Source organism: Caballeronia humi, from assembly GCF_001544475.1.
Classification (GTDB): domain Bacteria; phylum Pseudomonadota; class Gammaproteobacteria; order Burkholderiales; family Burkholderiaceae; genus Caballeronia; species Caballeronia humi.
Genome location: NZ_FCNW02000033.1, coordinates 1 through 56,757, shown reverse-complemented (window position 1 = coordinate 56,757; position 56,757 = coordinate 1). Strand labels below are relative to the sequence as shown.

General features: G+C 63.3%; 52 protein-coding genes and 2 pseudogenes. 25 read left to right on the top strand and 29 right to left on the bottom strand.

The window, feature by feature from the left end; genetic code table 11:
* The first annotated feature begins 259 nt into the window (after positions 1 to 259).
* From AWB65_RS24175 to AWB65_RS24160, 4 genes are all read left to right on the top strand, one after another.
* Positions 260 to 1,489: a formylglycine-generating enzyme family protein gene (locus tag AWB65_RS24175; protein WP_087669549.1), complete on the top strand. Its 1,230-nt coding sequence runs from the start codon at positions 260 to 262 to the stop codon at positions 1,487 to 1,489.
* A 41-nt stretch (positions 1,490 to 1,530) separates the two neighbouring features.
* Entirely contained in the window at positions 1,531 to 2,598 is a 1,068-nt protein-coding gene (locus AWB65_RS24170) for an HAD family hydrolase (RefSeq protein ID WP_087669548.1), read from the top strand.
* Between the two features lie 107 nt (positions 2,599 to 2,705).
* Entirely contained in the window at positions 2,706 to 4,424 is a 1,719-nt protein-coding gene (locus AWB65_RS24165; RefSeq protein ID WP_200821784.1) for an arylsulfatase, read from the top strand.
* Between the two features lie 218 nt (positions 4,425 to 4,642).
* A complete protein-coding gene (locus AWB65_RS24160) occupies positions 4,643 to 7,120 on the top strand; it encodes a fused MFS/spermidine synthase (protein WP_125474188.1) in 2,478 nt (825 codons plus the stop codon).
* Here the strand turns inward: AWB65_RS24160 and AWB65_RS24155 are convergent.
* Positions 7,090 to 8,298, bottom strand: coding sequence for a polysaccharide pyruvyl transferase family protein (locus AWB65_RS24155; RefSeq protein ID WP_087669547.1), 1,209 nt, complete (start codon positions 8,296 to 8,298; stop codon positions 7,090 to 7,092). The two genes, AWB65_RS24160 and AWB65_RS24155, sit on opposite strands and share 31 nt — an antisense overlap.
* 56 nt (positions 8,299 to 8,354) lie before the next feature.
* Between AWB65_RS24155 and AWB65_RS24150 the strand changes: the two genes are divergently transcribed.
* From AWB65_RS24150 to AWB65_RS24120, 8 genes are all read left to right on the top strand, one after another.
* Positions 8,355 to 8,579, top strand: a complete 225-nt coding sequence (locus AWB65_RS24150; protein ID WP_087669546.1) for a hypothetical protein — start codon at positions 8,355 to 8,357, stop codon at positions 8,577 to 8,579.
* Between the two features lie 157 nt (positions 8,580 to 8,736).
* Positions 8,737 to 9,102, top strand: coding sequence for a hypothetical protein (locus tag AWB65_RS24145; protein WP_087669565.1), 366 nt, complete (start codon positions 8,737 to 8,739; stop codon positions 9,100 to 9,102).
* A gap of 158 nt (positions 9,103 to 9,260) precedes the next feature.
* Positions 9,261 to 10,460 carry a T6SS phospholipase effector Tle1-like catalytic domain-containing protein gene (locus AWB65_RS24140; RefSeq protein ID WP_087669545.1) on the top strand — a complete coding sequence of 400 codons (1,200 nt, stop codon included), beginning with the start codon at positions 9,261 to 9,263 and terminating at the stop codon, positions 10,458 to 10,460.
* 81 nt (positions 10,461 to 10,541) lie between these two features.
* On the top strand, positions 10,542 to 10,940 hold the full coding sequence (locus tag AWB65_RS35790) for a hypothetical protein (RefSeq protein WP_125474187.1): 399 nt from the start codon (positions 10,542 to 10,544) through the stop codon (positions 10,938 to 10,940).
* Complete coding sequence (locus AWB65_RS24135) at positions 10,937 to 11,707, top strand: hypothetical protein (protein WP_087669544.1); 771 nt, start codon at positions 10,937 to 10,939, stop codon at positions 11,705 to 11,707. The genes AWB65_RS35790 and AWB65_RS24135 overlap by 4 nt, the downstream gene beginning before the upstream one ends.
* 85 nt (positions 11,708 to 11,792) lie before the next feature.
* Positions 11,793 to 13,061, top strand: a complete 1,269-nt coding sequence (locus tag AWB65_RS24130; RefSeq protein ID WP_087669543.1) for a PQQ-dependent sugar dehydrogenase — start codon at positions 11,793 to 11,795, stop codon at positions 13,059 to 13,061.
* The gene (locus AWB65_RS24125; protein ID WP_087669542.1) at positions 13,058 to 13,369 is read left to right on the top strand and encodes a c-type cytochrome; all 312 of its coding nucleotides are present in this window, start codon (positions 13,058 to 13,060) and stop codon (positions 13,367 to 13,369) included. The genes AWB65_RS24130 and AWB65_RS24125 overlap by 4 nt, the downstream gene beginning before the upstream one ends.
* A gap of 457 nt (positions 13,370 to 13,826) precedes the next feature.
* Positions 13,827 to 14,141, top strand: a complete 315-nt coding sequence (locus AWB65_RS24120) for a hypothetical protein (RefSeq protein WP_087669541.1) — start codon at positions 13,827 to 13,829, stop codon at positions 14,139 to 14,141.
* 139 nt (positions 14,142 to 14,280) lie between these two features.
* Here AWB65_RS24120 and AWB65_RS24115 read toward each other — a convergent pair whose 3' ends face one another.
* Both AWB65_RS24115 and AWB65_RS24110 read right to left on the bottom strand, forming a co-directional pair.
* Positions 14,281 to 14,505, bottom strand: coding sequence for a hypothetical protein (locus tag AWB65_RS24115; protein WP_087669540.1), 225 nt, complete (start codon positions 14,503 to 14,505; stop codon positions 14,281 to 14,283).
* Between the two features lie 439 nt (positions 14,506 to 14,944).
* A complete protein-coding gene (locus tag AWB65_RS24110; RefSeq protein ID WP_087669539.1) occupies positions 14,945 to 15,610 on the bottom strand; it encodes a glutathione S-transferase family protein in 666 nt (221 codons plus the stop codon).
* A gap of 224 nt (positions 15,611 to 15,834) precedes the next feature.
* Here AWB65_RS24110 and modA point away from each other — a divergent pair, with 224 nt between their 5' ends.
* From modA to AWB65_RS24080, 6 genes are all read left to right on the top strand, one after another.
* Positions 15,835 to 16,590, top strand: coding sequence for a molybdate ABC transporter substrate-binding protein (modA, locus tag AWB65_RS24105; RefSeq protein WP_087669538.1), 756 nt, complete (start codon positions 15,835 to 15,837; stop codon positions 16,588 to 16,590).
* Positions 16,591 to 16,607: 17 nt separating this feature from the next.
* Complete coding sequence (modB, locus tag AWB65_RS24100) at positions 16,608 to 17,288, top strand: molybdate ABC transporter permease subunit (protein WP_087669537.1); 681 nt, start codon at positions 16,608 to 16,610, stop codon at positions 17,286 to 17,288.
* Positions 17,289 to 17,294: 6 nt separating this feature from the next.
* Positions 17,295 to 18,383, top strand: a complete 1,089-nt coding sequence (modC, locus tag AWB65_RS24095; protein ID WP_087669536.1) for a molybdenum ABC transporter ATP-binding protein — start codon at positions 17,295 to 17,297, stop codon at positions 18,381 to 18,383.
* A 176-nt stretch (positions 18,384 to 18,559) separates the two neighbouring features.
* Positions 18,560 to 18,895 (top strand): hypothetical protein, encoded by a 336-nt coding sequence (locus AWB65_RS24090; RefSeq protein ID WP_087669535.1) that lies wholly within the window; start codon positions 18,560 to 18,562, stop codon positions 18,893 to 18,895.
* 12 nt (positions 18,896 to 18,907) lie between these two features.
* Positions 18,908 to 19,423 (top strand): hypothetical protein, encoded by a 516-nt coding sequence (locus AWB65_RS24085; protein ID WP_087669534.1) that lies wholly within the window; start codon positions 18,908 to 18,910, stop codon positions 19,421 to 19,423.
* A 376-nt stretch (positions 19,424 to 19,799) separates the two neighbouring features.
* A complete protein-coding gene (locus tag AWB65_RS24080; protein ID WP_087669533.1) occupies positions 19,800 to 20,285 on the top strand; it encodes a DUF4440 domain-containing protein in 486 nt (161 codons plus the stop codon).
* Here AWB65_RS24080 and AWB65_RS24075 read toward each other — a convergent pair.
* From AWB65_RS24075 to AWB65_RS24045, 7 genes are all read right to left on the bottom strand, one after another.
* On the bottom strand, positions 20,245 to 20,679 hold the full coding sequence (locus tag AWB65_RS24075) for an ester cyclase (protein ID WP_087669532.1): 435 nt from the start codon (positions 20,677 to 20,679) through the stop codon (positions 20,245 to 20,247). The two genes, AWB65_RS24080 and AWB65_RS24075, sit on opposite strands and share 41 nt — an antisense overlap.
* The gene (locus tag AWB65_RS24070) at positions 20,676 to 21,416 is read right to left on the bottom strand and encodes a lipoyl protein ligase domain-containing protein (RefSeq protein WP_087669531.1); all 741 of its coding nucleotides are present in this window, start codon (positions 21,414 to 21,416) and stop codon (positions 20,676 to 20,678) included. The genes AWB65_RS24075 and AWB65_RS24070 overlap by 4 nt, the downstream gene beginning before the upstream one ends.
* 74 nt (positions 21,417 to 21,490) lie before the next feature.
* Positions 21,491 to 22,603, bottom strand: coding sequence for an acetoin dehydrogenase dihydrolipoyllysine-residue acetyltransferase subunit (locus AWB65_RS24065; protein WP_087669530.1), 1,113 nt, complete (start codon positions 22,601 to 22,603; stop codon positions 21,491 to 21,493).
* Positions 22,603 to 23,622, bottom strand: coding sequence for an alpha-ketoacid dehydrogenase subunit beta (locus AWB65_RS24060; protein ID WP_087659098.1), 1,020 nt, complete (start codon positions 23,620 to 23,622; stop codon positions 22,603 to 22,605). The genes AWB65_RS24065 and AWB65_RS24060 overlap by 1 nt, the downstream gene beginning before the upstream one ends.
* A 183-nt stretch (positions 23,623 to 23,805) precedes the next feature.
* A complete protein-coding gene (locus AWB65_RS24055; RefSeq protein ID WP_087669529.1) occupies positions 23,806 to 24,810 on the bottom strand; it encodes a thiamine pyrophosphate-dependent dehydrogenase E1 component subunit alpha in 1,005 nt (334 codons plus the stop codon).
* A gap of 42 nt (positions 24,811 to 24,852) precedes the next feature.
* Positions 24,853 to 25,917 (bottom strand): ATP-NAD kinase family protein, encoded by a 1,065-nt coding sequence (locus AWB65_RS24050; RefSeq protein ID WP_087669528.1) that lies wholly within the window; start codon positions 25,915 to 25,917, stop codon positions 24,853 to 24,855.
* A gap of 189 nt (positions 25,918 to 26,106) precedes the next feature.
* Entirely contained in the window at positions 26,107 to 28,107 is a 2,001-nt protein-coding gene (locus AWB65_RS24045) for a sigma-54-dependent Fis family transcriptional regulator (protein ID WP_087669527.1), read from the bottom strand.
* Positions 28,108 to 28,355: 248 nt separating this feature from the next.
* Between AWB65_RS24045 and AWB65_RS24040 the strand changes: the two genes are divergently transcribed.
* The gene (locus tag AWB65_RS24040; RefSeq protein ID WP_087659094.1) at positions 28,356 to 28,586 is read left to right on the top strand and encodes a hypothetical protein; all 231 of its coding nucleotides are present in this window, start codon (positions 28,356 to 28,358) and stop codon (positions 28,584 to 28,586) included.
* Between the two features lie 4 nt (positions 28,587 to 28,590).
* On the opposite strand, the gene AWB65_RS24035 is transcribed toward AWB65_RS24040, so the two are convergent.
* A complete protein-coding gene (locus AWB65_RS24035) occupies positions 28,591 to 29,352 on the bottom strand; it encodes an SDR family oxidoreductase (protein WP_087669526.1) in 762 nt (253 codons plus the stop codon).
* A gap of 95 nt (positions 29,353 to 29,447) precedes the next feature.
* Positions 29,448 to 29,903 carry a hypothetical protein gene (locus tag AWB65_RS24030; RefSeq protein WP_125474186.1) on the bottom strand — a complete coding sequence of 152 codons (456 nt, stop codon included), beginning with the start codon at positions 29,901 to 29,903 and terminating at the stop codon, positions 29,448 to 29,450.
* A 346-nt stretch (positions 29,904 to 30,249) separates the two neighbouring features.
* On the opposite strand from AWB65_RS24030, the gene AWB65_RS24025 reads away from it, so the two are divergent.
* Positions 30,250 to 30,954: a glutathione S-transferase C-terminal domain-containing protein gene (locus AWB65_RS24025; protein WP_087669525.1), complete on the top strand. Its 705-nt coding sequence runs from the start codon at positions 30,250 to 30,252 to the stop codon at positions 30,952 to 30,954.
* Positions 30,955 to 31,330: 376 nt separating this feature from the next.
* Entirely contained in the window at positions 31,331 to 31,690 is a 360-nt protein-coding gene (locus tag AWB65_RS24020; RefSeq protein WP_235007738.1) for a hypothetical protein, read from the top strand.
* A 98-nt stretch (positions 31,691 to 31,788) separates the two neighbouring features.
* On the opposite strand, the gene rpoD is transcribed toward AWB65_RS24020, so the two are convergent.
* The 5 genes from rpoD to AWB65_RS23990 all read right to left on the bottom strand — a co-directional run bounded on the left by rpoD (position 31,789) and on the right by AWB65_RS23990 (position 38,822).
* Positions 31,789 to 33,801, bottom strand: coding sequence for an RNA polymerase sigma factor RpoD (gene rpoD, locus AWB65_RS24015; protein WP_087669524.1), 2,013 nt, complete (start codon positions 33,799 to 33,801; stop codon positions 31,789 to 31,791).
* A gap of 316 nt (positions 33,802 to 34,117) precedes the next feature.
* On the bottom strand, positions 34,118 to 34,804 hold the full coding sequence (locus AWB65_RS24010) for a glutathione S-transferase family protein (RefSeq protein ID WP_087669523.1): 687 nt from the start codon (positions 34,802 to 34,804) through the stop codon (positions 34,118 to 34,120).
* A gap of 307 nt (positions 34,805 to 35,111) precedes the next feature.
* Positions 35,112 to 36,353: a replication protein O gene (locus AWB65_RS35785; RefSeq protein ID WP_125474185.1), complete on the bottom strand. Its 1,242-nt coding sequence runs from the start codon at positions 36,351 to 36,353 to the stop codon at positions 35,112 to 35,114.
* A gap of 318 nt (positions 36,354 to 36,671) precedes the next feature.
* Complete coding sequence (locus AWB65_RS23995; RefSeq protein ID WP_235007737.1) at positions 36,672 to 37,529, bottom strand: ParB/RepB/Spo0J family partition protein; 858 nt, start codon at positions 37,527 to 37,529, stop codon at positions 36,672 to 36,674.
* Between the two features lie 114 nt (positions 37,530 to 37,643).
* On the bottom strand, positions 37,644 to 38,822 hold the full coding sequence (locus tag AWB65_RS23990) for a ParA family protein (RefSeq protein WP_087669519.1): 1,179 nt from the start codon (positions 38,820 to 38,822) through the stop codon (positions 37,644 to 37,646).
* A gap of 1,882 nt (positions 38,823 to 40,704) precedes the next feature.
* On the opposite strand from AWB65_RS23990, the pseudogene AWB65_RS37035 reads away from it, so the two are divergent.
* Positions 40,705 to 40,929 (top strand): annotated as a pseudogene (locus AWB65_RS37035) (DUF6429 family protein).
* A 682-nt stretch (positions 40,930 to 41,611) separates the two neighbouring features.
* Here the strand turns inward: AWB65_RS37035 and AWB65_RS23980 are convergent.
* A complete protein-coding gene (locus AWB65_RS23980; RefSeq protein ID WP_087669517.1) occupies positions 41,612 to 42,220 on the bottom strand; it encodes an H-NS histone family protein in 609 nt (202 codons plus the stop codon).
* 349 nt (positions 42,221 to 42,569) lie between these two features.
* Between AWB65_RS23980 and AWB65_RS23975 the strand changes: the two genes are divergently transcribed.
* The gene (locus AWB65_RS23975; protein WP_087669516.1) at positions 42,570 to 42,839 is read left to right on the top strand and encodes a DUF1488 family protein; all 270 of its coding nucleotides are present in this window, start codon (positions 42,570 to 42,572) and stop codon (positions 42,837 to 42,839) included.
* Between the two features lie 6 nt (positions 42,840 to 42,845).
* On the opposite strand, the pseudogene AWB65_RS37880 reads toward AWB65_RS23975, so the two are convergent.
* A pseudogene (locus AWB65_RS37880) lies at positions 42,846 to 43,746 on the bottom strand (response regulator); the annotation flags it as partial.
* Between the two features lie 27 nt (positions 43,747 to 43,773).
* Positions 43,774 to 44,556 carry a PAS domain-containing protein gene (locus AWB65_RS37875; protein ID WP_374729762.1) on the bottom strand — a complete coding sequence of 261 codons (783 nt, stop codon included), beginning with the start codon at positions 44,554 to 44,556 and terminating at the stop codon, positions 43,774 to 43,776.
* Positions 44,557 to 44,733: 177 nt separating this feature from the next.
* On the opposite strand from AWB65_RS37875, the gene AWB65_RS23965 reads away from it, so the two are divergent.
* Positions 44,734 to 45,291: a cupin domain-containing protein gene (locus tag AWB65_RS23965; RefSeq protein WP_125474184.1), complete on the top strand. Its 558-nt coding sequence runs from the start codon at positions 44,734 to 44,736 to the stop codon at positions 45,289 to 45,291.
* A 47-nt stretch (positions 45,292 to 45,338) separates the two neighbouring features.
* Here AWB65_RS23965 and AWB65_RS23960 read toward each other — a convergent pair whose 3' ends face one another.
* The 9 genes from AWB65_RS23960 to AWB65_RS23920 form a co-directional block, all read right to left on the bottom strand.
* Positions 45,339 to 46,289: an ABC transporter substrate-binding protein gene (locus tag AWB65_RS23960; RefSeq protein ID WP_087669515.1), complete on the bottom strand. Its 951-nt coding sequence runs from the start codon at positions 46,287 to 46,289 to the stop codon at positions 45,339 to 45,341.
* Between the two features lie 90 nt (positions 46,290 to 46,379).
* A complete protein-coding gene (locus AWB65_RS23955) occupies positions 46,380 to 47,414 on the bottom strand; it encodes an ABC transporter permease subunit (protein ID WP_087659079.1) in 1,035 nt (344 codons plus the stop codon).
* Between the two features lie 44 nt (positions 47,415 to 47,458).
* Entirely contained in the window at positions 47,459 to 49,003 is a 1,545-nt protein-coding gene (locus tag AWB65_RS23950) for a sugar ABC transporter ATP-binding protein (RefSeq protein ID WP_087669514.1), read from the bottom strand.
* The gene (locus tag AWB65_RS23945; RefSeq protein WP_087669513.1) at positions 48,990 to 50,240 is read right to left on the bottom strand and encodes an ROK family transcriptional regulator; all 1,251 of its coding nucleotides are present in this window, start codon (positions 50,238 to 50,240) and stop codon (positions 48,990 to 48,992) included. The genes AWB65_RS23950 and AWB65_RS23945 overlap by 14 nt, the downstream gene beginning before the upstream one ends.
* A 239-nt stretch (positions 50,241 to 50,479) precedes the next feature.
* Positions 50,480 to 52,258 carry a chloride channel protein gene (locus tag AWB65_RS23940; protein ID WP_087669512.1) on the bottom strand — a complete coding sequence of 593 codons (1,779 nt, stop codon included), beginning with the start codon at positions 52,256 to 52,258 and terminating at the stop codon, positions 50,480 to 50,482.
* A gap of 6 nt (positions 52,259 to 52,264) precedes the next feature.
* Complete coding sequence (locus AWB65_RS23935; protein ID WP_200821783.1) at positions 52,265 to 52,690, bottom strand: MarR family winged helix-turn-helix transcriptional regulator; 426 nt, start codon at positions 52,688 to 52,690, stop codon at positions 52,265 to 52,267.
* 88 nt (positions 52,691 to 52,778) lie between these two features.
* The gene (locus tag AWB65_RS23930) at positions 52,779 to 53,942 is read right to left on the bottom strand and encodes an HPP family protein (protein ID WP_087669511.1); all 1,164 of its coding nucleotides are present in this window, start codon (positions 53,940 to 53,942) and stop codon (positions 52,779 to 52,781) included.
* 240 nt (positions 53,943 to 54,182) lie between these two features.
* Entirely contained in the window at positions 54,183 to 54,398 is a 216-nt protein-coding gene (locus tag AWB65_RS23925; protein WP_087669510.1) for a DUF2964 family protein, read from the bottom strand.
* A gap of 138 nt (positions 54,399 to 54,536) precedes the next feature.
* Positions 54,537 to 55,343, bottom strand: a complete 807-nt coding sequence (locus tag AWB65_RS23920; RefSeq protein ID WP_125474183.1) for a hypothetical protein — start codon at positions 55,341 to 55,343, stop codon at positions 54,537 to 54,539.
* A 280-nt stretch (positions 55,344 to 55,623) separates the two neighbouring features.
* On the opposite strand from AWB65_RS23920, the gene AWB65_RS23915 reads away from it, so the two are divergent.
* The gene (locus tag AWB65_RS23915) at positions 55,624 to 56,445 is read left to right on the top strand and encodes a DUF72 domain-containing protein (protein WP_087669508.1); all 822 of its coding nucleotides are present in this window, start codon (positions 55,624 to 55,626) and stop codon (positions 56,443 to 56,445) included.
* Positions 56,446 to 56,757: the final 312 nt, after the last annotated feature.

Here is a 56,757-nt window from a genome sequence, read left to right as displayed (position 1 = left end):
GCCGGTGAGTTTTACGTGAATTGCCGGATGTCGAACGCCAACCTGTCAAACGGTACTTGACGGTCATTGATTCGTCAAAGTGTTGAAGCGCTTTTTAAATTGCAATCAAACGCACCGAATCGCTCAATCACGACGATGCGAAAAGAGATTGAATTCATCGTGCGCTTCATATATTGATAGGCAAAAGCGAGGTCGCAGAATCGATATTCTTGGGTGAAAACGGAGGCATCAGGCACGTTTTCGCAAATGGAGAAAGAGCATGGCGACGCACAAGCCGGCATTGGCCGGAACTCATGGCGCGAGCGCTACGAGCGGCGGCGTGACGCGCCGGCGCAGGGTGTTGCTCTGGGGCGCGCTGCTGGTCGCGGCGCCCGCGCTGATCGGCTTCGGCGCAAACTGGGCTTTGAAGTCGCACTCGGCGTCCGCCACGGCCACCCAGGCCGTCATCGGCGACGGCGTGCGCGGCCCGCAGAACATGGCGTGGGTGCCGGGCGGCGAATTCCAGATGGGCAGCGACAGCAAGATGGCGCAGGCAAACGAGCGCCCGGCGCACTCGGTACGCGTGCACGGATTCTGGATGGACGAACACCACGTGACGAATGCGGAATTCCGCAAATTCGTCGAGGCGACTGGTTACGTCACGACCGCCGAGAAGAAGCCCGACTGGGAAACGCTCAGGGTCCAGTTGCCGCCGGGCACGCCGCGTCCGCCAGATAGCGCGCTGGTGGCGGGCGCGATGGTCTTTTCCGGCACCGACCGGCCCGTGTCGCTGGAAGACTATTCGCGTTGGTGGCGCTACGTGCCGGGCGCGGACTGGCGTCATCCGACGGGGCCCGCGAGCAACATTGACGGCCGCGACAATCATCCGGTCGTGCAGGTTTCGTACGAGGATGCGGAGGCCTACGCGAAATGGGCCGGCAAGCGCCTGCCGACCGAAGCCGAGTGGGAATTCGCCGCGCGCGGCGGCTTGACGCAAGCCACCTACGCGTGGGGCGACACCTTCGCGCCGGATGGCAAGCAGATGGCGAACGTCTGGCAAGGCCAGCAGAAAGAGCCGTTTCCGGTGGTATCGGCGAAGGCGGGCGGCGCGCTCGGCACGAGCCCCGTCGGCAGCTTCCCGGCCAACGCCTACGGCCTCTCCGACATGACCGGCAACGCCTGGCAATGGGTCGCCGACTGGTATCGCGCGGACCAGTTCAGGCGCGAGGCGTCGAACGGCAGGGTGATCGACAACCCGCCCGGCCCCGTCGAGGCCTGGGACCCGGCCGATCCGGGCGTACCCGTCGCGGCGCCCAAGCGCGTCACGCGTGGCGGCTCGTTCCTGTGCAACGAGGACTACTGCCTGAGCTATCGCCCGAGCGCGCGGCGTGGCACCGATCCGTACAACAGCATGTCGCATCTCGGCTTCCGGCTTGTGATGGACAAGGACACCTGGGACAAGACGCACGGCCGCTCGCAAGTCGCCGTCGCCGATGTGCCCGCACGTTGACAGCAAGGCGCAGTCGCTTCTCCAACAACCAGGAGAGTCAGATGCAGAGCTGGAGCCGCCGCAACTGGTTGGGCCGCGTGACCGGATTCGCCGGCGCGGCCGTGCTTGCGCTGACGCTCGGCGCCTGCGCGGGCAAGGGCGGCAGCGCATCGCAGACGACGCCGTCCGTCGCAAGCGCCCAGAACGCCGAAACCGCGCTGCCCTCCTGGCGAGACGGCCCCGCGAAACGCGCGATCGTCAAATTCGTCGGCGATGTGACGCGTGAAGGCACGCTCACCTATGTGGACCCGGAAGCGCGCATCGCCGTGTTCGACAACGACGGCACCCTCTGGAGCGAGCAACCGCTCTACTTCCAGTTCGTGTTCCTGCTCGATCAGGTGAAGGCGGCCGCGCCGAATCATCCCGAGTGGAAGAACAACCCGGCATTCAAGGCGCTGATGGCACGCGACCAGGCCGCGCTCGCGAGCCAACAGAAGCAGTTGATGCAGCTCGTCGCGACGGCCAACAGCGGCATGAGCACCGAGACCTACGACCAGACGATCCGCGACTGGCTCGCGAAAGCGCGTCATCCGAAGTTCAACCGGCCTTACACGGATCTCGTCTACCAGCCTCAGATCGAGCTGCTCGGCTATCTGCGCGCGAACGGCTTCAAGACGTACATCGTGTCGGGCGGAACGATCGACTTCATGCGGCCGTGGGTGCAGAAGGCCTATGGCATTCCGCCGGAGCAGGTGATCGGCTCGAGCCAGGTCGTCAAGTACGAAGTGCGCAACGGCCAGCCCGTGCTGATTCGCCAGCCAAAGCTCGATTTCGTCGATGACGGCCCCGGCAAGCCGGTCGGCATCTATCGCAACATCGGGCGCCGGCCGATCCTCGCCTTCGGCAATTCAGACGGCGACCAGCAGATGCTCGAATACACCGCCGCCAGCACGGAACCGCATCTCGCGCTCCTCGTGCATCACGACGACGCCGACCGCGAATTCGCCTACGACCGCCAGTCGAAAATCGGCCGGCTCGATAAAGCGTGGGACGAAGCCATCGCCAAGGGATGGGTCGTCGTCAGCATGAAGAGCGACTGGAACACGATCTATCCGGGACCGGCGCGCTAGGACCGGTCCTTGAAGCCGCCGCACGCCGAACGCGGCCGCTAGCGGGGCGCACGAGACGCCGGGAGGCGCGTCGGGCGATGAACTCAAACGCTACTGGAGCGACAACGATGAGACCTTTTCTTCGACGAGCACGCTATGTCGCGGGCGCGCTGGCGGCGGTGGCCGTCGTCTGTGCGCTCGTGCTGTCGCCCGGGAGCGAGACGGCCCGCGCGCAGAACGCGGCGAAGCCCGCGGCTCCCGCTGCTGCCGCGCCCGCGCCCGCCAAACCCGCGACGCAGCCGGCGCCCGCCAAGCCTGCCGGACAGTCGTCGAAGCCGAATATCCTCGTGATCTTCGGCGACGACATCGGCCAGTCGAACATCAGCGCGTACACGCACGGGCTCGTCGGCTACAGGACCCCGAACATCGACCGCATCGCCGCCGAAGGCATGCTCTTCACCGACTACTACGCCGAGAACAGCTGCACGGCGGGCCGCTCGTCGTTCATCACGGGGCAGTCGCCGCTGCGCACGGGCTTGTCGAAAGTGGGTGCGCCGGGCGCGCCGGTCGGCCTGCAAAAGGGCGACATGACGATCGCCCAGGCGCTCAAGCCGCTCGGCTACGCGACCGGCCAGTTCGGCAAGAATCACCTCGGCGACAAGAACGAGTACCTGCCGACCGCCCACGGCTTCGACGAGTTCTACGGCAACCTGTATCACCTGAACGCCGAAGAGGAACCCGAGCGCGAGTACTGGCCGAAGAACAAGGACGACCCGTTCGTCAAGAATTTCTCGCCGCGCGGCGTGATCCACAGCACCGCCGACGGCAAGGTCGAGGACACCGGGCCGCTTACCGTGAAGCGCATGGAAACCATCGACGACGAAACCGGCCAGCACGCCGCCGACTTCATCAGGAAGCAGGTGAACGCGAACACGCCGTTCTTCGTCTGGATGAATTTCACGCGCATGCACATCTTCACGCACGTGCGGCCGGAGTTTCGCGGCAAGAGCGGCATGCCCGGCAACGAATACGGCGACGGCATGTGGGAGCACGATCAGGACGTCGGCAAGTTGCTGAAACTGCTCGACGACCTGAAGATCGCGAACAACACGATCGTCATCTACACGACCGACAACGGCCCGAACATGTTCTCCTGGCCCGACTCCGCGATGACGCCGTTCCGCAGCGAAAAAGACTCGAACTGGGAAGGCGCGTTCCGCGTCCCGGCGATGGTTCGCTGGCCGGGGCACGTCAAGCCGGGCGATGTCACGAACGAGATGTTCTCCGGTCTCGACTGGTTCCCGACGCTGCTCGCCGCCGCGGGCGACACCGGCGTGAAGGACAAGCTGCTCAAGGGCTGGACGCCGAAGGCAGGCGGCACGAACTTCAAGACGCACCTCGACGGTTACAACCAGTTGCCGCTCCTGACCGGGCAGTCGGCCAAGGGCGCGCGCACGGAGTTCTACTACTTCGACGACGACGGCGAACTCGTCGCGATGCGCTGGGATCAGGACGGCAATGCGTGGAAAGCGGTCTTCTGCGAGCAGCGCGCGAAGGGCAACCTGAACATCTGGCAGGACCCGCTCATTTGCCTGCGTTTGCCGAAGATTTTCAACCTGCGGATGGACCCGTACGAACGCGCCGACATCACGTCGGACCAGTACAACGACTGGCTCGTGAAAAACGCATACCTGACCGAGATCGCGACGATCAAGGCATCGGCGTTCCTGCAAACGTTCGTCGCGTATCCGCCGAGCCAGCGGCCCGCGAGCTTCAGCGTCGATCAGGTGCGCAGGCAAGTGGATCGCAAGATCGACGAGTCGTTCAAGAAGCGCGGGCTGGAATGAGCGTCGTCTGACGCGTTACCGCAGGCCCCGCGCCCGCCAGCCTTCGAGGCTCGCGGGCGCGGGCATTTACACAGATCCATCCGATGACCGACACCTCGGTTTCCCCTCGCAGAACCACGCGACGCGAACGGCGCGAGCGCGAACGCGTCGAGCGGCGTTCTGCGGCGCATTCGATTGCGGTTCCGGTTCCCGTCGAGACGCTCTCCGTCGTCTGGCCGATGCTGCTGCTGTTCGCCTCGGGCGCAGCGGCGCTGATCTATCAGGTGCTCTGGATCAAGCAACTGGCGCTTGTCGTCGGCGTCGATGTGCAAGCGGTGACGACCGGTGTCAGCGCATTCTTTGCGGGGTTGGCGTTGGGCGGCTGGGTGTTCGGACGGATCGCGGATCGGAGCCTTCGGCCGTTGCGGCTTTACGCGGTTCTGGAAGTCGTGGCGCTTGCGCTGGCGCTCTGCGGGACGTTCGCGCTCGCGCATGCGGCGGCGTCGTTCGCGATGCTTCAAAGTCATGTAGGTGCGCTCGCCTGGGTGCTCCCGTTTGCGCTCGTCGGGCTGCCAGCGGTGGCGATGGGCGGGACGCTGCCCGTGCTGCTGCGCGCGGTCGAGCCGAGGGCGGGCGGTATCGGCGGGGCCGGTGGACGGCTTTACGCGGCGAACACGGCTGGGGCGATAGCCGGTGCACTCCTGCCGACGTTCGTGCTGATTCCGTGGCTCGGCGTGCAAGGTAGCGCGTTCTCGGCGGCTGTCTTGAACGCGATCGCGGCGGGAGGTGCAGTGCTGCTGGCGCGTGGGAGGACGGACGCAGACGGCGACGCCGCGTCCGGAGACCATGTGATTTCGGCTGCCGCAAGCCCCGACAAGGGCAGCGCCAATCCGCCACTCCTCCCCATCACCCTCTACGCGATCGCCGGCGGCATCGCGCTCGGTTACGAAGTCATCTGGTCGCAGGCGATCGTCCAGTTCATCAGCACGCGCAGCTTCGCGTTCTCGATCGTCCTCGCGACGTATCTCTGCGGCCTCGTGCTCGGCAGCGCGGTGGTATCGCGACGGGTCGATCGGGTGCGCGATCCGTGGGGCGCGTTCGCGCTCCTGATCGCATCGGCGGGGCTGGCGGCGATGATGGCGATCGCTTTACTCGGCGGCTGGCTCATTTCGTGGCAGGGCTACGTCTCGAGCGCGGTGCTGTCGGCGACCGGCAACCTCCTCGCCGCAATGTGCACGAGTTTCGCCGTCGCGGCGCTCTGCATCATCTTCGTGCCGACGCTGCTCCTCGGCGCCGCGTTTCCCTTCGCGCTTCGGCTCACCGTCGATCACCGGCGCGTCGGGCGCGACGTCGGCGCGCTCGTCGCGATGAACACGGCGGGCGGGATCGCCGGGACGCTGCTCGCGGGCTTCGTCCTCGTGCCTTGGCTCGGGCTCGTGCATTCGCTCGCGGCGCTCGCGGTCGCGGCATGCGCGGTCGGGCTCGTCGCCGTGCTGTGCGGCCCCGGCACGCGACGCGCGTCGCGTTTCGCCGTCGGCTCGCTGGCCGTGTTCGCGGCGTGCGCGGCGATCTTCACGCCATCCGGCCGGCTCGCGGCGCTCCTTTCCGCAGCGCGCGGCGGCACGCTCGTCCACTACGAGGAGAGCGCGGGCGGCACGGTCGCGGTGGTCGAGCAGACGTCCGGCACGCATCGCTTCAAGCGTCTTTATATCCAGGGCGTGTCCAATTCCGGCGACACGATGACGTCGCTGCGCTACATGCGCCTGCAGGCGCTCCTGCCGCTGATCATTCACCGCGACGCGCCGCGTTCCGCGCTCGTGATCGGCCTCGGCACGGGCATCACGGGCGGCGCGCTGCTGACGTATCCGGGACTCGACAAGCGCGTCGTCGCGGAATTGCTGCCAGCGGTCGCGCGCGCGGCCTCGCAGTTCAGCGGCAATTACGGCATGAGCACCGATCCGCGCATCGACGTGCGCCTGCGCGACGGCCGCCGCGAGTTGCTGCAAAGCGCTGAACGCTACGACCTGATCACGCTGGAGCCGCCGCCGCCCTCGGCTGCGGGCGTCGTGAATCTTTATTCGACCGATTTCTACCGGCTCGCCGCCGCGCGCCTGCAACCGGGAGGGATCGTCGCGCAATGGCTGCCGCTGCCGACGCAAAACGAGGACGACACACGCGCGCTGATCCAGAGCTTCATCCAGGTGTTTCCGCATGCGTCGCTCTGGACGACGGAACTGCACGAAATGATGCTCGTCGGATCGATGACGCCGATCGGGCTCGACGTTTCGCGCATCAGCGCGCGCTTTGCGCAGCCGGCGGTTTCGAAAGCGCTGGGGGAAGTGGGCATCGCGTCGCCGGCGGCGCTGATGGCGACGTGGGTGACCGATCGCGCGGGACTCGCGTACTACGTCGCCGATACGCCGCCCGTCACCGATGACGTCCCGCGCATCGAATATGCGCCGTGGGTGCGGCGCGCGGCGTTTCCCGCGACGCTCGCACGCTTGATGGCGCTGCAGACGGAGCCGCCGCTCACCGGCGGAGACGATGCGTTCCGCGCCGCCATGCAACGCGAGCGCGACACGCTGCGCACGTTTTACGGCGCCGGGCTGGCGGCGTACCGTGGCGACCGGGAAGCCTGGGCGCGCGACGTGGAGCGCGTCATGAGCACGGACGGAAGCAACCCGTACTATCGATGGTTTGTCGGCGAGGCTCGGTGATAAGCATCGGCGAGGTCCAGCGCGAGGCGCTTGCGGCGTGTCTCATCCGTTGCGAGCGCTGAATCGATTGCATCGCAGATTTCATCGATCGCCACGGCCGCGGGCATACCGGCGTCGTCCCAGGTCGCCGCGAACGCCGTCTGCTTGGTCATGCTCGATAAAGCGCGCGCAGGATGGCGCAGATTCACACGCGGCAAGCCGAACGCCATTGCCACGATCCGCCCATGCAGGCTGCTGCCCAGATACGCTCGCCCGTGCGCGATCAGCGCGCAGATGTCCCACAGATTCAGCGAACGGAAAATCGTGACCGGAAGCGTGCGCATGCGCGCCGCCGTGCGCTCGTAGCAGGACGCGTCGTCGTGCCACGGCGCCGCGCCCGCGCGAAAGAACACGACACCGAGACCGGTCCGGCGCGCCGTGCGATCGAGTTGCGAGGCGATGTGGGCGAGGGTGTCGTCGTCGGCGAAATCGGCGCTGAACTGCACGGCGAGGTAGCCCTCCGGAAACGATCGCAGAATCTCCCGCACGGCGCGTTCGCGCGCACGCTCGCGAATCCGCTCGCCGAACAGTTCCGCCACCATCACGGCGGAATCGGGGACGAGACGCGCCTTCACGCCCCACGCTTCGAGCAGCGCTTGCGTGTGCCGGTCGCGCACGCTGAGGTCATCGGCGGCGGCAAGTTTGGTTAAAACCTCCGCGCGCATCGGGTCGTCGCGGCTATCGAGGTCCACGCCGCCCACCGCGTTGTAGACCACGCGCATCGCGCCCGGAAACATCTCGCGCGACGCCATGTACGGCGCCAGCGCGTCCGTGCCCAACGCCGCCCGCCCCCACGCGATGCGCTCTCGCGGCCGCGCGTCGAACCGCTCGATGGCTTTTTGCGCGTCGGTATCGGACCGCGTCATCACGGCCGCTTCGTAGACATCGCACGTCAGCAGTTCGCCGCCTGCGTGGACGAGGGTCACCGCTTCATCGCACAGGCGCGTCACAAGCGCCGGCAGCGCCTCGACCCGATGCCCGCCGAACGCGCGCAGATCGCGCTCCGCGACGCCCGCGAAGATCGCATCGGCGCGGCCGGACATTGCTTCCGCGACATGCGCGAACAGCAAATCGCCGAAGTTATGCCGATCAAAAGCGCCGATGAAGAGCGTTTCCACGAGATTCCCGCTCGGACGCATGTCCAGCCCTCCATGCTAGGCTTTCCCGAACCACCGACAGACACGGAGACACACCGATGCGATTCGACTACAAGGAGTGGCACATCGACTGCCGCGCCCACCACGACGAAGACGGTAGCTACTACGCACAGGCCACGATCACGCGCGCGCCGGGCGCCGGGCGCACGCGTGTCGAAACGCATCACTCCGGTGAACTCGACGCTTTCGCGAACGAATCCGACGCGCTCCACTGCGCGCGCGCCTGGGCGATCGAGTGGTGCGACGAAGTCACCTCCACGTAGGAGCGCGCGTCGACTTTCTCGCGCGGAACAGGGCGAGCCGCACGCAAACGGATCGATTCGCCCATTTGAATTGTTCCGCGATGCAAAATGATCTGATATTGTTTTCTCAAGGGAATCGAATTTATCGGCCGTGTCAATCGTCTTCGTGAGTGCCGCCATGAATGATGTACGTCACCAACTCAGCCCGCGCGATCGCGTCGAACTGCTCTGCTGGCTCACTTGCGGCAGTCTCGGCAATTACTACCTGAACGAATCCTGGCCCGCGCCAGTTTTCTTCGTGCAGGCGGCGCGCAAGTGGCTCGACCGCCATAAGCGCCAGGCCGACTGGCTCACCGTCGCGCGGCTTTCGGCCATCGCGCAGCGCCTCGCGGTGGAGAACGTCGGCTGCGTCAACGCCGACTGGGCGCTCGACGCCGTCGAAGAGATCCTCGAAAGCGAGGACCTCAACTACGAATCGGTACTGGTGCTGCGCGTGTTCGAAGACTGCCGCCGGGCGCTCGCCGACAAACGCCTCGCCGACTGAATCGCCTTGTAAGCCTCCTTACGGCTTGCCGTACCGGGCGTGCGCAAGCACACGCACGCCGTTTGAACTCCTCCTCTCACCGTCTACGATATTAGGACGCCAGCCGGCCTGCGGTTCATCGCATGCGCCGGACCCAATCCGCATCGGTGGGAGATCTCATGCCGAAAAATATCGTTTTCTGCGCCGACGGCACCTGGAACGGCCCCAACTCCAAGGACGACGACAACGACGGAATCCCCGACACGACCAATGTCTGGAAAGCCTTCTGCACGCTCGCCGGCGATGCCAAGCTAGATAGCGTGCTGCTTGCGTCCGAGCAGGAACTGGAGCAGACCGGTCCCGAGGCGCAGGTCGCGAAATATCTGCACGGCGTCGGCGATTCGCGCAACGTCGCGATCAAGCTGCTCGGCGGCGTGTTCGGCAACGGCATCATCGCGCGGATCGTGCGCGGCTACACCTACGTGTCGCGCAATTACGAGCCGGGCGACGCGATCATCCTGATCGGCTTCTCGCGGGGCGCGTACACCGTGCGCGCGCTCGGCGGCATGATCGCCGACGTCGGTCTCCTGAATCCGCAAAAATTCGACCTGAGCGACAAGGAACACGCGTACATGCTCGGCATCAACGCGTGGCGGCGGCATCGCGAGGCACGCGTCAAGGCGCGGCAGAACGCGGGCGGCCTGCTCGGCATCTTCAGCGCGCTCATGCGCCACTTGCCGCAATTCGCGTTCGATACATCCGAACCCGACGACACGGTGCCCGTCGACAGCATCAAGGCGATCGGCGTATGGGATACGGTCGGGTCGCTCGGCATTCCGCTCTACCTCGGCGCCAACGGCTCGGACGTCGACGTCTTCCGCTTCGCCGATACCGCGCTCAGCAACAAGGTCGCATTCGGCGTGCATGCACTGAGCCTCGACGAGCAGCGCTCCGACTTCACGCCGACTTTCTGGGATGCGCGCGACGGCATCACGCAGGCGCTCTTCGCGGGCGCGCATGCGGACGTGGGCGGCGGCTATCCGACGGATGAATCGGGGCTGTCCGACATCGCGTGCACGTGGATGCTCGAACGTCTCGGCGATCCGGCCATCGGCTTGCACGTCAAGCCGCAGCCGTGGGCGTTCAAGCCCGATTTCTTCGGCATGGGCCACGAGCCGTGGACGCAGCCGCCGTTCAACCTCCTGCCGAAGGGGCCGCGCACGCCGATTCCGTTCCCGAAGGACGTCGGCGCGCATATTTCGATCGCACACCGGATGGGGATCGATCCAAAGACGGGTCAGCGCGTCGCGGTCACGCTCAAATACCTGCCGACGGCGCTGGCCGAGCAGCTTGGTACGAATATGGTCTGGATGGATTGAGCGTTGCCTTTTTTGGGATAGGTGCGTATCGACGCTCGACATCGCCCGCGAGGGCCTCGTCATCGATTCCGACAAGGCGCTGTGGAGCACAACGCCTGCTACGCCTGCAACATGCGCGGCGACTTCCGCGCGATGCGCGCGCAGCATCGCCATTGCGTGCCTGTTGCCCGGCAACGCCGGTATGCAGTTCAACCTCGCGCTCACGCACCTGCGCTTCTGGGAATTCGCGCGCGGCTGGCAGCGGCAGCGGCGCGCGCTGCATTCCTGGGCCGGATCACCCTGAACAAAACGCCAACGCGCGAATTACTTAAGCGCCTTCTTGACCTGTATCGGCGGACGGTCTATACCAGACACTCGTACTTTTCTTACAACCGCGAGCGGCGCTGCAGACAATGGCCGCCCCGGCTGGCATCGATTGAGAACCAAGGTTTCGGACTGGCAGCCCTCAGAAAAATCGAACGCATCGCGAGGCCGCAATGACAAAAACCGCTTGCCCGTATAGCGCACTGTTTGCCTTCTCCGCCCTCTGTATCACCCTCACTGCCTGCTCGACCGGCCCGCTTCAGCCCGCCACCGCTGCTGGCACCACCACCCTGCCCTCCGGCGGCGTCTACAAAGGCATCGTTCCTGCACGCGGAAACGCGATTCTCGTGATGCTCTTCGACGGAACCGCCTATCTCTTTTATGGCGCCGGATCGCCGGCAATGAGCGGACTCGGCGGCGTGGTCGTCGCGACGAATGGCTCGCAGTCCGCCAGCGGCCGCTTTACGAGCACCAGCGCGCAAAACTACAACCTGCAGTCGCGCGCGGCATCGCCCGTCACGTTCGATGCCGATTTCGCCCGCGCGCCCGCCGTCACCGGTTCGGCCAGGACACAAAGCGGCGAAAGCCTCACGTTCTCCGCGACCTCCGACCAGATGCTCGGCGCCGATCCGGCGCGCGCGACCGTCGCGGGCCTGTACACCGGCCGCGGCGGCTCGCTGCAAGGCGCGACGAACTCGAAACTCACCGTCACCGGCGACGGCTTTCTCGCCGGCACGACCGGCATGGGATGCGTGTTCAAGGGCACCGTCGCGCCCCATTCGGGCGTGAACGCCTATGACGTATCGATTACGTTCGGTCCCGCGCCCTGTCCGCAATCCGGCACGACGCTCACCGGAACCGCCGTCCTCGACGGCGCGCGCCTGCTCGCCGCGCTGCCGCTCCCGGGCCGCTCCGACGCCTTCGTCTTCGACGGCACGAAATAACCCGCCATCGCTTTCTTTCTCGCCCCGCCCCGCTTCAGCCTGATTGCAGTCCTCTAAAACGACGCAGCACCAGGAGACAAAACAGATGAACGCAGCGCTCAAGCTTTTGCCCCTTGCCCTCGGCGCGATGCTCGCCGCCCTGCCGTCCGCCTACGCGGCGCAGGACAACGTCAACGCACTCTCCAACTTCAAGCAGACGGGCAACACCCAGCCCGCCGAGACAGTGTCACAGTCCGGCCAGCGCGCCGACGCCCTGCGCGAAAACCTCAAGACGATCAAGCTGCCGCCGGGCTTCAAGATCGAGCTGTACGCCGTCGTCCCGGATGCACGCCACATGGCGATCGAGCCGTCGACGGGCGTCGTGTTCGTCGGCACGCGCAAGGCGCGCGTGTGGCAGGTAACGGACCGCACGAAGCGCCGCGTCGCCGACGATGTCGTCGCGTTCGCGAGCTCGGTGTCATTCAAGGTGCCGAACGGCGTCTGTTTCTCGCCGGACGGCGTGCTGTACGTCGTCGAGCAGAACCGCGTGCTCGCGTTCCCGGCAGCGCAGTTCTTCGGTGAAGGCGGCAGCGACGTGGCCGCGGCGGTCGTCGTGCCGCAGGGCAAGCTGATCCCGACCCAGTTCGAGAGCTTCAACCACGGCGCGCGCGCGTGCCGCATCGGCCCGGACAAGAAGCTGTACATCGCGCTCGGTCAGCCGTGGAACGTGCCGCCGAAGGACAAGCTCGCCGATCTCGACAAGAACGGCCTCGCCGGCATCATCCGGCTGGATACGGACGGCAAGAACCGCGAGGTCTACGCGCACGGCGTGCGCAATTCGGTCGGTCTCGACTTCAATCCGAAAGACAAGACGCTGTGGTTCACCGACAACCAGGTCGACGGCATGGGCGACGACACGCCTCCGGGCGAACTCAACCGCGCGACAAAGGCCGGCGAGAACTTCGGCTTTCCGTGGTACGGCGGCGGCAAGGTCCGCACGGCCGACTACAAGGACGCGACGCCGCCGGCGGGCATCGTATTCCCGCAGGTCGAGTTCGCGGCGCACGCGGCGGACCTCGGCATGTCCTTCTACACGGGCAAGATGTTCCCGGCGAAGTACCAGGGTGGCATCTTCGACGCCGAGCACGGCTCGTGGAACCGCACGAAGCCGATCGGCGCGCGCATCATGTACATACCGGTCAAGGACGACGGCACGGCCGGCGAACCGGAAGTGTTCGCGGAAGGCTGGCTTACGTCGACGGGTGAATACATGGGCCGGCCGGTGGACGTCCAGCAGTTGCAGGACGGCTCGCTCCTCGTCTCCGATGACTACGCGGGCGCGATTTATCGCATCTCCTACGCGGGCGGAAAATGAAGACGCTGATTTTCGTGGTGACGCTCGCCGCCGCGTGCGCGGCGAGCGCGTCGTACGCTGCCGGCGACGTGAAGGCGGGCCGCGCGAAGGCCGTGCAGTGCCAGGCGTGTCATGGCATCGACGGCATCGCGAAGATCCCGGAGGCGGCCAATCTCGCCGGACAAACCGAGGAATATCTGACGAAAGCGCTGCACGACTTCAAGTCCGGCGAGCGGAAGAACGAGATGATGAACATGATGGCAAAACCCCTGTCCGATGCCGATATCGCCAATCTCGCTGCGTACTATCACAGCCTGAAGGCCCCCTGACGGACGACGCGGAATTTGTCAAAAGAGTTGACAGGACGATTTAAGGGTTTATACTTACTCCTGTCTCCTCCATGTCTCAACCGATATGGATTACGCCCGCTCAACGAGAGCGGGCTTTTTTTTGGCCTTTTTTCGGACGAATCGCGGTGTCTCAAAAAACTTTGACTCTGCCCGCTGATCGCCTATTCTGTAATCGTGATTCGTGTCGAACATGAGTCACACACGGGGTGAAAGCGGGATTGGCCGGAAGGTACGCCGCCTGTTTGCGCCCCGCCTCATTTCAAGGAAAAGCCCGCCGAGTGCGGGCTTTTCTTATGGTCTCTCGCATTCGTCGCGTTTCTGCCTGGACATCAGCGAAATCCACTATCTGGAATTCTTATCCGATTTGAGACTGCGCGCGGACAAATCTGGTACAAAAGATGCGTTGTCCCTAATGAAATAAAACGCGGAGGAGACGATGGAAATCGAATCGACGGCATGGTTCCCGCTGGACGAACACGCGCCCGTTCGCGACGGGTGGTACGAAGTCCAACTCACGAGCGGCGAAACCGCTTTCTCGAAATTCACCGACGGCGCCTGGACCGAGAAGCCGGTGCTCGCCTTTACGCACTGGCGCGGGCTGGCGTCGGATCCGTCAGCGGGCGCGGGGACTGAGGAAAACATCGGGGCGGAAGCGACGGCCGCCGAGGGCGTGCGTGCGGTGTGGAACGCGTTTTTCCCGCCGGCTACGGATGCAGCCAAGCCAGCCGATACGCCCCGTAGCGACGCGTGAGTGCGGGTGCGTGCAAACCGCCGGTTTATCCACAGTTTTTGTGACTAACCCTGTGGATATCGGCGACGGGAAAGCGGCAACGCGTTGATTGAAAAGGACTTGGCGCGAAAGCCACCGGGGGGCGTGGCTTATCTGCGCTTTACTTGTGCTCGTTGTCCGTCGCGCGCGGAAAAGGCTGCGCAACCGCCGATGCCGATGCCTCCAGCCAGTGCGGCAGCGCCGGCACACCGATCTTGAGCATCGCTTCGGGAGCCGTCGCGCGGCTCAGTTCGTCCTCGGGGGAGATCGGCAGCGTAAGCGCGATCGTGCAGGTGGCGACGAGAGCGATGCAAATCGCCGTCAGCCAGATGGAAAAGGTCGTCATTTCAGTTACCTCGCAATGGTTGGCATCCGCGAGCGAATCGACTCGAAGGGACGGCGTCCAACGCGATGGCGATGTCGGAAAGCAAGGACTCGCGGCGAAAAAATCGGCTGGAACGCAATCAGCAATCAGATGCGTCTGATTCGAAGGTTAGTTTCGTGTCGACGATCAGACGACCCCACTGACGCGGGGACTTGAAGGAGGGTGTTGTCGGAGGGGTGTTTGCGCCTGCGCGCGCGGCACCGTTTCTGCGTGCAAGATCAGCGCGGATTTTCGCGCTCCTTCGGCGTTGGTCAGCGTGCGTCAGCGCCGAGCTGAGCGGGTTTCGCGGTTTCGCGGTTTCGCGGTTTCGCGGTTTCGCGGTTCGCGGTTCGCGGTTCGCGGTTCGCGGTTCGCGGTTTCAGTCTGAGAGCAACGTGAACTCGTGGGTTTCCGCGTCTTTTTACCGCGCGTCCTGCGCGGCCACGATCGACACGCCTTGCGCCTCAGCCGCCGCTTTCTGCGCAGCCAGCGTGCGCCGATAGCCTTCGCGTTGCTGCAAACGCTCCCAGTAAGCGCCTACCGACGGCTCGAAACGCTCCGCCAGACCCAAATGATCGGCGAGCAGCAGCGCGTACCCAACCGATACATCCGCCGCCGTAAACCGCCCTGCGCAAAGAAACTCGTGATCTGCAAGAAGCGGAGCGAGCGTGCGCAGGCGTGCGAGAAACCACTTGGTGTAGTCCGCCGCGACTTGCGGCTGTCGGCGTTCGGGCGGTTCGAAATGCGTGTAGCGCAGAACGAGCGTCTGTGGAAACGTCAGCGTCGCCTCGCCGAAATGCAGGTAGTTGAGATAGCTGGCGAAGTCCGGCTCGTGCACCGCGACATCGAGCGCGCCAGGTGAATGGCGCGCCGCCAGATACTGGCAAATCGCGGCGGATTCGGTCATGCGCGACGTGCCGTCGATGAAGGCGGGCACCGTGCCGAGCGGATTGGTGTCGAGGAACGCGCGCGCCAGCACGCGCGGCGGGAACGGCAGCATCTTCAGCTCGTAGGGCAAGCCGATTTCCTCGAGCATCCACAGCGGCCGGAAAGATCGCGCGCTCATGCAATGGTGCAGGATGATCATTGGCTGGGCCTCGTCGCCGGGTGTTGGATCACGCTAGATCAATCCATTCTGACGGCCGCGCGCCAAGTTCGTCCAGCACACATAACGCTTATACATGTGCGCGCCTCACACCCGCCCGCGCAATATATTCAGCTATATTACGGTACTCGAAAACGGCGCATGCCAACACGCACGCATCGCGCCGGCCAATATCAACGCTCAACGCGCCGCTTAAGGAGCTCTCCGTGAAGGTCCGACTTTCCCGCTTCGTCCTCTCGATCATCGCCGCCGCATCGGCAAGCGCCGCTTTCGCCGGCGAAGTCCAGGTAGCCGTGGCCGCCAACTTCACGGCGCCCGTGCAGGCGATCGCCGCCGACTTCGAGAAGGACACCGGCAACAAGGTCGTCGCGTCGTTCGGTGCGACCGGGCAGTTCTATGCGCAGATCAAGAACGGCGCGCCGTTCGAAGTGTTCCTCGCCGCCGACGACACCACGCCCGCCAAGCTCGAAACCGAAGGCATGACGGTGCCCGGCAGCCGCTTCACGTACGCGACCGGCGCGCTTGCGCTCTGGTCCGCGAAGGAAGGCTACGTCGATGCGAACGGCGACGTCCTGAAGAAGAACGCGTACAACCATCTCGCAATCGCGAATCCGAAGACCGCGCCGTACGGCCTTGCCGCCACGCAGGCGCTCGACAAGCTCGGGCTCACGCAGGCGGTGGCATCGAAGATCGTCGAAGGGCAGAACATCTCGCAGGCGCAGCAGTTCATCGCGACGGGCAACGCGGAGCTCGGCTTCGTCGCGCTGTCGCAGATCTACAAGGACGGCAAGATCACGAGCGGCTCGGCGTGGGTCGTGCCGGCGTCGCTGCACGAGCCGATCAAGCAGGACGCCGTGATCCTGAACAAGGGCAAGGACAACCCGGTCGCAAAGCAGTTTTCCGACTATCTGAAGGGACCGAAGGCGGCGGCTGTGATCAAGTCATACGGCTACACGCTCTGATCTGATTTGATCTGACGATGCCCCTCAATCGCGCCGATTTCGAAGCCATCTGGCTGACGATTCAACTCGCCTCGCTCACGACGCTGCTGCTGCTCGTCGTCGGCACGCCGATCGCGTGGTGGCTCGCGCGCTCGCGCTCGCGGCTGAAGGGGCCGGTCGGCGCGATCATCGCGTTGCCGCTCGTGTTGCCGCCGACCGTCATCGGCTTCTACCTGCTCGTCGCAATGGGTCCGAACGGCTACGTCGGCCACGCGACGCAGGCGCTCGGCTGGGGCGTGCTGCCGTTCACGTTCGCGGGGCTCGTCGTCGGCTCGGTGCTGTATTCGATGCCGTTCGTCGTGCAGCCGCTGCAAAACGCGTTCGAGGCCATCGGCGACCGGCCGCTCGAAGCCGCCGCGACGCTGCGCGCAAGTCCGTGGGACTGCTTTTTCTCCGTTGTGCTGCCGCTGGCGCGCCCCGGCATCATCACCGCGACGATTCTCGGCTTCGCGCACACGGTCGGCGAATTCGGCGTGGTGCTGATGATCGGCGGCAACATTCCAAACCGGACGCGCGTGGTGTCGGTGCAGATTTTCGACCACGTCGAGGCGCTCGAATATCCGCAGGCGCACTGGCTCGCGGGCGGCATGGTCGTGTTTTCGTTTCTCGTGCTGCTCGCGCTCTATTCGAGCCGCCGCCGCCCTTCCGCTTACGTCTGAAAGAACATGGCTGAAGGCATTCACGCGCGCTTTCGCGTCGAACAAGGCGGATTTGTCCTCGATGTGGACCTGCGCCTGCCCGGACGCGGCGTCACGGCGATCTTCGGCCATTCGGGCTCGGGCAAGACGACGGTGCTGCGCTGCGTCGCGGGGCTCGTGAAGCCGGCGAGCGGGCGTCTTTCCGTCGACGGCGAAATCTGGCTCGATACCGAAACCGGCCTTTCGATACCGACGCACAAGCGCCCGCTCGGCTACGTCTTCCAGGAAGCGAGCTTGTTCCCGCACCTGACCGTCGCGGGCAATCTGCGATACGGCATGAAGCGCGTCGCGCCCGCGACGCGCCGCGTCGATCTTTCACAAGCCGCCGATCTGCTCGGCATCGGGCATTTGCTCGAACGGATGCCGGCGGGGCTGTCGGGCGGCGAGAAGCAGCGCGTGGGCATCGCGCGGGCGCTGTTGACGAGCCCGCGCCTGCTGCTGCTCGACGAGCCGCTCGCGTCGCTCGACCAGAAGCGCAAGCTCGAAATCCTGCCCTACCTCGAACGGCTGCACGACGAGCTCGATATCCCCGTGCTCTACATCAGCCACGCGCCCGAGGAAGTCGAGCGTCTCGCCGATCATCTCGTGCTGCTCGACAACGGCCGCGCGGTCGCGAGCGGGCCGATCGGCGAGACGCTCGCGCGGCTCGACCTGCCCGTCGCGATGGCGGACGATGCTTCGGTGGTGATCGAGGGCACCGTCGGCGCGCACGATGCGCACTACGGACTGCTGTCACTCGCGCTGCCGGGCGGGCGCGCGACGCTGTGTGCCGCGCATGGGCCGCTGCCCGAAGGCAAGGCGATGCGCATCGTCGTCCGGGCGCGCGACGTGAGTCTCGCGGCAAACGCCGCCGAGGACACGAGCATTCTCAATGTGCTCCTGGCGACGGTCGTCGAGATCGAGGCAGCGGTGGACCCGGCGCAGGTCATGGTGCGGCTCGACATCGACGGAACGCCGATGCTTTCGCGTATTACGCGATATTCGCGGGATCATCTGCGGCTGAGCGTCGGAATGCGAGTGTGGGCGCAGGTGAAGGCGGTGTCCCTGCTGGCTTGATCCCTTACCGCGTAACGCGCCGAAAAATAAGCGCTCCAGCCTGTAATTGAATTTCACGACCAACTGGCATAGCGTTGGATTAGTGCGCCGAATCGTGCACCAATCGCCGCGCCACAGTTTCCTGTAAGTGCTCCGCTCGAAGCCGACGGCGATCGAAATCCAACGAGGAGATCGTCGTGATACGCCTGAAGAGTTTCGTCACGCTGTCGGTGGCCGCAGCAGCCTTCGCTTGCGGATCGGCGTATGCCGGCGGGCACGTCGGCGTGTTCATCGGCGGGCCGCTTTACTATCCGGTCGCGCCGGTTCCGTACTACTACTATCCGCCGCCTCCGGTCGTCGCCGTGCCGTCCGCTCCGCCGGTCTATGTCGAGCAGGGACAGGCTGCGGCCGGTCCCGGCCAGCCGAGCGGAAACTGGTATTACTGCGACGCGTCGCGCGCCTACTACCCCTATGTGAAGCAGTGTCCCGGCGGCTGGCGTGAAGTCGCGCCGCAGCCCGAGCCTTCCAACTGACGATCCAGCACCATGCAACGTTCATCCTTTGTAGCCGTCGTGGCGTTGTCGGCGTGCGTCGGCGGCTGCGTCGTCCTGCCGACGCAGCCGAGCGTCATGGCGCTTCCCGGCACCGGCAAGACCTTCGACCAGTTCCGCGCCGACGACAACTCCTGCCGGCAATTCGCGTTCAACCAGGTCGGCGGGGTGTCGGCGAATCAGGCGGCGACGGGTAGTGCGGTCGGAAGCGCGGCGGTCGGCACGGCGCTGGGCGCTGCGGCGGGTGCAGCGTTCAATGGCGGTGCGGGCGCGGCCGTTGGCGCGGGCGCGGGATTGCTCGCGGGGAGTCTCGTCGGGATGGGAACGGCGCAGGCCTCCGGATACGAAGTGCAGCGACGCTATGACTACGCGTATCTGCAATGCATGTACGCGGCGGGAGATCGCGTGCCAGTGAGCGGGTTGATGTCTACGCCGAACGCACGGCCGTATGGGCCCCCGCCTCCCCCGCCGCCTCCGGGGATGCCGCCGCCTCCGCCGCCTTCAAGTTGAAGTCTTTGCATGATGCTTATGGTCCGCGCTTTTTGCCGGATAGCTGATCCTTAAGCGACGAGTAGCCGCCCTTAAAAATGGATCGCTAAGCAGTTACATGCTCGCTAAGCAATCGCAGCAATTAAACCGCACGTTGCATTTTCATGATCAATTCAAATCTCAAGCGTTCTAAGCGCCCAGGATATTCAACATCACACCATTCGATTGCTTCGCTTAACCGTTATTCGTTGAGTAAGAGGGCGCATACTTGAATGCTGGCGGGACTATAACCGTCTCGTCAGTCAGAAGCGGCCAAGTCCCACGACTCCAATGAGACAGGACGGCCCTCCTTCCGGCGTTTTGCTTTCCTCTCACCTACTAACGGGAGTAAGCCGCCATGAAGTCAATCACCATTGCTGCCTTAGCGTTCATGCTCGCCGGATGCGCGGCGAACAAGGACATGTCATCGAGTAGCGCGTCGCCATCGCGAACGGAGAACTGTAAGGCTGTATCCGATCAGGAGATTGCCGCGCTATTCGATCGATGGAATCAGTCGCTGCAAACCGGTGATCCGCACAAGGTGGTGGCCAATTACGCGGAGCGTTCGATTCTTCTCGCGACGGTATCCGACAAGCCGCGTCTGACACCCGCTGAAAAGGAGGATTACTTCAGTCATTTCCTGCCCAGTGGCCCTTCCGGGAAAATCGATTTTCGGCAACTTGAACTCGGATGCAATACCGCGGTCGATGCCGGGCTTTATACATTCACGTTCGCCAAGACCGGAGCGGTCGTCAAGGCGCGCTATACCTACACGTATCGCTGGGACGGGACGCAATGGCTGATTACGAGTCATCACTCGTCGGTGATGCCGGAGAAGAAATAAGTGCGTCTTGAAGCTGAGCTTCGATAGCCGCTTTGTCTATGACAGACCATACTTGTTCGATCTTTCCGCTCTGAAACTGATAGAACACATTCTCTGTAAACGACACTTTCTTTCCATCGACGTTCAGCCCAAGAAATTTTCCCTTTGGCGTACACGCAAAGCCCAACCGACTCGCTATATACGGCGAGTCGGAAATCAACAGCAGAATGTTGAAATGAAGGTCGGGGATTTCGGTGTAGTCTTTTTCCAGCATCGCGCGATAACCCGACAAGCCGATTCGCTGACCGTTGTAATGCACGTCATCGCCGACGAACTGATTCAGATTCGCCCAATCCTGCTTGTTCAGACACGCGATGTAGCCCCGATAGATATCGGAGAGATCGATTTTGTTCACTTTTCAATGTCCGCGGTCGGTGGAGAAGCCGCAAGCACAGCGGCACTTAACGCATCCCTAACTCTTGCGCGCAAGCGATCGCCCGGCGATTCCAGCGCCTGCGCCACACTCACCACCTTGTCCGCTTCATAGCGCCGCCCGCTGCCGATCATCGCTTCGAACGCGTTGGCGCGCCGGTTGATCTCGACCGGATCGGCATCGACGAGCAGAACCGCATGCGCGAGCACCGCATACGTCGCGTCGCCCGCTGGGTCCGGCACACGCCGCCAGTACTGTGCCGTACCCGCGATCTTGCGCGCATCGTCCGCCGGACCCCACGCGAGGTTGAAGCGGCCGTCGCAGAACGACCCTTCCACCGCCTGCCAGTGCGTCTGTACGCCCACCTGATCCAACGCATCGGCGAGGATTTCGCACAGATGCAGATACACCGCATCCGCCATCGTCCCGATCGTCGCGTGCAGCGGATACGCGAGACTCAGATTGAGGATGCCCGGCCCTTGCGGCACGAGCCCGCCGCCCGAAAGCCGCAACCACACGGGACAGCCGCGCCGCGCGAACTCGGCGCGGGCGTCATCGAGCGTCGCGTAGCGCTGATAGCTGCGCGGCAGCACGAGCGAGACCTGCGCCTCCCACAGATGCGCCACCGCGCGACCCGCCGACGCGTAAGCTAGCAGCGCCTGCTCGGCGTCGAGGGGATTGGCGGCGGAGGCGTCGAAATCGACGAGTTCGAAGGGCATGATCAAGCGCCAGGCGAAAGCAAATAGGGTAACGAAGAACAGCGGACGTGGCGCAAACCACGTCCGCTCTCCTCTTACCCCGCCAGATGCTTCTTCAACAGCGCATTGACGTCATTGGCCTTCTCCATCTGACTCATGTGCCCGGCGTCGTCGAAGACCTTGACGGTCGCGCCCGCCGGCGCGTTCGCGGCGTGCGCGGCCGGAATGATGCGATCCTGCGCGCCCCACACTACGAGCACCGGCTTGCCCGTCGCGCCGAGCTTCGCGCCCGGCAGCGCCTTTTGCCGACCGTCGCCGAAGAGACTACCGCCCAGCGCCGCGAGCGCTTCGCTCACGCCGTCGAGCCGCTTGTACTTCAGCAGATCGTCGAGCATCTGGCGGCTCACGAGCCCCGGGTCCGCGAACAGCAGCTCGACCACCGGCTTCAGATCGCGCCGCGACTGCGCGTTCACGAAACCTTCCGTGTAGCCGTTGTTGACCTCGTCGCCGAGCCCCGCCGGCGAGATCAACGCCACCGAGAGCACGCGCCCCGGCGCATCGACGGCCAGTTGCGCCGCCACGCCACCGCCCATCGAATGCCCGACGAGATGTGCCTCGCCGATATCGAGTGCGTCCATGAAGCGCAGTACGAACTGTGCGAGATCTTCGAGCGTCGTGCCGGGCAGCCTGGGCGTCGATTGCCCATGCGCCGGCAGATCGAGCGCGACGACCTTGTTCTTCTCCGCGATGGCATCGAGATTGAAGAGCCAGTTGTCGAGATCGCCGCCGAAGCCGTGGATGAAGAGCACGGTCTTGCCGACTTCGCCGCGGCTCGCATAACGCACGCGGATGCCGTCGACTTCGATGAAGTGATACGCGGCGGCGGCTTCATCGTCGCTGCCTTCGTCGTCGGGCGGGGTTTCGTATGCGGCGATGTACGCTTCGATGTCGGCGTCGCTCACTTCGGACGGCGCGAGCACGCCGAGCAGCGCCTTCACCGGCAGCACGTCGCCCTCCGCCGCGACCTTGCGACGTAGCGTGCCCGCATCCGGCGCCTCGACGGCGTTGGCGATCTTGTCGGTTTCCACATCGAGGATCGGCAGGCCGACGGAAATCTGCGCGCCCTCATCGACGAGCCACGCGTTCACCGTGCCTTCCTTCATCGACAGGCCCCACTTCGGCATCACGATCGGTGTGATCTCGGACATTAGTGCGACCCTCCTTTGTTCATCGTCTTGCGCACGGCTTCCACGATATGCGCGGCGCTCGGTATGTAGAGATCCTCGAGCGTCGGCGAGAACGGCACCGGTGTATGCGGCGGAGCGACCATCTGGATGCCCGCCTTCAGCGCGCCGAACGCCTGCTGCGAAACCTGAGCGGAGATATCGGTGGCGATGTTGCAACGCGGACTCGCTTCATCGACCACGACGAGCCGCCCCGTGTTCTCGACGCTTTCCAGCACCGTATCGATATCGAGCGGCGAGAGTGTACGCAAATCGACGATTTCCGCTTCGATGCCCTCTTTCGCGAGCGTCGCGGCCGCTTCGAGCGCGCGATGCACCATCAGGCCGTAGGTGACGATCGACACGTCCTTGCCGTCGCGCACGATGTTCGCTTCGCCGAAGGGGATCGCGTACGAGTTCTCAGGAACTTCGCCTTCGAAGCCGTACAGGTTCTTGTGCTCGCAGAAGATGACGGGATCGTTGTCGCGGATCGCCTGGATCAGCAGACCCTTGGTGTCATACGGCGTCGACGGGCATACCACCTTGAGCCCCGGAATATGCGTGAACAGCGGCGTGAGCATCTGGCTGTGCTGCGCGGCCGCGCGAAAGCCGGCGCCGACCATCGCGCGGATCACGACCGGCGTCTCCGCCTTGCCGCCGAACATGTAGCGAAACTTCGCGGCCTGGTTGAATATCTGGTCGAAGCACACGCCCATGAAGTCGATGAACATCAGCTCGGCGACGGGCCGCATGCCGCACGCAGCCGCGCCGATGGCCGCGCCGACATACGCAGACTCCGACAGCGGCGTGTCGAGCAGGCGGTCGCCGTGCTTCGCGTAGAGTCCCTTGGTGACGCCGAGCACGCCGCCCCACGCGTCCTTCTCGCCATCGGCGCCTGCTCCGCCGACGATATCCTCGCCGAGCACGATCACGCTCGGATCGCGGGTCATTTCCTGGTCGAGGGCTTCGTTGATTGCCATCTTCATGCTGAGTTTGCGGGCCATATTTCGTCTCCTGTCGACCAGAGTTGGCGCTTTAGCGCCTTACTCTGGTCCCATGCAAGCTGCGGTCGACCAGAGTTGGCGCTTTAGCGCCTTACTCTGGTCCCATGCAAGCTGCGGTCGACCAGAGTTGGCGCTTTAGCGCTTTACTCTGGTCCCATGAAAGGTTTTCGTGTCTTCGCTGATTTAGTAGTTGACGTACACGTCTGTAAGCAGATCGGCCGCGCTGGGCTGCGGCGCGTCCTTCGCCTCCTGCACCGCGCGCTCGATCAGCACGGCGACATCGCGATCGATCGCATCCAGCTCGGCGCGCGTGATCACTTCCGCCTGCGTTACCGTCTGCGCAAACTTCTTCAGGCAGTCTTTGTTAGAGCGGATATCGTCGAGTTCGCCCGGTGCGCGATACGTCTGCGCATCGCCTTCGAAGTGGCCGTAGAAGCGGATCATCTTGCATTCAAGCAGTGCCGGCCCGCCGCCTTCGCGCGCCCGCCGGATCACTTCGCCCGCTGCTTCATGCACCGCAAAGAAATCCGTGCCATCAACCGTCACGCCCGGAATGCCGAAGCCCGCCGCGCGATCGACGTAGCTGTCCACTGCCGTGCCGTACTCGCGCGACGTCGATTCCGCGTAGCCGTTGTTCTCGATCACGAAGATCACCGGCAGGTTCCACACCGCCGCGAGATTCAGGCTTTCGAGGAACGTGCCCTGGTTCGACGCGCCATCGCCCGCGAACGTGATGCCGACTTCGCCCTTGCCGCGGAACTTCGCCGCGAGCGCCGCGCCGCAGATGAGCGGCGCGCCCGCGCCGAGAATGCCGTTCGCGCCCATCATCCCCTTCGACAGATCGGCGATGTGCATCGAGCCGCCCTTACCGTTGCACGAGCCGCCTTTCTTGCCGTAAATCTCCTTCATCATCGCGACGGGATCGACGCCCTTCGCGATGCAGTGGCCGTGTCCGCGGTGCGTGCTCGCGATGCGGTCGCCGTCCGTCAGGTGATGGATGATGCCGACGCCAGCCGCTTCCTCGCCGGCGTAGAGATGCACGAAGCCCGGGATGTCGCCGCGGCCGAAGTCCACGTGCAGGCGCTCCTCGAAATCGCGGATCGTGCGCATCTTGCGATAGACCGTCAGCAGTTCCTCCTTGCCGAGCGGCAGCGCGCCTGCGTCCTGCTGCGTTGAACGGACTGTCATGTCTGTCTCCTTCGTTTGAAGTGGGTGGGGCGGAAAAACGATTCAGGGCTTCACGTGCGCCATCTGGCGCATCAGGCCCGTGCGCGCCGCGTAACGCATGCACGCGGCCACGTCGATGCTGTTAAAGGCGCCTTCGCGCAGAGTGACGGTCACTTCGTCGCTGGCGGCAAAAGCCATTTCGCGCTCGCCATCCAGCGCGACGATGCCCGCGCGCTGGCGCACGCGCTGCGGGATGCCATCGCGCAGACGCTGCCAGCCGGCGATCGGCACCGCGCGCATCAGGCCCGGCGCGATCGGCGCGCACAGCTCGAATTCGCCTTCGCCGGGCGCGGCGAGTTCGACGGCCAAGCCGCCCGGTTCATGCCGGCCGACCGGTTCCAGAAGGCCCGCGATCGCCGAAAGCCCGATCGCCTGCGGATCGGCGTAGGACACGTAGACGGCAGCGAGCGTGTCGATCTTCCAGAGCGCCCGCGCGCCGATGTAGTGCTCGTGCGAGATGACGGCATCGACGAGCGCGATGTCGCTGCGCACGTTGCCTTTTGCGTCGCGGATTGTGATGTCGAGGCGTTTGTTGCGCTGGAGCGCGTCGTCGGCGGGAATGCGTCCGGCGGCGTAGAGACCGGCGGCGATGCCCGCGATGGTCGGCTCGCGCATTTCGGGGAACGCGTTGTTGGTGCCGGTCGAAAGGCCCGCGACCGGCACCGCGCCGCACTCGCGGACCACCGCGCGATGCGTGCCGTCGCCGCCGAGCACGATGATCGCGGCGGCGCCCGCTTCGCGCATCAGTTGCGCGGCGCGAAACGTATCGTCGACGCGGGCGGTGACGGGCATGTCGAGCCAGTCGACGGCGGCGAGCCCGGCATCCGGACCCTGACGCCGCGACAAGTGCCGTTCGAGCATCACTTTGAGGCCTTCGCGGTCCGGCATCATCGCGACGCGATCGATGCCGCACGACGCCAGCGCCGAGAGCAGGCGCAGCACGATGCTGACGCGATCGGCGAGTTGCAGGCTGCTCGCGTTCGCGATCACGCGACGGATGTCACGCGCCGAAATCGGATTCGCGATGATGCCGACGAGCGGCGGCCTTGACGGCGCGGGACTGCGCATGCGTTGTCTCCATCTAGCTTTGTTTTGCCCGAGTACTAGGCAAGCGCTATGCCAATCTGAAGACGTGCGAATGTCGAGGGATTACCCGCAGAAATAGGCTTGAATCGAGGCTATCGGCAGCCAGAAGGAAGGACCGCTGTGACAGGTGTCACAGCGGCAGATGTATCGCGGGGAGTACAGGCGTAACGCTCAGTGCACGCCTGTATCACGCTGATTGGGCGAACGGATGCCATAGCGCGCCATCCGCCGATACAGCGTCATCCGGCTTACGCCGATCTGCCGCGCGACCGCGCTCAGGTTCCAGCTCGCCGCGCGCAGATACTGCATCAGCAGCATGCCTTCGGGCGGCAAGAGATGCGGATCGAATTCATCGATGGGAGCGCTCGCGGCGGGCAGCGCTGGCTTAGCCGCTTGCGTCGGCTTGGCCGTCGACAGGTTCTCCGGAAGATCGTCCACTTCGATATGCGCATCGGTGCAGACCGCCCGCGCGTACTGAAGCACATTGCACAGCTCCCGCAGATTCCCCGGCCACCCATGCCGATGCAGCCGCTCGCGTGCCGCCTCCGACAACGTGACCGTCGCGCCCGAAAGATCTTTCAGAAGCTTCTGAATCAGCCAGTCGAGGTCGCTCCTTTCACGAAGCGGCGGCAGCGCGAAGCGCGCGCCGTTCAGCCGGTAGTACAGATCCTCGCGGAACCGACCGCTTTCGACGAGCGCGTCCAGCGGATGATGCGTCGCCGAGATAACGCGCACGTCCACCGACACCGGCCGCGACGCCCCGATCGACAGCACTTCGCCTTCCGCCAGCACGCGCAAGAGGCGCGATTGCAGTTCGCGCGGCATGTCGCCGATTTCATCGAGAAAGAGGGTGCCACCGTCTGCTTCCTGGATAAGACCGCGTTTGCCCTTCGGCCCCGCGCCGGAGAAGCTGTTCGGCAGATGCCCGAACAATTCGCTTTCGATCAGCGTCTCAGGAATCGCCGCGCAGTTCACCGCGATGAACGGCCCGCCGCGCCGCGCGCTCGACTGATGCAGGGCCTTCGCGAAATATTCCTTGCCGGAGCCAGTCTCGCCGTTGATCAGCAGGTTGATCGGCGAATCGACGAGTTTGGCCGCGCGTTCGAGCTGGCGTTCCAGCGCAGCATCGCCGCCGCACAGCGCAGCGAGCGGCGCGGGGATTTTCATCGCGCGGGCCGCGTCGCGCGTGGCGCTCGCGTTCGGCTGCCAGAGCGGCGCGGGCGGCATCACGCTCAAGTACAGCAACGCGCCGCTGCGCGAGAGCGCCAACGCGCGCAATTCACTCGGACGCGAATAGACGAAGCGCCCGAGGTCTTCGAGCCGCGTGTCGAACAGCGCTTCGAAACGCACGCCGATCAGCGGCGTCAGCGGCACGCCGCTCTGCCCGACTTCGGCGGCGAGCATTTCGTGCGCGCGCCGGTTATGCCCGACAACGCGCCCGCTCGCATCGAGCGCGACGAGAAATTCCGGATCGACGTCGACGAATTCCGGCGAGGCGTTGAGCTTCAGAATCCAGTCCTGCCGATGCGTGCGCAAAAAATTGGCGTTCTCGATCCGGCTCGCCGCGACGCGCACGAGTTGCAGCGCGAGGCTCTGGCTCTCGCGCGCCTGCGGCGACGTCAGCGCGGAAATATCGAGGATCGCGGTGAGACTGCCGTGCGAATCGAAGAGCGGCGCGGCGGTGCAGGTCAGCGGGATATGCGTAGCATCGAAATGGTCGATCTGGTGGACGGTCAGCGCCTGGCCCGTCGCGAGCGCCGTGCCGACGGCGCACGTCCCCGCGCCATTCTCGCTCCACTGCGCGCCGAGGTAGAGGCCCGCGCGGCGCAGGCTTGCGTCGGTATTGGCGTCGCCGAGGTAGTCGACCGTCACGCCTTGCGCGTCGGTCAGCAACACGACGTAGCCCAACCCGGCCACCTGGCTGTAAAGCGTCTGAAGGCCGTGCCGGGCGATGCGGGCGAAGTCGTCGATACGCTGCTGGTGCTCGCGCAGCCGCGTCTGCGGCAGGATGCGCGCCTCCTGCATCCGCGACGGGTCGAGGCCGTACTGATGCACGCAGCGCCGCCACGAAGACTCGATGATCGCTTCGTGCGTGCGCGCCGCGACCATCGGCGGGGTGCGCGTGGTCGCTTCGACTACCGCCTCGATGTGCTTGCGTTGCCGCATGTCCATCGTGCTCTCCTTGGTGTCTCCTGCCCGTGCGGCGCGGCTCGGGCGCTTCTTGGAGCACCTCGTTCCGCCTCGGCCGATTTTTGGGACGGGACTCCTACTGTAGCCGACTGTGCGTACGTTGGGGCAAACCGCATCGAAGTGAATGCTTAAGTCACACGAAAGCGGACGCGCGCGACATGTCAGCGCCCCGACGCCTTTGATAGACTGAAAGCCATAAGAAAAATCCGACCGGAAAGCCAGGAGACAACATGCCGAAAATCGCCTTCGAAGACTTCGAGCGGCAAGTGGTGCAGCATCACCTGATCAAGGGAAACGTGTACGAGAACGGCGCGGCACTCGTCGAGCGGGCGAACGCATGGATCGCGGAGCACGGTATCGACGTACTGAACGTCGAGAGCCTCTCGACGTTCGGCGCTGGCGACGATACCAGCGTCAGTCACTGGTATTCGGGCATCCGCGTATGGTACCGAACGGCTTGATGCCTTAGCCGCGCCCCACGAACGGCATCTTCGTCGCCATCACGGTGTGGAACAGCACGTTCGCCTCGAGCGGCAGGTTCGCCATGTAAAGCACCGACTGGCCGACGAAGCGCACGTCCATCATCGGCTCGGCGGCGATTTCACCGTTCGCCTGCGGCACGCCCTTCTCCATGCGCTGCGACAACTCGGTGCGCGCATTGCCTACGTCGATCTGTCCGACCGCGATGTCGTATTTGCGGCCGTCGAGCGAGGCGGTTTTCGTGAGTCCTTCGACGGCGTGCTTGGTCGCGGTGTAGGCCATCGAATTGGGACGCGGCGCGGTCGCCGAAATCGAACCGTTGTTGATGATGCGGCCGCCGCGTGGGTTTTGATCGCGCATCACGCGAAACGCGGCCTGGATGCAGTAGAACATCCCGTTGAGATTGATGTCGACGACGCCCTTCCATTGCTCGGGCGTCCAGTCCTCGAACGGGCCGGGCGGATTGCTCACGCCGGCGTTATTGAAGAGCACATCGACCCGGCCGAAGCGTTCCACGACCGCCGAGAAAAGACGCGCGACCGACGCCGGGTCGGAGACATCGGTCGGGACGGCGAGCGCGCGGTCTTGCGCGTTCGATTCCTTGATCACCGCTTCCAGCGGCTCGGGCCGGCGGCCGGCGAGCGCGACGCGCCAGCCGTCGCCAAGCAGTGCCAGCGCCGCGGCCCGGCCGATACCGGACCCCGCGCCCGTCACGATTGCGATACGTTCGTTGCTTCCTTCTGACATTGCCGTCTTCTCCGTGTTGTTGCACGCTGTGCCGAAGGTTGGACATTACCAACTTTGGGCGTCATGCACACGGGGAAAGGAGCTTACGATCGCGTCTACCCCTTGCCGCAAAACACCGCCGTCAGCACGAGCGGCACCACGGAATGCACGACCGCATCGCTGCCCGACGCCCGCACGCGCTCCTCGACCTGCTCGGCGGGCCCCGTCACCACGACGCCGTAAGCCGAATCGGTCAGCGGCTGCCCGCTGCCCTTCTTGAACATCGCGTCGTCGCGTTCGTAGCCGAGCACGGCGTACACGCGAAAGCCGAACGCAGTGAGATCGCTGCCATGCGTCGGGCGGAACGCGTTGACAGAGTTCGACTCGACGCGCATCGGCGTCGTCTCGATATAGCGCGCGTTGACAAGCGGCGCGATGAACGTGTGCGCACTCGACTTGCAATCGAGCGGCCGATCGAGCGCGTGCCCGTATGACGTGGCGGGGGCGACGGCCGCAATGGCGGCGCTTGTCGTGGCGAGCGCGGTCGCGAGGTTTAGAAGGCGCTGTTTCATGGCATGCGTCGATCGTGTTTCTGACGGTACGAGGCGTCAGGATCGATGCAATAAACGCGCCAATATTTCATCGTCGAAAGGGCGCTGCGGACCTGGCGCTTTCCCGCGCGTGCTGCCTTGCAGGAAGGCCGTGATTCCGTGTTGCCGAGCGAGTGGTTACAGCTTCGCGCCGACGGCGATGGAAGTCTGTACGCGAACCCTCAGTCCCTTTTTGCAAGGTCCGCGCGATAGTCATTGCAAGCTGCGGACGCCGCGTTTTCTGAGCGGAAAAGACAAGAATGACGGGAGTGTTTATATTGGACGGCCTATCGCCGGACTCGACCGGCGCCTTTGTTTGAGGACCCCGATGAACGATCTTTCCGCCTTCCTCGTTACGAAGAAATGGCCCGCCGAGCACCCTGAGCGGCTGCAACTCTATTCGCTGCCGACGCCCAACGGTGTCAAGGTATCGACGATGTTGGAGGAGACCGGCCTCCCCTACGAGCCGCATCTCGTGCGCTTCGACACGAACGACCAGATGACACCCGAGTTTCTGTCGGTGAGTCCGAACAACAAGATTCCCGCGATCATCGATCCCGACGGTCCCGGCGGCAAGCCGCTGGCGTTGTTCGAATCGGGCGCGATCCTGATTTATCTCGCCGACAAGACTGGCAAGTTTATGCCGCACGACCCTGCCGAGCGCTATGAAGCAATCCAGTGGCTGATGTTCCAGATGGGCGGCGTCGGGCCGATGTTCGGGCAGTTGGGGTTCTTCCACAAGTTCGCAGGGAAGGAATACGAGGACAAGCGCCCGCGCGATCGGTATGTCGCGGAGACGAAGCGGCTGCTGGGCGTGCTTGAGACGCGACTTGCGGATCGCGCGTGGATCATGGGGAATGATTACACCGTCGCCGATATGGCCGTGTTTCCGTGGGTGCGCAATCTCGTGGGGTTTTACGAAGCGCGCGAAATCGTGGCGTTCGAGCGGTTTCCGAACGTCGCGCGTGTGTTGGACGCGTTTTTGACGCGTCCAACTGTGGTGAGGGCGTTGGATATTCCGAAGCGAGGGTGAGGACGCGCGTTCGGTGGGCCGATTCCGCCGTTGCGTAATCAGTTGTCGCAGTGGCGGCTTTCTGGCCCCGAGTCCGACTCGGGTTTGCGTGCCAGCAAGTTCTCAACCGCCGATTTCCGCCGGTGCTTGCCGCCTTTTTTTTGTTTCGCTACCGTGGTTCGACAGCGTCGTGGCCGGCGGCTTGATGCCTGTTGCCCTCCTATTGCCACCCGATCGTTCGTGCGATGATTTTCCTTTCGCGTCAGTGCTTTATCGACGATTCAGGCAGGATATCCACAAACTTCTCAACAAAAGCTGTGGACAATTTTAGTAGGCGCTTACAGATCGGCGACTCGCTCAGCGATCGAGCCGATCGCTCGTGTAGCGGATGATCATCATGAAACCCTTCTCACCCGATTCGCGGTACCCCTGGCTATGGCTCGTCGGCGGCATCGCCCTGCTCCTCTCGACGCTGGCCCAGGCCGGTCCCGCGTGTCCGAACTGGGTAGAGACGGCATCGGGGAGCGTGTTCAACGTGGCGGCGCTCATCGCCGACGCTGGCTCGGCGGAGTTTGCGCTGGCACGGGTGAAACGGGCGTTGTCGAAGGTGGAAGCGGGAGGCGGCTGCGCGATCTTCAGAGACCGCCCCGCCTGCGACGAAACGATGACGCTCGCGAAAAAAGCGATCACGGCGCTTGAGGCGTGCTCGACGTCGCCCGCTGTATCGATCGATCCCGAAAATAGTGCGCAGCGGTAGCGGTGTTTTGAGCTAACGAGAGTCTCTACTGCAAAAAAAAAGCGGCCAAGCTGGCCGCTTTTTACATCTGACAGAGCGCTTGATCGCGCCCCGCAATCTCAACGATCGAGGAACGGCCGAAGCTTGTCGGCGCGGCTCGGATGCATGAGCTTGCGCATCGCCTTGCTTTCGATCTGGCGAATCCGCTCGCGCGTCACGTCAAATTGCTTGCCGAGCTCTTCGAGCGTGTAATCCGACGCCGTATCGATGCCGAAGCGCATGCGCAACACTTTCGCCTCGCGCGGCGAGAGGGCGTTAAGCGCATCGTCGATCGCGGCGCGCATGTTGGCGTGCACGGCGGCATCCGCCGGGGATGCCGCGCTCGAGTCTTCGATCATGTCACCGAGCGTCGCATCGGCATCTTCACCGACCGGCGTTTCGAGCGAAACCGGCTGCTTCGCGATCTTAAGAATGCCGCGGATCTTTTCTTCCGGCATCTCCATGCGCTCGGCCAACACCGCCGGATGCGCTTCCTGCCCGGTCTGCTGCAGGATTTCGCGCGAGATGCGGTTCAGCTTGTTGATCGTTTCGATCATGTGCACCGGAACGCGGATCGTGCGCGCCTGATCGGCGAGCGAACGCGTCACGGCCTGGCGCACCCACCACGTCGCATAGGTCGAGAACTTCCAGCCTCGCCGGTATTCGAACTTGTCGACCGCCTTCATCAGGCCGATGTTGCCTTCCTGAATCAGGTCGAGGAACTGCATGCCACGGTTCACGTATTTCTTCGCGATCGAGATCACGAGACGCAGGTTCGCTTCGATCATCTCGCGCTTCGCCTGACGCATCTTCGCCTCGGCGGCCGTCATCTGGCGGTTGATCTTCTTCAACTGCTGGAGCGGCAGCGCGACGCTCGCTTCGATGTCGATCAGCTTCTGCTGTTCGGCCTGAATCGCGGGCAAGCTGCGTTCGAGCGCCGCGCCAAATTCACGCGACGACGATGCCGACGCGGTCTTCGCCGTCCAGCCGAGATCAGTTTCGTGGCCGGGGAACGACTCGACGAACTTGTCGCGCGGCATGCCGCACCGGTCGACGGCAATCTGCAGAATGCGACGCTCGACCGCGCGCACCTGCGCGACCTGCTGCTGCACATCGGCGCAGAGACGGTCGATCGTGCGAGCCGTAAAGCGAATCGGCACCAGTTCGCGCTGGATCTCTTCACGCACACGAGCGAAGGCGGCGGCGCCCTTTTCGTCGGTGGCGCGGCTGCGCGGCATCTGTTCGAACAGTTCACGAACGCGCGCGAAGATCGCGAGACTGTCGCTCGCGAGTTGCTTCAGACGCGCTTCGTTGGCCTTGTTCGAATCGACGGCTTCGAGGTCGCTGTCGTCGTCGCTGTCGGAGTCGTCGGAGTCGGATGTATCGGCGGTATCGATCTCGGTCGTAGCCGTCGTATCCGATGCCGACAGTTCTTCTTCCTCGCCGTCTTCGTTCAACCCGTCGACGAGTTCGTCGATGCGAAGCTCGCCCGATTCAACTTGCGCCGCGCTCGCGAGAATCGTCGAGACGGTGGCCGGACATGCCGCGATCGCCTGAATCATCTCGTGCAGACCATCCTCGATGCGCTTCGCAATCGCTATTTCGCCCGCGCGTGTCAGCAGTTCGGTCGCACCCATTTCGCGCATGTACATGCGCACGGGGTCGGTCGTGCGGCCGAACTCGGAATCGACGGTCGACAGCGCGACTTCCGCTTCCTCGTCGGCCTGGTCGTCGGACACGGCGGCCGGCGCGGCGTCATTGAGCAGCAGCGTTTCGGCGTCGGGCGCCTGCTCATAGACCGCCACGCCCATGTCATTAAACGTGCTGACAATGGTTTCGATCGCGGCGGTTTGCGCGAAGTTGTCGGGCAGGTGATCGTTGATTTCCGCGTGGGTCAGGTAACCGCGCTCCTTGCCCAACTGGATGAGGGCGCGCATCTGACGCTGCCGCTCTTCGTCCTGCAACGCCGTCGATGCGGCGTCCAACGGTAGCAAGGCGGCGGCTGCCTTGCCTTTGCCTGCGCGCCGGGCCGTTGTCTTCCGTGCGGATACGGTCGTTTCCGACCCTGAATCTTCCCGATCAAAACTTGCCATACATTCTCCTCGACAGGCTTGCTCGGCGATGGCGGGACCAGTGGCTACAGGTATCGCCGTCTCTCGCGCCGCGGACATTCGCGGCCTGAGAGTTCCACGATCCCACGACCTGTAAGATCGCTACGAGCAAAGAACGCGGCCCGCGCATAACGGGCGGGCCGGTTTGGAACTGTGCGCAAATCGCGCAACCTTAGATTATACCCGCGCTTGTTGCGTCGCAGCAATAGAAATTTAATCAGCGACTGTGGATCAACGGGATTGCGCGTGGGCGGATAGGGCGCCGGTCTGTGGAGACTACGCCCTTTGACGCGTTCCCTCACGCTTCCAAACGCGCGTTTTGGGGGAACATCGCGCGGCGGGCGTCGTCGTCCATTTCGGTTTTGAACTGATGGGCACTGCGCAGCGCGTCGACGCGCCCGGCGGCTGGGCGCGCGTTGATTTCGTCGAACAGACGTTTGACGTGTGGCAATTTGTCCCAGGCGTCGGCACCTAGCGCAAACGGCAGGGCGCGCGCCCAGCCCCACACGGCCATATCGACGATCGTATATTCCTCGCCAAGCATATAGCGGTTCGCGGCGAGCCTAGCGTTGATGATGTTCCAGTGGCGCCAGGCTTCGAAGTCGTATCTGTTGACGGCGTAGTCCTTCGGGGCGGGGGCGAAATGTTTGAAGTGGACCGCCTGGCCGGAGTACGGGCCGATGCCAGTCGCGACGAACATAAGCCACGAGTACATTTGGGCCCGGTTGGCGGGCGTGTTCGGTGGGACGAAGCGGCTTGTCTTTTCTGCGAGGTACAGGAGGATCGCGTTGCTGTCGAAAACGATGGCATCGTCATCGACCAGCGCTGGGGTCTTTGCGTTAGGGTTGATCGCTGTGAATGCAGGCGCGTGCTGATCGCCTTTGCGAGTGTCGACAGGTACCAATTCGTACGGGATTCCCGTTTCTTCGAGCATCAAAGCTACCTTCGCAGGATTCGGCGAAGGATGGTAGTAGAACTTGATCATTCGGTAATCCTTAGTTCGAGACGCCGATGTAGATCGCGTGCGGTCGGAGGTCGCATTGTTTTGGCGGGCAGAGGCCTTTTTTTAGCCTTCCTGCTGCCGCTGCGTCGTCCACGCGAATGAAGATAGGCGTAGTCATTTAAGTGTTTTCTGAACCCGTGGTGCAGTAAACGGTTAGTTGCATAAATCGTTGATATGCAAAGGATTTTGTTCATCCCTTGTGCGGCACGAAGCCTTGATGAGCCATGACATCAGCGCGAATCACATCCGGAAAACACGGCTGTAAAAAGAAACCGGCCAATTCGAATCCTCACCCAATAGCACTGCCGGTTGCAACTACACCTGCGCAACTTTTCCGCAACAGACGTTTCATCTCGTTGAGACGCTGGTCGATAACGGACGTGCGCACGGGCTTTTGTCGTGCACTCATCGAGGCATGATCGAGATTGGCGGACGAAATACTTTGCCCAAGCTTCGCTGCAAACGCGAATGTCCGCTCTGGCGTCGCACGAACGATACGCCCTTCTTCGATCGCTACGACAAAGTCCTCAGCCCAATTTGCGACGCGCACGCGCGGTGACGGTTCGGCATGGTGTCGCACAATGATTTCCGATACATCGGCGGACAAATCGAAACGTCGATCGGTAGAAAGATCGAAGAATGTCTCACCGGCATGCTGCTTGAGAATTGCATCTATTTCGTGTGCCCTTCTCCGTATCGTTTCGGCTTCAACACGCGCAGCGTGCTTGGCGCGAAGTTGATGTGCGAAATCCACTGGGGACCGCAGTAGCGCCCGGAGGTAGTTGATTGGGCACTTCGCGTGCTTCAAGTGCTCCCAAGTGGCCTCGACGACTTCGGAAAGTCGCTTGAGACTTTGTTTTGCTTCACGCATCAGTTTGAAAATCAAAAACTCATGAAAACCCAGGCTCAGTAAGCGCTGAAGGTCCTCGGGTAGTCGCGCCGATTGTCTCTTTTGAGTCTTAGGGTATAGATCCTTATATATAGGTCCGTCTGCCACGGTGACACACGGAGTCGCGGGCGAAAAAGATGTTTCGGTTTCGGCAACGTTGCGGAAGGCCTGTGTATCTTGCGGTGGCGATTCCGCTCCATGGTCATCAACGAGACCAAGAAGAGCGGCGGCTTTATCAGTGAGATGAAGATATGCGCGCCCGAAGAGCCCTGCATTGCCATACCGCTTCTGAGGCGGACGGACGATGAATCCTTCAGCTTCGAGATCGTCGAGGCTTCTATAGAACGTGCGCATCGATTGAAGCGCTCGACCGGTCAGCAACTCGCGTCGAGCGAAAATGGCCGCATAGGGGCGGTTGGCATCCACAGTGCGAGCGAGGGCGGCGAGTAGCGCTCGCGAGCGTGAAGGGAGCGCTTCGACGTGGTTGGCGCGATGGGCGGCGCGAAAAATGATCCACGGCAAGTTCGATCGGTCGCAAGCATATTCTTCGATTGCTGCTCGATCTTCATTCGAACCGACGGATGTTGAAGCGAGGAGACGACAGTTTTCCTCGCCAGCAACGGGAAGTTGCGCGATAAGCATGTCCAGTACGTCCATTTCTGAAAAAATGGAAGACAAACGCTTGACTGGCGAACGCTATTCGCTACACTTCGAGGTGTGCACTCGTGACCCGATTGGCGTCGGGAAGCGTAACGGGCGAACGACAGTTAAGCCCGATATTCAAAAGCCTTCGGTTGGCGCCGAAGGCTTTTGTCTTTCTGAAGCAATAAAATCTACATAGCTGACCTCTACGGTGATTCTCTAAGTCGTTGATTCTTAAGAAAACTCTACTAGAGCTTCGGCAGCACTTACTTGTGTTCTCGCTAAGTCGTTGATTTAACGGGAAAACCTACTAGAAACTCATTCGCTGTCATCTTTGCTAAGACTTTGGTTGATGAAGGCGGAGATTCGTTGCGCCCATTCATCGGCGTCTGCAGCGTCCTTTTCAAAAAATCGAACACCCACGACGCCATTTCGGGTCGAGATCTCGCAAACCTTTCGCTTCCCTGCCCTGATTACTGTTGGCGATGAAGGCGCTGTGCGTGGCTTCTCGGTGGCAAAAGCAACAGCGCGGTCCTGAGTGAAGCCTTCATCGTCTACGAGCCGGCGAATAGCCTCCACCACCTTCTCGGTCTTTCCTGCATCGGCGAGTGCCGCGAGTTTTTGGGCCGCATTGCTTCCCAGTCGCTCGGGCTTCTCCGAAAGTGCCGCCTTTGCGGCATCGGGAAGAGCGTCGAACGAAAAAATCCGTGTCACGTGGCTTTTGCTGAGGCCGGCGCTCTCCGATATTTCGGTGCGCGAGAGTCCGGAAATTTCCTGAAGCCGTTTGAAGTTCCAGTATTTTTCGAAGTCTGTGAGTGACGGCGAAAGCAGGTTTGAGAAGAACGCGGCGAACTCGATTTCGCCTTCCTCGATCGACGCAATGTTGGCGCGGATACTCTTCCGTCCGAGTTCGCGATACGCCGCTACGCGATTGTGACCGGCTACAATTTCGAACCGCTCGTCGGGGAGGGCTCGGACGAGGATAGGCGTCGCGAGTGCGTGCTGCGCCAAGTTGTTTTTCAATTCCTGGAATTGCTCAGACGTCAGTCTGCGTCGTCTGCCGTTGACTTCGATCAAGGAGTCCAGCCCCACCTCAAGCGCCGCCTTGTCTTCAAGTTGCGTTTCCAGTTCTTTGATTCGCGCTTGCGCCGAGTTGATCCGGTTCTGCGCGTCCATCAATCGACCCGGCGATGTCCTCGGTTCCGGGTTCACCGGCCTGGGCGGGCTCGCATCCGCTGGCTTCGACCCAACGTTCGCCGTTTTCGCAAGTAGTCTGTCCCCGATGCCCATTTAAACCTCCGATTTGTTCCACGAGCGCACGAACTGTGCATCCAGATGCTCTGCCAGCCGATCCAGTGGTTCCTTGAACCGGTTGTACGCCGCCGTACTCCCGTCCGGTTTCGAGAGGTCATACACGGTCGACAGTTGCGCGGACGCGCCCTTCGGGACCGTCGACTCCGGGATTTCGAATGGCAGCACGCGATCGCCGTAAGCCTTCTGAAGCCATCCGCGAACGACACGGGAAACATCGTCGGATTTCGCCTTTGTCATGATCACGTTCACGAAGTCGAAGCGCTTTTGCTCAAGCACGCCTGGCAGCTTCTTTGCGATATCCGCGAACAAATGCCAGAACTGTGTCGAGCTTGCGAAGTCCAGCGCTTCAGGAGGGCAGGGGAGCAAAATCGCATCCGATGCCAGCAAAGCGTTGATAGTGAGATAACTTAGAGCAGGCGGAGTGTCGATGACGATGACGTCGTAGTCCGATGCCAGCGGCGTAAGTCCCTTCTGCACGATCTCCCAGAATTCAAAGGTGCTGTCGTTCAGCACCTTCGCGGGGATCTCGAACTCGGCATCGAATAGCGATGAAGACGCGGGAATCAGGTCCAGGTTGTGCCAGTAAGTTTCCTGCACGGCGTAGTGCAAGGTCTGTTGATCGCCATAGATGAGCGGTAGAAGCGTCTGGTCATCTGATATCTCTGCGTCAGGCGCCCACCCGCAAAGTTGCGTGGTCGTTCCCTGCGGATCGCAATCGATGACCAGCACTTTGCGCCCGAGCAGCGTGAGCGCCTGCGCAGCCGACACGGCCGTCGTGGTCTTCGCGACGCCACCCTTGAAGTTGGCGACGGTGACGATGCGTCCGCGTTTACCCTGAGGTCGCTGGGCGCGCTCCGACGTCGCTCGGACCCATGTGAGCGTCTCGGCAAGCGTGAATTCCTTGCTCCGCCCAGCACCCTTCGACGTGCCGGGCGGCAGGTCGCCTTTCGTAGTGAGATACTGGAAACGTTGCTTGTCCAGTCCGCAAAGCGACGCAACTTGGGCGCTGGTAAAAGTGGGCGCGCTTTTTCGCGGATACGGTTCCAGCATCGCATCGCGAATCTGGTTAAGGATGTCAGTGGCTTGTGCAGCCACTCCCAAGAGCGTTTCTATCGAAACGGATTGGTCGACTTCGGGAAGCCGCGCGCTTAACATGGAATTCGCAGTCACTGGCAGGCCTAGGTAAGCAAAAAATTCTTCGGTTTGTGTGGAAGATGCCGCAAACCGAAGAATAAACGGCGAACCGGTAAACCTCAAGTAAACTCTGAAGTGTTGTTTCGAGAGACGCGCAGCTAATGGCGGCCCGTTCGGGACGATATTCCGGACGAAAAGTAAACGAACGGCAGTTTAAGGCGTGTGACTGGGAAGAATCCGAACTGGCGCCATCCGTCAGGCACATGGCACAGTCGATTGCTGCTTGAACAGTAATGCGACCGGGCGGATCGCCCAGTGGGACGATACACGCCAGGTCGATCGATGAAGCCCGCCATAGCGACCCGCGTCTCACACTGGCCGACCAAGTGGCCCACCTCTCCACACGCCATAGTGGGAGCGATGTCCGGAGCGCGGCGGCCAGAGGCTATCTACAACAGTCACCCCGATGCGTCATGCGGCAGCTCCGCAAGCTGTTCTGGGCGTCGAGCATCCGTTGTACTTCCCGAAGAGGGCCAGCGAGCAAAGATTTCCGCCGTGGATTTCGCACATCGCTATCGATCGTGAAACAACACTGATTTTATGGATAGCGGTCAGATTCTTTATAAATCATATAGTTGAAGAGCAAACCTGAACATGTTTCACGGCTGTCCTCTCTACACCGATGATTTTTACGCCATTTCCACCGATTTGATGGCCATCGCGAGAATCTAAAATCGAAAATGTAGCCAGCGTTACAGATTTCATGAATTCGCTACAGCCAACGCCCGTGCCTAGCTTATCTTGACCCGCCATACGCTATGGTCAAAAACGCGCCATGACGGTTCCCAAAATGAAGGGACGAAGCCTGCCGTCCTCTGCCTGAACATTTTGTGGAGTGTCAGCGTACGACGATGCGAGGAATATTTTGCTCGAATGGTTCGGGCCAAACAGTAACTACACCGCTGGCCTGCATAACGCTATTTGCGCCGGGTCCCTCCAGCAAGAAAGTCAGCGCGCTTACTTCGTAGATTTTTTGCGCCAGACCCTGCACGAGACCTTCCCTCTCAAAAAACGCGAAGCCGTCCCGCATTTTGAGCAGCGGCCTGATCCGTCTGCGAGATGCTCACGACGCTCTGCTCTCTCGTTGCGCAGATGTCCACGGCGCAATGCGTCAACGTTCCCGGACATTTGTCTGCAGTCTTCAGCGCCGACGCATCCTTAAAGCGTCTTGATCGTCCTCATTCGTCAACGAACGCTGCATGGAACCGCGAATCTGAGGCACCACTCTAAGGACGCCGTGCCTTTCGGTACGCGCGCCTCGGTACCGCGGCGATCGACCTGACGAGCTACCCTTTATAGCGATGCCCGGAACATTCCCGTAATTGACAACGAAACGCCGATGTTCGAATACAACCTAACGCGGTCCTTTTGAGCGGCGCGATCTTCGATAACCGCTCACGACGTCCTTGCTTCCTTCGCGCACGCCCCTGATCGCGATTTCGGGACCTGCAACCTTGTTTCGGGCGACGCACGGTCCCGAACGCCGATCCCGGAGCGAAGATGCTCGCAAATAATCTACCGACGCGGGAAGAGTCGGCAAAGTCCGAATCGGGAATCGTCTTCCAGCATGCGCGCGGCCTATCGCGAAGACTAACGGGAATGCCCGGTCAGCAACTCCAGCAAATTGAGAACCCGCAGGGATAGGGTGTGATCGTCGCCGACGAATAGTCTGTCGCTCAACGATCAGGAGGCTCTGCTGGAGGAGTGATGTTCGTCGCGCGAATGCGTTTTCGTAGCGTCCTGTCAGATCTTTCCACATCGAGCGCTCTCGACTTTCTGTCAGCGACGCGTCGTGATTACCTCGAGCCGCCGGGGCAATCCACACCGTATCAGAGTAACTACGATGAACATCAACACCCTTCTTTATCTGACGCTTCATGACCGAGTCCGGGCATGGAGAGCTTTGATTGGAATGCGCTAAACAGACTTGACGAGCAAGGCATGATTGGCGACCCGGTCAATAAAGCCGAATCTGTGGTTCACCGACAAGGGACTGCACAAATCCGGGCGCCTCTTCAAGCAGCACTTCACGCTTGGAGGCGCGGGCCCTAATGAAGCAAATCCATGACTGTACTGAAGACGCTTGTTGCGCAGTCAAGCGATAAATTCACACCGTTAGTAGCTTTATCGGTAACCGGTTAGGAGCAGCAAGATCCGATATTTCCATGATACGTCTTATACAAACTGAGCCGACGCCCTTAAGAAACGGCAATCATTGGATACGGGCGAAATGCAGCGAACGAGCCCACTGTTTTAAAGTGACGCAGACAAAACTCCTCAAAGCGTTTGACGGAAGCTCAACGCGTCGAAGTCTACGGGCAGTAAGCCTACTCGCCTCCACTTCGGCGAGGAAGTGCAACCGGCATGTTTCGCACTCGAAGTTCAGCTGGAGGAACAACGCGCATCGCGCCGATCGATCCCGCGTATCTTGAGATTTGTCGCTGATGCAGGAGCTAAAAGGAAGCTCGCTAAGCCCCTGACGCCATCTTTCGAGCGTGCGAATTCTCGTCGTCGCGATAGAAAACTTTGCACAGACAGAGCAAGGGATCGGTCCATCAGCGTTTTTGCCACACCGCGTCGAAGAATACCGGCACGATGAAAGACGAGTTCACTGCGCGGAAGAGGGCGGTGCGCTGATACAAATCAGGCTTGGCAGAAGAAGGGCATACATTCTTCTTCAGAGTGGAGAATGCAATGTGGTCGACGGCAAATCGCGCGGCCAAAACAGCACCGCGCGAAAACACAGTTCTTTACGCGACGACAGCCGCCGGTGATGCACCGTCGGCTGAAGCCAGTTGCGCCGCTCCGTTGCTCGCTGGCTTTGCACGTGCGCGTCGCGTCACAGGCTTGGCTGGTTGAGCGCTTTTGCTCGTGGACGTGGCCGTCTTGCCAGCAGACTTGCGGCTTGCCGTGGCTTTGGTCGAGGCGATGCCGTTGACCGAGCGCGATTTCCTGGCCGTGACTTTCTTGCTGGCGACGACCGGTTGCGCCGCCGCGCCGTCGATCAGGAACTTCGTGCGATCCTTCACGTCCTTGATCCAGGCTGGAGGCCGCGCGTGGCCGCTCCATGTCTCGCCGGTCTTCGGGTTTATATACTTGGCTGGCAGCTTGCCCGTGGAGCTCGTGGTCTTCGAAGCCTTTGAGGATTTGGCGACTTTCTTAGCCGCTTTTGGCGGCGTGGCCTTGCGCGCGGTCTTGCGTCCTGAGCGATGCGCATCGATGTCGGCGGTCGTCAAACCGTGTTCGTCCATTATTGCGCGAATGTCATTCAAAACAGACTTCGCCGCTTTTGCGGCGATTGTTTCAGCCTGCTTTTGCAGCTTTGCAATCCGTTGCTTAAGCTGTGCGAGCGTTGCCATGGTCAACTCCTAAAGGGGGTATTGATCGCACTATGCCACCTTTAGCGCGTTTAGCGAAGGGATCGACCATATTAAAGATGCAGAGCTAAACGAAGCTTAAAGCCACCTGCAGTGTCTTTTGCAAAGAGCCAAGCGAATGCTTAATCGAATGCACATGGTCCGCGTGGCATCAAAACGAGCCCGGCCGATCGGTCCGAACCCTAAACACCAGAGGAAACCAACCTCGCCGCCATTGCACGCCGCGACACGACGCTTCCCGCAATTGGGCGCTATCATTTGCGCTGAGAACGAATCAGAAGTGCGGCGCTCCGGACGTTCCGGGGCCGGTCGGCTGAAAAGAAGCGCGGTCATGGAAAGCACACTTACAGCAGAGGCGAGCGTCTCGTCAGACGGAAAGCGGGTCGTCTTCGTGGCGGCCGCGCACGGGCAGACGGTGCAGTGCGCTATTACCCGGGACGCGCTCGAAGAGCATTTCTGGTCGCCGATCGGTGCGTCTGACGCGCGGCTCCTGAAGGCGTTCGCGGACGGGCGCAAGCGTATCGCGGCCGCCGTCGAGCGGAAAATGCTGCGGGACAAGAGCCCGTCGATCGTGCTTCACGCCGCCGACTTTTCACACTGAATACGGCTATCGAACACAAGCCTTCAGCGAATCGATCAGATCATGCGGATCGTAAGCCTTGCGCATTTGCTGCGCGCCCGCGAGCGCGCGCGCTCAGAAAAATTACGTCCAGCGCTGGAATGAGCCGCCGCGCCGCGATGGCGAGTTCCACACCCGACGCCCCGCCAAGCCCGACATCGGTCAGCATCACATCGACCGGCCGTTCGCGCAGGACGCGCATCGCTTCCAGGTCCGAGTTTGCCTCGACGATGGCGAGCCCGAACGTCGCGAGCAATTCCGCGGTGCTGGAGCGCACGAGATCGTCGTCTTCCACCAGCAGGATCGACAAACGCCGCACCGCCGCCAGGGCCGTGTCGCTTTCGCGCTCTTGCGGCCGGCCGGCCGCAAGCACATCCGAGGCTGCGCGCCGGTGCGGATCGGCGAGCACGTGCCGGACGCTGCGCGCGAGCGCCTCGTGCGTGTACGGCTTGCTCAACAATTCGATGCCTTCGTCGAGCCGGCCCGAATGCACGATCGCGTTGTCGGTGTAACCCGACGTGAACAACACCGCCACCGCGGGCAGCCGCTCGCGCGTCTTGCGCGCGAGTTCCGTGCTGCGCGGCGCGCCGGGCACCACGACGTCGGTGAAGAGCAGGTCGATCGGAACGCCGCTTTCGACGATCGCGAGCGCGCTTTGCGCGTCTTTTGCCCGCAAGACGCGATAGCCGAGGTCCGACAGCATCTCGACGACCGTGGCGCGCACTTCTTCGTCGTCTCCCACGACGAGGATCGTCTCCGTGCCGCCGTTCGCCGGACCGGCGTCGATATTCGTCTCGAGGTCTTCTTCCTGGCGCACGCGCGGCAAGTAGATACGGATCGTCGTGCCGCGGCCGGGTTCGCTGTACACCCGACGTAGGCCTGAGCGTTGCGGCTCGTCGATGCGTGAGCCTTCCCCTCAACTGCGGCGGCGCCGCGCGGGAACGTCACGGTGAACCGCGAGCCTTGGCCGACCCTGCTCTCGACTCCGATGGTGCCGCCTAAAAGCCGCACGAGCTCCTGCGACCTTCGCTTGGTCGCCGCCGGGTTCGGTCGTGTAAAGCAGCGCGAACGGGATGTCGCGCGGGTTCGTGCGCGGCGCGCGCATCGAGAGTGAGGATGCGTCGCGCCACGTGCGCGCGTCCGGCGCCGATGCGGCGAGCTCGCGCAGGAGCATCAGTTGCCGTTCGCCGAGGACGCGCGCCGTGTCGTCGCTGTTCGCGCAGATGATGCCGCCGGTGCTGCCGTCGTCGTCGGGGATCGGGCTGTAGGAAAACGTGTAGTACGTTTCCTCGGGGAAGCCGTTGCGCTCCATGATCAGGAGCTTCTCGTTGTCGAACGTGCCTTCGACGCCCGTCAACGCTGTGGCGAGCAGCGGCGAGATGTCGTGCCAGATCTCGCGCCAGACGACTTCCGTCGGCTGTCCGAGCGCGACCGGTTGTTTACCGCCGATGATCGACTTGTACGGATCGTTGAAGAAGAAGATGAGTTCGCGGCCCCAGCCGATCCAGATCGGCTGGCGCGAGGTGAGCATGATGCGGATCGCGGTTTTCAGACTCTGCGGCCAGATCGCGGGCCGGCCGAGCGGTGAAGCGGACCAGTCGTGTGAGCGGATCAGCGCGCCCATCTCGCCGCCGCCAGCGAGAAAACCTGGCGTGGCGCTGGCGGCGCCCGTGTCCGACATCAGATTGTCTGGCTTCATCAACGCGTTTTCTCCTCGACACGCTTGGCGCGGCTGGTCTCGGTGCGACCGACTTCGGAATTCTCGCATGGACGGGTGGTTCTGCGCAGAGCCTCGGGGCTTGATGGGACGCGCTCAAGCGGTTGCAGGTGGAACGCGATTTGCGGCGTTCTCGGAGGATGCTTCAGGAGAATTTCAATGAGTTACGAAACCGGCCATTTGCAAGCTGCCGACTCACGTTGCGAACCTTTCATGCTGAATGCAAACGGCTGGGTGCCGAACAACCGGCGGCTGCCCGTGCTGCTGTATCGCGGGGTGATCGACGGGAAGCGGACGGATCTCGCCAGCCGCTTCGAGGCGATGTTCAGCGAGAACGGCTGGCCGCCGCAATGGCGCGACGGCGTTTTCGACTATCACCACTATCATTCGACCGCGCATGAAGTGCTCGGCGTCGCGGCTGGGCGCGCGCAACTGATTCTTGGCGGCCCGGCGGGGCGGATCGTCTCCGTGCAGGCGGGCGACGCGCTCGTGCTGCCCGCGGGAACGGGGCATTGCCTGCTTTCCAGCGAGGGGCGGTTTCAGGTGGTCGGAGCGTATCCGCCGGGGCAGCAGTGGGATATCCGCCGCGATGCGCTGTGCGATGAAGAAGTGCGCCGGATGGAAGCGCTGCCGTTTCCGTCGAGTGATCCATTGGGGGTGAAGGCGGGGAAGTGGGGAGGCTTTGGGTTTGAACGTCTTGCCGCTCTGACGGCATAAAAAAAGCGCCCGCCGACCCGCGCGAGCGCTTCTCCAGACTTCTCCCGTTACCGTGCTGACGACCACCCCTTATATGCGCCCACGTTCTCTCGGGTAATCAGCGTCGAGGGCATCAGGATCAGCGGATTCGCCGGCTTCTGCCCGTTCATCAGCTTGTAGCCGACATCCACCGCTGTCTGCGCCATCATCCACGGGTCCTGGCTCGCGGACGCCTGAATCAGCGTATCGCTCTTCAGCGCGGTTTCGATGTCCGGCGCACCGTCCACGGATGTAATCACCATATCCTTCCGATGCAACTGCTTCGCGGCAAGATCGCTGCCCACCGCCTGCGGATCGTTGATCGCGAAGAGCCCATCAACTTTCGGGAAGCGCGTCAGATAGCCCTGCATCGCGTTCATGCCACCTTCGCGCGAGCCTTTCGCGTCCTGGTCCTCGGAAAGAATCTTGATCCCAGGATTCTTCGCGAGCACTTCCTTGCATCCCTTCACGCGATCGATCACGGCCGACACCTGCGGCCCGTTCTCGATGATCACGTTACCCTTGCCGTTGATCTTCTTCGCGAGAAAATCGCAGGCCAGTTGCCCCGCCTGGATGTTGTTCGTCTGCACAGTGGCATCGGCGCCGGCCGCCGCCACGTCGACAGCTATTACGACGATCCCCGCTGCCCGCGCCTTCTTGACCGCCGGCTCGATCGCTTTGGGATCGGCCGCGTTGAGCAGGATGAGGTCGACCTTGGCCGAGATGAAGTTGTCGATCTGCGTGAACTGCTTGTTCATGTCGTAATCGGCCGATACGGCCTGCACCTTCACGTTCGGATTGATCTGCTTCGCCTTCGCCTCCGCGCCCTTCGAAATCGTCACGAAGTACGGATTGCCGAGCGAGCCGACGGTGATGCCGATCGACTTCAGTTCCTTGTCGGCGGCTTGCGCGGCGGAGGCGCCGAGGCTGCAGCCCAGGGCCAGCGCGATGCTGGCGAATGCGACTTTTTGCTTGAACATGATGTTGTTGTCTCCAGGGTGGTCCGTTGGTTTTGGCGGGAACAAGCGGACCTGCATGTTCCCGTACGCCGTCGCGAAGAATGAAGTGAATCAGGTACGAGCCGAGCCGCGCTGGCGATAGCGGTCGAGCGCCACCGCGCCGATGATCACGAGGCCCTTGATGATGTACTGCCAGATGTCCGACACGCCGAGCAGCACGAGCCCGTTCGTCAGCACCGCGATGATCAGCGCGCCGACCAGCGTGCCGACGATCGATCCCACGCCGCCCACGAAACTCGTACCGCCGAGAATCACGGCCGCGATGGCATCGAGTTCATACGACTGCCCGAGCTGCAAGCCGTTCGCCGCGTAGAGACGTGCGGACGACATCACCGCGCCGAGTCCGGCAAGCACGCCTGATGCCGCGTACACGAACATCTGGATGCCCCACACCTTGATGCCCGAGAGGCGCGCCGCTTCCGGATTTCCGCCGACCGAGTAGATGCGCAGGCCGAGCACGGTGCGTCGCAGGATGAACCACGAGAGCGCAACCACGGCGACCGCGATGATCACGAGCCAGGGCACGCCGAGCACCGTGTCGTTGCCGATGAACGCGAACGGCAGACTCGGGTTGAAGATCGTCGTGTCATGCCCGATCAGCCGCGCGATGCCTCGCACCGCGGTGAGTGAGCCGAGCGTGACGATGAACGGAGGCAACCGCAGCAATGCGATCAGCGCGCCGTTGATGAGACCGAACAGCAGCCCGACGAGCAGCGCCGCCGGAATGCCGAGATAGCCCCAGCCCGGAATCGTCGAGACGATCAGCGCCGTTACCGCCGATGCCGCGAGCACCGACCCCACCGAGAGGTCGATGCCGCCGGTCAGAATCACGAAGGTCATGCCCGCCGCGAGCACGACGTTGATCGCGGCCTGCTGCGTGACGATCGACATGTTCTGCAGGCTGAAGAAGCCGTCGGTGACGACTGAAAAGCCGATGCACAGCAGGATCAGCACGGGCAGCATCCCGGCCGTTCGCATCAGCGTCTGCATGCGTTCCTTGTGCTCGATGCGCGATTGCCGCTGGGCCTGGCCCTGGGCCGTTGCGATGACGGGCGCGTCGTGTTCCTGCTTGATGGGGTTGCTCATGTCGTCCTCCGGATATATGTGTCGCTAATGTCTTGCGTGTCTGTTCAAGCGGCTTCGCCGAGCGCCGGGCGCGACCCGGTGGCGAGTTCGATGATGGCTTCCTGCGTGATCGGCTTGCCGGTGTAGCCACCGAGTTCGCCGGCGAGCGCGCCCTCGCGCATGACGAGCACGCGGTCGGCGGTACCGATCACCTCGGGCAGTTCACTCGAGATGATGATGATGCCGACGCCCGTCTTCGCCAGTTCGTTGATGATCCGGTAGATCTCCGATTTCGCGCCGATGTCGACGCCGCGCGTCGGTTCGTCGAGGATCAGCACGCGCGGCTTGGTTTCGAGGAGGCGCGAGAGCAGCACCTTCTGCTGGTTGCCGCCCGACAGCGCGCCCGCGTTCACCTTTGCGCTCGGCACGCGAATGGTCAGCGACGAGATCGCGTCCCGCGCGCGCGCCGCGCCGCGTTTGAGATCGAGCACGCCCGCGCGCGCATCGCGGCCCGCAACGGCCACGTTGATGTTGTCGCGCACGCTCATGTCGAGAAAGAGGCCCTGGCCCTTGCGGTCTTCGGTCAGATAGACGAGGCCGGCATCGATGGCATCGCGCGGGGTGCGCAGGTTGAGCTTTTTGCCGTCGACTGTCACCTCGCCGCGGGTGCGCGGTTCCGCGCCGAAGATCAGGCGCGCGAGTTCCGTGCGCCCCGCGCCGACCAGACCCGCGATGCCGAGCACTTCGCCCGAGTGCAGGTCGAGGCTGCAGCCGCGCACGCGGCCGGCGTCGGCGACGTCGCGCACTTGCAGCACGACCTTGCCCGGATCGTACGGCGCGTGTTCCTTCTTGTAGAAGCCGGAGATGTCGCGGCCGACCATCATTTTGACGAGGCTTTCAGCCGACAGATCCGCGCGCTCCAGCGTGCCGACATAGCCGCCGTCGCGCAGCACGGACACGCGATCCGACAGCTCGTAAATCTCCGCCATCCGGTGACTGATGTAGATGATCGCCAGGCCTTCGGCGCGCAAGGTACGGATCAGTTCGAAAAGGCGATCGGTTTCGCGCGAGGAGAGCGGCGTGGTCGGCTCGTCCATCACGAGGATGCGCGCCTGCGCATGCACCGCCCGCGCGATTTCCACCAGTTGCTGCTCCGCGATCGACAAATCGCCGACGAGCGTATGCGGCTTGAAAGCGGCGCCGAGGCGCTTCAACACATCGGCACAGCCGCGCTCCATCGCGGCGCGATCGACGAGGCCGAGTCCGTTGCGCAACTCCCGTCCCGCGTGGATGTTTTCCGCCACCGAGAGATTCGGCGCGAGGCTCAGTTCCTGATAGATCACCGCGACGCCGAGATCCTTCGCGGCGAGCGGGCCATCGATTACAACGACCTTGCCATCGATCAGGATCTGGCCGCCCGGATCGGCCTGATAGGCGCCGGACAGGATTTTCATAAGTGTCGATTTGCCGGCGCCGTTTTCGCCCATCAGCGAATGGACTTCGCCGGGGTGGACGGCGAGCCGCACGTTGTCGAGCGCTCGCACGCCCGGGAAGGTCTTGCTGATGCCGCGCATTTCCAGCAGCGCGGGCCTCGAGTCAGGACTGGACATAGTTCACCTCATTCGGATGGGCGCCAGCGCCCTTGAGAATCCCCGCGCGCGGAGAGAAGTTGAAGAACATGGGCAGCGTCGCGGCACCGATCGCACCGGCATCGCGGCCGAAGGAGCCGCGCGCCATGACCGGCACGCCGCGAGATTCCGGAGCATTCGCGGCCATCGTGGCGCGCAGCCGCTCGATCAGCGTATCGAGCAGGCCCGCGTCGACGTCGGCATCGAGCACGACGACGGGCACGTCGAGCACGCACAACATCGCGCGCAGGGCCGGGGCGAGGGCATCGATGCAGTCGTCGATCCATTCATCGACGGCCGGCAGTTTCCGCGCGATGCAGGCTTCGATATCGGCGCGGCTTTCGATCGATTCGCCCGTATAGCGCAGGTGGCGTGCCAGGGCATTGAGCGACGCGCGCGAAATCAGGATGTCCCACTGTTTGTCGGGCTGCGGCGCCGACGGCAGGCGGCTTGGCGCTACCGGCATCACGCCGATGTCGCCCGCGTTGCCGCTCACGCCGCGCAGGCAGTCGCCATCGACCGCGATCCCCGCGCCGATCGCCGAGCCAAGGAACAGGTAGATGAAGTCGTCGCAGTGGCGTCCGCAGCCGTAGAAGAGTTCAGCGATGGCGGCCGAGTTGCCGTCGTTTTCGTTGAACACGGGCAGGCCGATCGCGCGTCCGAGTTCGCTCGGGAAATCCATTTCGTCCCAGGCGCGGAAGGTGTCGGCGGGCAGGCTCAGTTCGCGCAGCCAGCTACCGAGATTGAAAGGCTGCGCCAGGCCCACGCCCGCGAGACGTTCGCGTTCGCTCGGGCTCAGGTGTTCCAGCAGCGCCTGGATGTCGCGCTGCAATATTTCGAGGACTTCTGTCGGGTGCGGCAGAACCATGTCGTACGCTGCGCGCGCCAGCACGGAACCCGTGAAGTTGACGAGAACCGTCTCCATGCTCGTGCGATCCAGCCGCACGCCGATCCCGAACGCGCCGCGCGGGTCGAGCTTGATGAGCGAGGCGGGCTGGCCGCGCTGGCCGTCGAGACGCCGCCCGGTGAATTCGATCAGTCCGGCCTTGCCAAGCGACGTGATGATGCTGCCGACGGCCGTGCTCGTGAGGTTCGCGTGACGAGCGAGATCGGCTTTCGATGCAGGCTCCGTGCGGCGCAGCGCCTGCAGCAGCAAGCGCTCGTTGTAGCGGCGCACGTTGGCCGAATTGCTGCCTTGGCCGATGTGGGGGCTTCTCACGCGTCTCCTCCTGGAAACCAACCGTCGTTTTCTGATTAATTAAATCAAGTTGATTTATTTAATACCGTGCGGAGTCGCGTGTAAAGCAGGGAAATCCCGACCGGAAGCGGGCACGGAAGTTTTTTGGAGCGGGAGAGGGTTTGTTCAGACGGTTCCGCGCGCCTCCAGTGACAGAGAGAGTAGGCGCGTCGCGGACAAATAGCACGGACTGCGTTGCGCAGTCCGTCGGAACTCGTGCGTCAGGTGCGGGATGCGCGCTTGCGCCGGGCGAACACCGCCGGACTGCCCGGGCCAATGCGCCGGAAGCGCTCGCGCTTGTGTTCTTCATCGAAGTGGGTGAGCGACGGCTTCACGAGATCGCTGCGCGACACGATGCCGATCAGCCGCCGCGTCGCATTGTCCGCGACAACCGGCAGCCGTTCGAGCCCGTGGACGGCCAGCCGCGTCGCGACCAGCCGGCAGGTTTCGCCCGGCAGCGCGACGACGGGCGCCACGCCGCGCAGCGCATCGGCGACGGTGGAATCCGAAGCGAGCGCGAGCGTGGCCCGGTCGACCATGCCGATCACCGCGCCGTCGCGCACCACCGGATACGCGCGATGCGTCTGCGCCTCGCCGAAGAAGGTCGCGAGCGCGTCGCGAACGGTGAGACCGGCGTCGATCGTCTGCACGCCGCGCGTCATGACCTCGTCGACGTGATGCCGCTCCAGCGGATCGACGCCATATTCGCGATAGATGTGATAGCCGCGCCGCGCGATCTTCTCCGTCATGATCGAACGCTTCATGACGACGGTCGTGAAGCCGTGCGCGACGAGTGTCGCCGCGAGCAGCGGCAGGAGCGCGTTGACGTCGTGCGTGAGGCCGACCGCGAAGACGATCGCGGTGAGCGGCGCGCCTAGCGTGGCGCCGAGCGTCGCCGCCATGCAGACGAGCGGCCACAGCGCGGGCTCGCCGCCCGGCAGCACCGGCGCGAGCAGGGTGCCGAGCCCCGCGCCCAGCATCAGGAGCGGCGCGAGTACGCCGCCCGACGTCCCCGATCCGAGCGCGACGACCCAGATCACGGCCTTCACGGCGAGGATCGCGACGGCAATCTGCAACGTCACATGCTGATGCAGCAAATCGCCGATCACGTCGTAGCCGACGCCGAGCGCGCGCGGCTCGATAAATCCGCCGATGCCGATCACGAGGCCGCCGATCGCGGGCCACCACATCCAGTGGATGGGCAGCTTGCCGAAGAGGTCCTCGGTCTTGTAGAGCGCCGCCGACAACCCGGACGCGAGCGCGCCCGACAGCAACCCCGCGATCACGCACGACACGAGCGACAACGCGCCCGGCGGCGCCGTTACGAGCGGAAAGAGCGGCCCTTGCCCGAAGAACGCGACGCGCGCGAACCCCGCGACCGCGCACGCCAGCGCGACCGGCAAGAAGCTGCGCGGCCGCCACTCGAAGAGCAACAACTCGACCGCGAGCAGCACGGCGGCGACGGGCGTGCCGAACACCGCCGTCATGCCAGCGGCCGCCCCGGCGACGAGCAGTGTCTTGCGCTCGGCGGCGGTGACTTTCACGCATTGCGCGATCAGCGAGCCGAGCGCGCCGCCCGTCATGATGATCGGGCCTTCGGCGCCGAACGGCCCACCGCTGCCGATCACGATCCCCGACGACAGCGGTTTCAGCACGGCGACTTTCGGCGACATGCGGCTCTTGCCGAACAGGATCGCCTCGATCGCTTCGGGGATGCCGTGCCCGCGAATCTTCTCGGAACCGAAGCGCGCCATCAGCCCGACGATGAGCCCGCCGATAACCGGCACGACGATCACCCAGAGTCCGAGCGTGTTGTCAGCGGGTGAGCGGTCCGCGAACGAAAAGCTGCCGAAGAAAAAGAGGTTGGTGAACAGATGAATGAGGGAGAGCAGCACGAACGCGGCGAGCGTGGCGACAGCGCCGATCACGGCGGCGAGCGCGGAAATGCCGGGCAGCCGGGCGTTCGCGGCGAAGTCGCGCTGGGTCGAATGAAGGCTCATGGCAGATTAGTAGTCGATTTGAGGCACGCGGAAAGCGCCTTGCAGCGACTTCAGTTCCGCGCGATGCAGTTGCGCGAGCCGCGCGAGCACCTGCTCACCGGCCTTCTGCAGATGCACCTCGACCTGCCGCCGATCCGTCTCGCTGACCTGGCGCCGCACGAGATCGAGCGCTTCGCAGCGCGTCACCAGCGCGACGACGCCGTGATGCTGCGACTGCAGCCGCTCGGCAAGTTCGCCGATGGTCGCCCAGTCGCGGCCGGGATAGCCGCGAATATGCAGCAGCAGCAGATATTGCAACGGCGTGATGCCTTCGCCCTGCGCGGCATTCTCGGAGAAACGCTCGAAGCGCCGCATCTGGTAGCGAAACTCGGACAGTTGCTCGAAATCTTTCTTCGTGAGGTTGCGGGTCGATCCGCGCACGAGGTCTTTCATGTTGACGCCCTGAAAATCAGCAAGATCGAAAATATATCATAAAATGATATAAATCGGCGCGGCAGCGGCGCTTTTCGACGGGGCCGGTTCAGGCGGCGGCGTGCAGCCGTTGCACCTGCGTCTGCCGGTACAGGCCCGCGATCAGGTCAGCTTGCGTGATCATCCCGACGAGCCGTCGATCCTTGTCGATCACCGGAATGTGGTGATGGCCGTAGTTCGCGAACAGCGGGACGAGTTCGGCGATCGGCGTCGCGCTGCCGACCGTGCAGACGTCGGTGGTCATCAGCGCGCCGACGAGCGGCGGCGAGCCGTCGTCGCCTGCGAGCCAGCGGGCGGGCGCTCGCAGCAGCGTGCCGAGCGGGCCAGCGGACGCATCGCCCGCGAGATCCGCGCGCGTCACGATGCCGATCACGTGGCCTTCCGCATCGGCCACCGGCAAAGCCTTCACCGCGCGGCGGCTCAAGAGATCGGCGGCGGTGGCGGCGGTCGTCGTCGCGAAAATCGATGCCACCGGCCGGGACATGATGTCCGTGCAGGTCAGCTCGCCGAAGCTGCGGACGTATGCCTGCAACTGCGCCTCGTTCACGACCGATTCGAAATCGGCCGGGTCGATGTCGAGCATTTCACTGCGCCGCGCGAGCACGAGGTCGAGATCGGCGCGCGTGAAGCCCGGATTTCCCGCATTGGCCGGCGTGCCGCTCTTGCTCGCGCCTTGCCCCGCGACGTGCGGATAGCGATGCCCCGTCAGCGCATGAAACACGATCGCCGCCGACAGCAGCGCGACCGATTGCACCATGATCGGCTCGAATACGAAGCCGAAGCCGAGCGCATGGATCGACGGCCCGCCGAGCACGGCGGTTAGCGCCACCGCGCCCGACGGCGGATGCACGCAGCGACACGCGAACATCGCGCAGATCGCAAGCGCGATGGCGAGCGCGGCGGCATCGACGGGATCGGCGATCCAGGTTGCGCACGCGACACCGACCGTCGCGGAAACGAGGTTCCCGCCAATGATCGACCACGGCTGCGCGAGCGGGCTCGCGGGCACGGCGAAGAGGAGCACAGCGGAGGCGCCCATCGGCGCGACGAGCAGCGGGATGTTCGCCGCAGGGCCGAGCAGCAGGTGCATCGTGCCGCCGGTGAGCGCGATGCCGATCAGCGCCCCGAGGCATGAGCGAAAGCGCTCGGGCCATCTGACGGAGACCGGCGCGGGAGCGAAGCTGGCGAGCCAGCGGACGAGGACGGAGCGCATCGATAAGTTGAGTCGAGCCGACGCAGCTACGTCGCTCAGAATATTGAGATATATTGCATTGTGACATAAAGTCGCGCCTCGGTTCGGCATGCAAAGGGCAGGAAAGACCCTGATGCCGACGCCTGGGCACAACGCGTATTGATACGAAAAGCGCCTGAATCAGGGCACTTTCGTCATGAATGGATGAGGATCAGGCGTGCTGACGCCGGCGTATCGATCGCTCACGACGTGATGGAAAAACTAGCGCGCCCGCCAGAGCATCGCGACGTAGAGGACGGTCGAGAAGACGATCACGCACACGCCCACGATCACTTTCTGCCGGTTGAATTCGAGCAGCCCGTTCACCGCGATGCCTATGCCGAACACCGCCGCCAGCGTGCCAATGGCGGCGAGCGCCACCCGCACCTTGTTGCGCCGTTCCGGATCCGCGCCTGCTTTAAAGCGTTCGAGATTCATGTGACGACCCCCGCGCGACGTGAAGCGTGAAAGCGTGGCGAGGAGGATGAACCGCCCCGGGACGCTCGTTAATCGATTATACGAAGTTCGTGTATTCGTCTCATTGACCGCTTTTGTCACGGAAAATGAAACGATCGGCTACATAAGATCGTTGCCGCGTTCCACTCCGATGCGGCGTTTCTTCAGTTCCAGCTTGCCGTCCGCACCGACCTGCTCGCCGTCGCACGCGAGCACGCGCTCGCCCGTGAATTTCGGATCGCGGCAGTGGCGGGCTTCAAAGAGCTTGCTGCCCGCGTCGTCGAACACGGGGACGCCGTGGACGACGTTGTCCGACGCCAGCCCCCGCACGCATTCGAATGCGACGTAGCCGTGCTGCGTGACCGCATCGGACGGGTCGACGCAGTCGTTGTCCAGCACGACGCGCTTGCCAGCGCGGTTCGCCAGCACGACGCGCTCGCGCTTGCCGCCGAACGGATCGGCGGGATCATTGGCGAAGTAGCGCACGATGATCAGGCTCCGGCCATCGGGCAGCGGGCGCAGGAGCGACAGACGATCGCCGGGTTCCCAGTTGCGCGCATCGTCGGGGAGAAGGCCGATCGAACGGTCGACGACGCTCATGCGCAGCGCCAGCAGCGAGCCCGGGCGCACCTTGCAAGCGCGCATGTAGGCGTCGGGCACGACCTGACGGATGCGCAGACGTGCGGCGAGCGCGGGCTTGTCGGCGTTGGCCGTCGCGCCGATCCACATGAAGACGTTCTGGTTGTCGCCGCAATCGGCGGTCTGGATGACGAAACCGTCGGGCACGGAGCGGTAGAGTGGTTCGGCCTTCTTCGCGATGCCGGCGGCCGTGGGATCGGTCGGACCCGCGATGATCCATATCGTGACGGCGTGCGCGGGCAGCGTGGCGGCGACAAGCACGACAAAAAGCGCGACCGCGCGCATCACGAGCAGTTCTCCCGCACGGCAAAACGGCGGCTCGGACGTGTCATGGCGTGCTCATCGGCGCGTGGCGGGGTCGGAATGGTCTGATCTACAGTTTAGTCATTCCCTCTTGCGAGCCAAGGTTTTTATCGAGCGTATCGCCTGCCGCGTCGGGGCGCTGGAACGCTTCTCCTGGCGGATCAGGACCGCGATCCAGGACCGAACCTTGCACAATGCCTCCACGAGCGCCCGTGCCGCAATTCGCTAAACTGGTACGCGACCCGAACATAGATGAGGTCCTTCGATGGCAACCCGCAAGAAGAAGACGGCAGCAATCCGGATCGGCGTCGGCGGCTGGACGTTCGAGCCGTGGCGCGGCGGTGTGTTTTATCCGGAAGGGCTCGCGCAAAAAAAGGAACTCGAATACGCGAGCCGCCAACTGACGACAATTGAAATCAACGGCACGTTCTACGGTTCGCAAAAGCCTGCGACATTCGTGAAATGGCACGATGAGACGCCCGACGATTTCGTCTTCTCGCTGAAGGCGCCGCGCTACGCGACGAATCGGCGCGTGCTCTCCGAAGCTGGCGATTCCATCGACCGTTTCTTTGCGAGCGGCGTGCTCGAACTCAAGGACAAGCTTGGGCCCATCAACTGGCAGTTCGCCCCCACCAAGCAATTCGATGCCGGCGATTTCGAAGGCTTCCTGAAGCTGCTGCCAACGACCGTCGAAGGGCGCGCGATCCTTCATGCGGTCGAAGTGCGGCACGAGAGTTTCCGCGACGAGTCGTTCATCGCGCTTGCGCGCAAGTACGGCGTAGCCGTCGTCGTTGCGGGGGATTCGAAGTATCCCCAGATCGCCGACCCGACCGCGCCGTTCGTCTACGCGCGCATCATGGGCACGGAAGAGGGGCAGCGACTGGGTTACGCGAAGAAGCACCTCGATGCGTGGATCGAACGTGCGCGCACGTGGTCGACGGGCGGCGTGCCGGCGGGGATCGAAACGGTGGCGAAGTCGCCCGCGAAGGAAACGCCGCGCGATGTTTTCCTCTACGTGATCAGCGGCTTCAAGGCGCTCAACCCGACGGCGGCGATCGCGATGATCGAACTGCTGAACAAGTCCTGAGACTGTTCCATTTCGGGACACTCGCCGGCGGCTGTATCGGAGTGAGACAGTGTGCTCGCGCGACGGAAAAGCGCCCAGGCCGCGCCGGCGTTGAGCTTGAGCCGATGGCACGGAACTCGCAAGCAGCAATGACCGGTGCGGTAAGCAAAGCCGCGTCGGTCATTCAAACGATATGCGAGGAGCACACATGAATCACGCCGAGATGCAGTTCCTGAACACCGAATTCCCTTTCAAGAAGCAATACGGCAATTTCATCGGCGGCGAGTGGGTTGCGCCGCTAGGCGGCGAATACTTCGACAACATCTCGCCGAT

Bases quoted from the DNA above. Each gene is read 5' to 3' on its own strand.
- AWB65_RS24175 (WP_087669549.1), top strand. From the start codon at position 260: ATGGCGACGCACAAGCCGGCATTGGCCGGAACTCATGGCGCGAGCGCT.
- AWB65_RS24170 (WP_087669548.1), top strand. From the start codon at position 1,531: ATGCAGAGCTGGAGCCGCCGCAACTGGTTGGGCCGCGTGACCGGATTC.
- AWB65_RS24165 (WP_200821784.1), top strand. From the start codon at position 2,706: ATGAGACCTTTTCTTCGACGAGCACGCTATGTCGCGGGCGCGCTGGCG.
- AWB65_RS24160 (WP_125474188.1), top strand. From the start codon at position 4,643: ATGCTGCTGCTGTTCGCCTCGGGCGCAGCGGCGCTGATCTATCAGGTG.
- AWB65_RS24155 (WP_087669547.1), bottom strand. From the start codon at position 8,298: ATGCGTCCGAGCGGGAATCTCGTGGAAACGCTCTTCATCGGCGCTTTT.
- AWB65_RS24150 (WP_087669546.1), top strand. From the start codon at position 8,355: ATGCGATTCGACTACAAGGAGTGGCACATCGACTGCCGCGCCCACCAC.
- AWB65_RS24145 (WP_087669565.1), top strand. From the start codon at position 8,737: ATGAATGATGTACGTCACCAACTCAGCCCGCGCGATCGCGTCGAACTG.
- AWB65_RS24140 (WP_087669545.1), top strand. From the start codon at position 9,261: ATGCCGAAAAATATCGTTTTCTGCGCCGACGGCACCTGGAACGGCCCC.
- AWB65_RS24135 (WP_087669544.1), top strand. From the start codon at position 10,937: ATGACAAAAACCGCTTGCCCGTATAGCGCACTGTTTGCCTTCTCCGCC.
- AWB65_RS24130 (WP_087669543.1), top strand. From the start codon at position 11,793: ATGAACGCAGCGCTCAAGCTTTTGCCCCTTGCCCTCGGCGCGATGCTC.
- AWB65_RS24125 (WP_087669542.1), top strand. From the start codon at position 13,058: ATGAAGACGCTGATTTTCGTGGTGACGCTCGCCGCCGCGTGCGCGGCG.
- AWB65_RS24120 (WP_087669541.1), top strand. From the start codon at position 13,827: ATGGAAATCGAATCGACGGCATGGTTCCCGCTGGACGAACACGCGCCC.
- AWB65_RS24115 (WP_087669540.1), bottom strand. From the start codon at position 14,505: ATGACGACCTTTTCCATCTGGCTGACGGCGATTTGCATCGCTCTCGTC.
- AWB65_RS24110 (WP_087669539.1), bottom strand. From the start codon at position 15,610: ATGATCATCCTGCACCATTGCATGAGCGCGCGATCTTTCCGGCCGCTG.
- modB (WP_087669537.1), top strand. From the start codon at position 16,608: ATGCCCCTCAATCGCGCCGATTTCGAAGCCATCTGGCTGACGATTCAA.
- modC (WP_087669536.1), top strand. From the start codon at position 17,295: ATGGCTGAAGGCATTCACGCGCGCTTTCGCGTCGAACAAGGCGGATTT.
- AWB65_RS24085 (WP_087669534.1), top strand. From the start codon at position 18,908: ATGCAACGTTCATCCTTTGTAGCCGTCGTGGCGTTGTCGGCGTGCGTC.
- AWB65_RS24080 (WP_087669533.1), top strand. From the start codon at position 19,800: ATGAAGTCAATCACCATTGCTGCCTTAGCGTTCATGCTCGCCGGATGC.
- AWB65_RS24070 (WP_087669531.1), bottom strand. From the start codon at position 21,416: ATGCCCTTCGAACTCGTCGATTTCGACGCCTCCGCCGCCAATCCCCTC.
- AWB65_RS24065 (WP_087669530.1), bottom strand. From the start codon at position 22,603: ATGTCCGAGATCACACCGATCGTGATGCCGAAGTGGGGCCTGTCGATG.
- AWB65_RS24060 (WP_087659098.1), bottom strand. From the start codon at position 23,622: ATGGCCCGCAAACTCAGCATGAAGATGGCAATCAACGAAGCCCTCGAC.
- AWB65_RS24055 (WP_087669529.1), bottom strand. From the start codon at position 24,810: ATGACAGTCCGTTCAACGCAGCAGGACGCAGGCGCGCTGCCGCTCGGC.
- AWB65_RS24050 (WP_087669528.1), bottom strand. From the start codon at position 25,917: ATGCGCAGTCCCGCGCCGTCAAGGCCGCCGCTCGTCGGCATCATCGCG.
- AWB65_RS24045 (WP_087669527.1), bottom strand. From the start codon at position 28,107: ATGGACATGCGGCAACGCAAGCACATCGAGGCGGTAGTCGAAGCGACC.
- AWB65_RS24040 (WP_087659094.1), top strand. From the start codon at position 28,356: ATGCCGAAAATCGCCTTCGAAGACTTCGAGCGGCAAGTGGTGCAGCAT.
- AWB65_RS24035 (WP_087669526.1), bottom strand. From the start codon at position 29,352: ATGTCAGAAGGAAGCAACGAACGTATCGCAATCGTGACGGGCGCGGGG.
- AWB65_RS24030 (WP_125474186.1), bottom strand. From the start codon at position 29,903: ATGAAACAGCGCCTTCTAAACCTCGCGACCGCGCTCGCCACGACAAGC.
- AWB65_RS24025 (WP_087669525.1), top strand. From the start codon at position 30,250: ATGAACGATCTTTCCGCCTTCCTCGTTACGAAGAAATGGCCCGCCGAG.
- AWB65_RS24020 (WP_235007738.1), top strand. From the start codon at position 31,331: ATGAAACCCTTCTCACCCGATTCGCGGTACCCCTGGCTATGGCTCGTC.
- rpoD (WP_087669524.1), bottom strand. From the start codon at position 33,801: ATGGCAAGTTTTGATCGGGAAGATTCAGGGTCGGAAACGACCGTATCC.
- AWB65_RS24010 (WP_087669523.1), bottom strand. From the start codon at position 34,804: ATGATCAAGTTCTACTACCATCCTTCGCCGAATCCTGCGAAGGTAGCT.
- AWB65_RS35785 (WP_125474185.1), bottom strand. From the start codon at position 36,353: ATGCTTATCGCGCAACTTCCCGTTGCTGGCGAGGAAAACTGTCGTCTC.
- AWB65_RS23995 (WP_235007737.1), bottom strand. From the start codon at position 37,529: ATGGACGCGCAGAACCGGATCAACTCGGCGCAAGCGCGAATCAAAGAA.
- AWB65_RS23990 (WP_087669519.1), bottom strand. From the start codon at position 38,822: ATGTTAAGCGCGCGGCTTCCCGAAGTCGACCAATCCGTTTCGATAGAA.
- AWB65_RS23980 (WP_087669517.1), bottom strand. From the start codon at position 42,220: ATGGCAACGCTCGCACAGCTTAAGCAACGGATTGCAAAGCTGCAAAAG.
- AWB65_RS23975 (WP_087669516.1), top strand. From the start codon at position 42,570: ATGGAAAGCACACTTACAGCAGAGGCGAGCGTCTCGTCAGACGGAAAG.
- AWB65_RS37875 (WP_374729762.1), bottom strand. From the start codon at position 44,556: ATGAAGCCAGACAATCTGATGTCGGACACGGGCGCCGCCAGCGCCACG.
- AWB65_RS23965 (WP_125474184.1), top strand. From the start codon at position 44,734: ATGAGTTACGAAACCGGCCATTTGCAAGCTGCCGACTCACGTTGCGAA.
- AWB65_RS23960 (WP_087669515.1), bottom strand. From the start codon at position 46,289: ATGTTCAAGCAAAAAGTCGCATTCGCCAGCATCGCGCTGGCCCTGGGC.
- AWB65_RS23955 (WP_087659079.1), bottom strand. From the start codon at position 47,414: ATGAGCAACCCCATCAAGCAGGAACACGACGCGCCCGTCATCGCAACG.
- AWB65_RS23950 (WP_087669514.1), bottom strand. From the start codon at position 49,003: ATGTCCAGTCCTGACTCGAGGCCCGCGCTGCTGGAAATGCGCGGCATC.
- AWB65_RS23940 (WP_087669512.1), bottom strand. From the start codon at position 52,258: ATGAGCCTTCATTCGACCCAGCGCGACTTCGCCGCGAACGCCCGGCTG.
- AWB65_RS23935 (WP_200821783.1), bottom strand. From the start codon at position 52,690: ATGAAAGACCTCGTGCGCGGATCGACCCGCAACCTCACGAAGAAAGAT.
- AWB65_RS23930 (WP_087669511.1), bottom strand. From the start codon at position 53,942: ATGCGCTCCGTCCTCGTCCGCTGGCTCGCCAGCTTCGCTCCCGCGCCG.
- AWB65_RS23925 (WP_087669510.1), bottom strand. From the start codon at position 54,398: ATGAATCTCGAACGCTTTAAAGCAGGCGCGGATCCGGAACGGCGCAAC.
- AWB65_RS23915 (WP_087669508.1), top strand. From the start codon at position 55,624: ATGGCAACCCGCAAGAAGAAGACGGCAGCAATCCGGATCGGCGTCGGC.